Source organism: Nocardia sp. NPDC055029, from assembly GCF_053608525.1.
Genome location: NZ_JBSGVQ010000002.1, coordinates 227,857 through 285,527 on the forward strand (window position 1 = coordinate 227,857; position 57,671 = coordinate 285,527).

A 57,671-nucleotide genomic window follows, 5' to 3' on the forward strand; every position below is an offset into this window, starting at 1 on the left:
ACGAGATCGGTCTCGTGGTGCTGCAGTTCGAGAAACAGCACGTCACGGGGCTGGATGGACAGGCTCAGTTCCACATCGGGGTAGCGGTGACGAAACGAGGCCAGCGGCCGCAGCACCACCGATTCGCCCGCGGTCGCGACGACGCCGATCCGTAGCCGGCCTGCCTCGGCCTGCCGGACCGCGGCGTGCGCTTCCTTCATGAGGCCGAGGATCCCGCGGCAGTACTCGGCGTAGACCCGGCCCGCCTCGGTCAGGGCGATCCCCCGCCCGGATCGGGTGATCAGTTTGGCGCCGAGCTGCTTTTCGACATGGGCGACCGCGGCCGACACCGCCGCCTCGGTGACATGCAGCTGGGCGGCCGCGCGGCGAATGCTGCCCAGCCGGGCCACCGCGAGGAAGGTTTCCATCCGCCCCGCGCTCACCCTGCCCATTACCCGACGGTAGCAAACTCAACGTTTCGGTTGAGCGTTCCCAGAAACATTCACATTGTTTGTGACGGTCGCGGGCCCCATCCTGGAATTCGATAGGCGCCCAGCCGATTCCACAGGAGGAACCATGGCGGAAGAAACCGAACGGGATCGTTGGGATCCGGGTGTTCAGTCGTACGCGTCGATGGGATATTACGCACCCGACTACGTGCCCTCGGATACCGATGTGCTCGCGGTGTTCCGGGTGACCCCGCAGCCTGGCGTCGATCCGATCGAGGCCGCGGCCGCTGTGGCGGGCGAATCGTCCACTGCCACTTGGACTGTTGTGTGGACCGACCGGCTCACCGCGCACTCGAAGTATCAGGCGAAGTGTTACCGGATCGACGAGGTGCCGGGCAGGCCGGGCGAGTACTTCGCCTACATCGCCTACGATCTGGATCTTTTCGAGGAAGGGTCGATCACCAACCTCACCTCCTCGGTCATCGGTAATGTCTTCGGATTCAAGCCGCTGCTCGCGTTGCGGCTCGAGGACATGCGTATTCCGGTGGCCTATGTCAAGACCTTCCAGGGCCCGCCGCACGGCACGGTGATGGAACGTGAATATCTCAACAAATACGGCAGGCCACTGCTGGGCGCGACGGTGAAACCGAAACTCGGTTTGTCGGCACGCAATTACGGCCGGGTGGTCTACGAGGCCTGCAAAGGCGGCTTGGATTTCACCAAGGACGACGAGAACATCAACTCCCAGCCGTTCATGCGCTGGCGCGACCGCTACCTGTTCGCAATGGAGGGCGTGAACAGGGCGATGGCCGAGACCGGCGAGATCAAAGGCCACTACCTCAACGTCACCGCCGCCACCATGGAGGACATGTACGAGCGCGCCGAGTTCGCCAAGGAACTGGGCTCGGTGGTCATCATGATGGACCTCACCGTCGGCTACACCGCGATGCAGTCGATGTCGAAGTGGGCGCGGCGCAACGGGGTACTGCTGCACCTGCACCGGGCGGGCCATTCGACGTTCACCCGGCAGAAGACGCACGGCGTGAGCTTCCGGGTGCTGGCGAAATGGTGCAGGCTGATCGGTGTCGACCATGTGCACGCGGGAACCGTGGTGGGCAAATTGGAAGGCGATCCGGCGACCACCCGCGGTTTCTACGACACCTTGCGCGAGAACCACATTCCCACCGATCTGGGCAACGGCATCTTCTTCGACCAGGACTGGGCGAGCCTGCCCGGGGTGATGCCGGTGGCCTCGGGCGGTATCCACGCAGGCCAGATGCATCAGCTGCTCGATCTGTTCGGTGACGATGTGATCCTGCAGTTCGGTGGCGGCACCATCGGTCATCCGCTGGGGATCGCGGCAGGCGCCGAGGCCAACCGGGTGGCGCTGGAAGCGGTGGTCAAGGCGCGCAACGAGGGTCGCGACCTGATCAAGGAGGGGCCCGACGTGCTGCGCACGGCAGCCTCGACGTGTCGTCCGCTCGAGGTCGCGCTGTCGACCTGGGGTGATGTCACCTTCGATTACACGTCCACCGACGCACCCGACGCGGTGCCGACGCCGAGCCTGTAGGGAGCACCATGTATCTGCGACACGGGACGTTCTCGTATCTGCCCGAGTTCACCGACGAAGAGATCGCGGCGCAGGTGCGCTACGCGCTGCTCAACAACTGGCCGGTGTCGATCGAGTACACCGACGATCCGCACCCACGCAACACCTACTGGGAGATGTGGGGGTTGCCGCTGTTCGACCTCGACGAACCCGACGGGGTGATGGCTGAGATCAACGCCTGCCGGGCGACGTTTCCTCGCCACTACGTGCGGGTCACCGCCTACAACGCGACCTACACGAAACAGACGACGGCGCTGAGCTTCCTGGTGCAGCGCCCCGCCGAGGAGCCCGGTTTCGAACTGGCGCGGGCCGAGGGCTCGGATCGCCGCCAGATCTACAGCCTGCGCTCCTATGCCACCGATCGTCCGCAGGGACAGCGGTATGGCGGCTGACGGATCCGCAGGCGGATTCCGGTTGCCGCGGCCGGGCGTCACCGACGCCCGGCCGTCGCGCCCGCCCGCCGAGGGCGCCACCGCGACCGAGGAACTGCTGAGCGAGGACGCGCTGTTGGATCTTTCTCTCGACCTGGCAGGCCACGACGTGGCCGAAACGCTGGCCGCGCTCGACGCGGAGCTGATCGGCCTGGCGAATGTGAAGGAACGGGTACGCGAGATCGCGGCGCTGCTGATGATCGACCGGGCGCGGCGGCGCTTCGGGCTGGAGTCCTCGCGGCCGACGATGCACATGAGCTTCACCGGCGGACCCGGCACCGGGAAGACGACCGTGGCATTGCGGATGGCGCAGATGCTGCACGCGCTGGGTTACATCCGGAAACCGAAGGTGCACACGGTGACCCGTGACGACCTGGTCGGCCAGTTCATCGGCCACACCGCGCCCAAGACCAAGGAGGCGATCGCCAAGGCCGCGGGCGGTGTGCTGTTCATCGACGAGGCGTACTACCTGTTCCGGCCCGAGAACGAGCGCGATTACGGGCAGGAGGTGATCGAGATCCTGCTGCAGGAGATGGAGAGCGAGCGGGCGAGCCTGGTCGTCATCTTCGCCGGTTACCCGGATCGGATGGACCGCTTCTTCTCGGCCAATCCCGGGCTGTCCTCGCGGGTGGCGCATCATCTCGAGTTCGCCGACTACACCCACGAAGAACTCATGGGTATCGCCGAGTTGATGGTGACGGGGGAGAACTTCCGCTTCGACGCGGCCGCGCACGTCGCGTTCGCGGAGTATCTGACGATGCGGATGACCCGGCCGCGGTTCTCGAATGCGCGCAGCGTGCGCAACGCGATCGACCGGTGCCGGCTGCGTCAGGCCAAACGGCTCGTCGAGGCGGCGCGGCCGCTGTCGAAGACCGACCTGATCACCCTGTGCGACCGGGATGTCTACGGCAGCAGCGTGTTCGACGACGCGGGGCAGGAGGTGGCCGCGACGCCATGCCCGACGGATTGAAGACCCTCACCCGCTACACGATCGAGGAGGAACACCGCCATCCCGGTTCGTCGGGCGAGTTCTCGGCGCTGGTCAACGTGGTGGCCACGGCGACCAAGATCATCGCCAATCAGGTGACGCGCGGTGCGATCATCGGATCGGGCCGCGACGACGACGAGCCGCTGTCGGTGAGTAGGCGGCTCGACGCGTTGACCGATGAGATCATGGTGGCTCAGACCCAGTGGACCGGGCACCTGTCGGGGTTGCTGTCCGAGCAGCGCGCCACCGCGCTGCCGGTGCCCGCGACTCAGCGGCGCGGCAAGTATCTGCTGGCCTTCGACGCGCTGGACGGGTCGAGCAATATCGACGTGAATCTGCCTGTCGGCTCGATTTTCAGCATTCTGCGCGCACCGCAGGAGGTGCTGGCAGGCACCGCGGAGCCGGGCGACGCCGACTTTCTGCAGCCCGGTGTGGCGCAGGTGTGTGCCGGGTTCACCCTCTACGGCCCCGCGACCATGCTGGTGCTCACCACCGGTAGCGGGGTCGACGGGTTCACTCTCGATCGGGAGATCGGCGCGTTCGTGCTGACCCATCCGCATATGCGGATCCCCGACGACACGTCGGGTTTCGCGATCAACGCGGCCAACGAACGGTTCTGGGAACGTCCGGTGCGCCGCTATGTGCAGGAATGCCTGGAGGGGGTGGACGGGCCGCGGGGACGTGACTTCAACATGCGCTGGGTCGCCTCGCTGGTCGCCGACACCTTCCACATCCTGACCAGGGGCGGGATGTACCTGTATCCCCGCGATACCCGCAATCCCGCACGGCCGGGCCGGGTTTCGCTGTTGTACGGGGCGAATCCGATCGCGTTCATCGTCGAGCAGGCCGGTGGTGCGGCGACCACAGGGCACGACCGGGTGATGAAGGTGCCGCCGGCCGAGGTGCACCAGCGGGTGCCGTTCATCTTCGGTTCCCGTAACGAGGTGCTGCGCATCGAGCGCTACCACTCCGAGCCGGACGCCGGTCCGAGTTTCGACAGCTCGCTGTTCGGCTCGCGGTCGCTGTTCCGTCCGGCCAAGCACGATCAGCGCAAGTAGGAGTCGCCATGTCGGTCAAGCATCCCGTTGTCGCGATCACCGGTTCGTCCGGTGCGGGAACGACCAGTGTCACGCGCACGTTCGAGGAGATCTTCCGGCGCGAAGGGATCAGCGCCGTCGTGGTGGAAGGCGATTCGTTTCACCGCTACGACCGCTCGGAGATGAAGATCGCGATGGCCGAGGCCGAGCAGCAACGCAATACGACGTTCTCGCATTTCGGCGAAGACGCGAATCTGCTGCCCGAATTGGAGGCGCTGTTCCGGGATTACGGTGAGTCCGGCGTCGGGCAGGTGCGCAAATACCTCCACGACGACGAGGAGGCGAAACCGTACGGGCAGCCGGCGGGCACGTTCACGTCGTGGGAGGATCTGGCGCCCGGCAGTGACCTGCTGTTCTACGAGGGGTTGCACGGTGCGGCGGTGACCGACGCGGTCAATGTCGCCCGATACACCGATCTGCTGGTCGGTGTGGTGCCGATCATCAATCTCGAGTGGATCCAGAAGGTGTACCGGGACAAGACCCATCGCGGATATTCCAGCGAAGCGGTGATCGATACGATCCTGCGCCGGATGCCGGACTACGTGAAATACATCTGTCCGCAGTTCTCGCGGACGTATGTGAATTTCCAGCGGGTGCCGACGGTGGACACCTCGAATCCGTTCATCGCGCGCAGTATTCCCACGGCCGACGAGAGTTTCGTGGTGATCCGGTTCGCCGATCCGAAGGTGATCGACTTCCCGTATCTGCTGTCGATGCTGCACGATTCGTTCATGTCGCGGCCGAACTGCATCGTGGTGCCGGGCGGGAAGATGGAACTGGCGATGCAGTTGATCTTCACGCCGCTCATCCTGCGGTTGATGGACAAGCGGCCCAAGCGATTCGTGTGATCAGGCCTGATCTCCGTCGCGCTCGGCCTGCTGCCTGCGGGCTTCGCGACGCTGTTGTTCGGCGCGTTCGCGCAGCGAGCGCAGGAACGCTTCGTCGTCGTCGGGGTTGGTCGCGACAGCGCGGCCGGGCCGATCGTATTCGCTGAAGCGGGTGGTCGACGCGGGCCGCGACGGGGTGATCGGCCTGCCGGCGAACAGCCACAGCAGGGCGCCGATCGTCGGGACGAGGACGACCACGAGCACCCATCCCATCTTCGGCAGATGGCGGATCCCGTCGTCGGGACTGGTGACGATGTCGACCAGGCAATACACCCACAGGGCGAGGGTCAGGAAGCCGAGGACGGCGTAAGGCATGCGCCGACTATCCCATGGCGCCCACCGCACCTCGGTGGTGGGCCGCCCCGGCGGCGAAGGCGGTTCGGTTCCCACGGAGCAGTCGGTCGACGCGGCCGCGGCTGATCGCGATCAGTCCGGAAGCAGCGGAACCGACAGCCCCTCACCGCTCTTCAGCAGTGCCGCGCGGGTGACGGCGGCGGAACCGAACCGGCGGCGCAGATCGTCGAGCGTCGCGTCGAGGGTGTTGTCGGCGCGGGGCTCCAGCGGCAGGGTCAGCTGCATGGTGTCGGCGTCGTCGAGATTGGTCAGCGACAAGCCGATCAGGGTGATCCCGCGTTCGGCGATGAGCGGTTGGGCGGTGTCGAGCAGCAGCCGGGCGGCGTGCCGGATGGACGCGGTGGCGTCGGTCGCTTCCGTCAGGGTGTGCGAGCGGGTCGCGCGGGTGAAGTCGTCGAATCGCAGGCGCAGGATGACGGTGCGGCACACCCGGTCCGCGGCCCGCAGGCGGCGGCCGAGGCGGTCGGTGAGGCCGTCGAGGTAGGCGGCGATCTCCTCGGGTTCGCGGTGGCGACGACCGAGGGCGCGCTGGGCACCGATCGATCGCCTGCGTTTCCCGGTCTCGACGCGCCGGGGATCGCGCGCCCAGGACAGGGCGAACAGATGCCGGGCCGCACCGGCTCCGAGGATGGCGCGCAGGTGCGGTTCGCCGAGTTCGGCCAGCTGCCCTACCCGGGTGATGCCGTTGGCGTGCAGAGTCGCGGCGGTGACCGCGCCGACACCCCATAATCGCTCGACCGGCAACGGGTGCAGGAACTCCAGTTCCCGGCCGGGCTCCACCAGGCGCAATCCGTCGGGTTTGGCGACCGCCGAGGCCACCTTGGCGAGGAACTTGGTGCGCGCGATACCGACCGAGATCGGCAGGCCGACCTTGCCGCTGACCTCCGCCCGCAGGGCGCGGGCGATCTCGATCGGCTCGCCCCTGATCCGTCGCAAGCCACTCACATCGAGGAACGCCTCGTCGATCGAGATCCCCTCCACGATCGGGGTGGTGTCGCCGAACACCGCGAACACCGCCTTGCTCGCCTCGGCGTAGGCCGACATCCGCGGCGGGACGACCACCGCGTGCGGACACAACCGCAACGCCTGACCCGCGTTCATCGGCGTCCGGATCCCGAACGCCTTCGCCTCGTAGCTCGCGGCCAGCACCACCCCGCCGCCCACGATCACCGGCTTGCCGCGCAACCACGGCTGATCGCGCTGCTCGACCGAGGCGTAGAAGGAATCCAGGTCGGCGTGCAGGATCGACGCCTCGGCGCGGGACTGGATGCGCGGGCGGCGCGGCACAGCGGAATCGGACACGAACATATGTTCGCATCGGGGTACGACCAAAACGGGCCGTCAGGCCATGGCGGTGGTCCTTGCCCGCAATTTCTCGGCGAACGCGCGGGCCGCGGCGATGTCGGTGGCGTCCGGGTGGCCTTTGCGGATGCCGCCGACGAGGCGCAGGGGCAGCCAGGTGTCGAAGCCGCGGCAGCCGAAGAGGTCGACCACGTCGAAGCCCTTCTTCTCGATGCCGCGGGTCAGGGCGCGGGTGTAGCGGCGAAACGGTGGTTCCGGGAATCCGCCGGTGCGGAACACGAACGCGGTGCCGCGGTGCGCGACCGGCAGGGCGGTGATGAACCGGCGCAGCTCCGGGTGGAAGTTCATGTTGTAGATGCCCGATCCGAAGCCGACGAGGTCGTAGTCGGCGAGTTCGGCCGGGTCGATGTCGCCGGTAGCGACGACGCGGGCGCCGAGCACCTGGGTGCGCCGACGTCACCGGTGTCGACGGCCAGCAGGAAGCGGGCGATCACCGCACGGCTGGTGGCGGAGTCGGGTTCGAACCGACGGCGACGGGCCGCGACGTGCGCGCGGGCCCGGTGCGCGATCTGACGGACGGCGGTATCGGTCTTGTCGATCATCTCCGCGATCTCGCCGTGGCTGTGGCCGAACACCTCCGACAGCACGAACACCGCCCGCTCGGTGGGGCCGAGGGTTTCCAGCACGAGCAGCATGGCCATCGACACCGACTCGGCCAGCAGCACGTCGTGCCCGGCGTCGGGGGTGGTGCGGATCGGTTCGGGCAGCCAGGTGCCGACGTAGTCCTCGCGGCGGCGGCGCACCGTCCGCAGATGGTTGATCGCCTGACGGGTGACGATCTGCACCAGGTAGGCGCGCGGATGCGTCACCTCGGTCGCGTCGCGCCAGCGAAGGTAGCTGTCCTGCAAGACATCCTCGGCGTCGACGGCACTGCCGAGGATCTCGTAGGCGATCGTGAACAGCAGCGGCCGGAAGGTGTCGAACGGGTCGGGTTCGGTCATCGGGCCACCCCTGCGCAATGCATTCGCCGATGATTCCGGGAGACGGCGAGCCGGTGCAACCACACCCACCTCGCATGTCATACCGCGAGCGGTTGCCCAGCGGTAACCCCTCACCTGGACCGTGCCGGTACTGTGAAGCCGGTTTCAGGCAGTCGGTGGTGATGAGGGAGTCGGTAGGCGGTGCGTGGTTTCGGGGATCTCGAAGCGGTGCTGATGGACCGTCTCTGGGATCGCGACGTGGATTCGACGACGGTGCGCGAGTTGTTCGACGAGCTGGCGGCCGAACGCGACATCGCCTACACGACGGTCATGTCGACCATGGACAACCTGCACCGCAAGGGCTGGCTGGCCAGGCAGCGCGACGGTCGCGCCTACCGCTACTGGCCGACGATGACGCGCGAGGAACACAGCGCCCAGCTCATGCACGAGGCGCTGGGCATCGGCGGCCGATCAGATCTCGTGCTCAGCCATTTCGTCGACCGGATCAGCGACGACGAATTCGCGGGCCTGCGGGCGGCGCTGCGGCGGGTTGCCACGCGGCGCAGCGAGGAGAACTAGGGGAGTGGGCGTGCTCGAAGTCGGGTGGGATCAGGTTTTCGCGTGGCGGCTGGGCAGGCAGTTCGTCACCGAGCCGACAGTGAACGGAGCCGAGGCCGTCGCGCGCAGGCTCGCCGGTGTGCAGGCGCAGGTCGCCTCGGCGGCGGAGACCGCGGTCGCGCTGCGCAGCGGCGTCGCCGGGCAGGACGCGGTGGCCGACGCGCTCGCGGTCGGCTCGCTGGTCAAGACGTGGGCGATGCGCGGCACCTTGCACGCGATGGTGCCCGAGCAGGCCGCGGCGGCGCTGTCGCTGATCGGGTCGGCGCGGACGTGGGAGAAGCCGTCCTGGCAGAAGACTTTCGGCGCGACGCCGGATCAGGTGACGGCCTTGGTCGTAGCGGTGTCGAAGGTTCTCGCCGATCGGGTCCTGACCCGTGACGAGCTCGTCGAAGCCGTTCTGGCCGAGCCCGGTTTCACCCACCTCGGCGAGCAGTTGCGCTCCGGCTGGGGTGCGGTGCTCAAACCGCTGGCCTGGCAGGGCGCGCTGTGCCATGGCCCAGCGCGCGGCACCAAGATCACCTTCACCAGTCCGGCGCACCTGATTCCCGGCTGGACCGGCGTGCCGGAACCGGACGCCGCCGCGCCGACACTGATCAGCGCCTATCTCGGCGCCTACGGTCCGGGGACGCCGGAAGCGTTCGATGCCTGGCTCAGCCGCAACAGCCTGCGCAAGACGGTCGTGCGCGGCTGGTTCGCGGCGATGGGTGATGCGCTGACCCAGGTGACCGTCGAGGGCCGGACCGGCTGGCTTCCCACCGAGTTCGTCGACGAGCTCGCCGCCGCCACCCTCGACGGCACGATCCAGCTGCTCGGCCCGTTCGATCAGTACATCCTGGGCCCAGGAACCTCCGACACCGCGGTACTGCCCGCCGAGCACCGCGCGAAGGTCAGCAGAACGGCAGGCTGGATCTCCCCGCTGGTGCTGGTGGACGGCCGGGTCGCCGGGACCTGGGACCGGGTCGACGACGAGGTGGTCGTCTCGATGTTCGGCACGGGCCGATTCCCGAAACGAGCGTTGTCCGCGGCGGCGGACCGCCTCGCGGAGGCGCTCGGCGACACCGCGCTCGCGGTGCGCGAAGGCTGACCCCGAACCGGGATTCCAGATATCCCGGACACCGAACCAAGCGCTTGCTACGCTCGCGCGATGATCCCCACGATCGTCTGGGGCACCGGCAATGTCGGCCGAGCGGCCATCCGTGCCGTGGCTGCCCATCCGGCGCTGGAACTCACGGGGGTGCTGGTGCACAACCCCGACAAGGTCGGCCGTGACGCCGGTGCACTCGCCGGACTCGACTACGGACTAGGGGTGCCCGCGTCCGCCGACATCGACGCACTGCTCGCTTCGGGTCCGCGCGCGGTCGTCTACGCGGCCTCCGGCGACATCCGTCCCGATGACGCGCTCGCCGACATCGTGCGCGCGATCTGCGCGGGCGCCGTCGTCGTGACCCCGGCTCTCTACGCGCTCTACGACCCGGTCAACGCCCCCGCCGAGATCCGCGACCCGGTACTGGAAGCCATTGCCGCCGGCGGTGGTTCGCTGTTCGTCTCCGGAGTCGATCCCGGCTGGGGCAACGATGTGCTGCCGCTGTTGATCAGCGGGCTCGCCACCACCGTGGATGTGGTGCGCTGCCAGGAGATCTTCGACTACTCCACCTACGACCAACCCGACTCGGTGCGGTATCTGGTCGGGATGGGTCAGCCGATGGACTACCAGCCGCCGATGCTGCTGCCCTCGGTCCCGACCATGGTGTGGGGCGGGCAGATTCGGCTGATGGCCAGGGCGCTCGGTGTCGAACTCGACGAAATCCGCGAGACCCTGGATCGGCGTGCACTCGACGCGACCGTGCAGACGGTGCAGATGGGTGAGTTCGAGGCGGGCACCCAAGGCGCGGTGCGGTTCGAGGTGCAGGGCATCGTCGACGGTGAACCGCGCATCGTGATCGAGCATGTCACCCGCATCCATCCGAGTTGCGCGCCGGACTGGCCGACGCCTCCGGACGGCGACGGCGCGCACCGGGTGATCATCGAGGGCACGCCTCGCATCGAGGTCAGCGTCGAGGCCACCGCCGAAGGCGGCAACCGGGCCGCGGGCGGAAACGCCACGGCGGTGGGCCGATTGGTCAATGCCATCGACTGGCTCGTCGACGCCGAACCGGGACTCTACGACGCACTCGATGTGCCGCTGCGGGCCGCGGTCGGCAAACTCGGAAGGAAATCGCCATGATCATCGACATTCCCGAGGGCAAGGACCCGATCGGTTACGTCTGGGGCGAGATGGTGCCCGGCATCGGTGTCGCCGCCGCCGCGTTCTCGCTGTCGGTCTACGAGCACTCGACCCTCGGGCTGCGTGAGTTCGAGGCGGCGCGGCTGCGCATCGCCCAGATCAACGGGTGCCTGTTCTGTCAGGACTGGCGCACCGAACGCGACGGGCACAAGGTCGAACCGGAGTTCGCCGACGCCGTGACGAACTGGCGCACCACCGATCGGTTCGACGAGCGGGCCAGGCTCGCCGCCGAATACGCCGAACGCTACGCCACCGATCATCACGGCCTCGACGACGAGTTCTGGGCCAGGATGTTCGAGCACTACACCCAGGCCGAGCTGGTCGAGCTGAGCATGAGCATCGGGTCCTGGCTCGCCTTCGGCCGCCTCAACCGGGTCCTCGGTCTGGATACCGTCTGCGTCCTGCCAGGTCACTGACCGCGATAGGCTGCGGGCCGTGGTGGACTCTCCGGTACAGCAGCTGATCGACACGGTGGCCTGGGTACTGATCGAGGACGGGCGCATCCTGTGCGCCCGGCCCCGGGGCAAGGACGTGTTCTTCATTCCCGGCGGCAAACGGGAAGGCGCCGAAACCGACCTGCAGACCTTGGTCCGCGAGGTCGCCGAGGAGCTGACCGTCGACCTGGCCGCCGACAGCGCCGTCCACGTGGGCACCTACGAGGCCGCGATCGCCGACGGCCACGCCACCGTCGTCCGGATGGCGTGCTACACCGCCGAGTACCGCGGTGTGCTCACCGCGAGCAGCGAGATCGACGCCCTGGCCTGGTTCGGCTACCACGACCGGGATCTGGTGCCGCCGGTCGACCAGCTCCTCTTCGACGACCTCGCCGCAGCGGGTTCCCTACGATGACCGGCCGGGGCGGCGGTATCTGGCGGACCATCGCGTACGGCCTGCTCGCCCTGCCGTTGGCCCTGACTCCGGTCCGCACCCGATTGCGCGTTCCCCGGCGGCTGCTGCACGAGCCGGTCTCCGCGCAGGGGGTCTCGGCGCTGCGTTGCGTGTCGCACTCCGCGCTGTCGGCCGGGGTCGGGATCGTCGCCTGGTTCCTGATGATGCTCACCATGCTCGGCCTGGTCCGCGGGCTCGCCTATCCCCTGGTCGCCGCGAGTGACTACGAAACATCCTGGGGTGGCCCCACTTTGGCAGGCGCGTGGGTGGTGCACGCGGCGGTCAGCCTCGTGATTGCCCCCGTGTTTCTCGGTATCGTCGCCTTGCTCGGCCACCTGCAACTCCGATTGACTCGCACCGTCCTGGGCCGAGCCGGGTCCTGGTGGGTGATTCCCGCCGCCGTCGTGCTCACCGCCGCGGGCGCCGTGTTCTTCCTCGCTTGGGTGCGGCAGATCTGATCTTCGCGGGTCCGCGAGGGTGTGCCGCCGCGGCGGTACCGTGACGATCACAGTGTCGGATGTCAGGGAGGTCTGCTTGTGATCACGCACGTCAGCCACGCGGTGATGTACGTCGCCGACCAGGCGGCATCGCTGAAGTTCTATGTTCAGCAGCTGGGTTTCGACCTCGTGCGCGACGTGGAGATGTTCCCCGGTGCGCGGTGGATCGAGGTCCTTCCACCGGGTGGTCAGACCTCGATCGTCCTGTCCGCTGCGGCGGCGTTCGACAAACGTCCCGGCGAGGGCGCCTACCTGCATTTCTCCTGCGACCCCTACGCCACCAGAGCCCAGCTGGCCGCGGAGGGGGTCGATGTCAGCGAAGTGAGCACCGAACCGTGGGGCACCTACTTCACGGCCACCGACCCCGACGACCACCAGGTCATGATCGCCCAGCACCAGTAGCTACGGATTCGGTTGCGGTATCAGGCCGGGTTCTCGCTGATCGACCGGTTGCGGGGCCGGGGTCGTCGGGCGGATGCCGAGGCCGATGAGGCCCGCCAGGATGGCGACGGCGGCGGTGACGTACCAGGCGCGCTGGAAGGCCTCGAGAGTGGCCGCCGGGGTGGTGGGTGAACCGAGCAGGGCGACAAGGATCGCCACGCCGACCGCGAGACCGAGCTGGCGGGCCATGCTCAATACCGCGGTGCCGGTCGCGAAGCGTTGTGGCGGAAGGGTTCCCGCGCCTGCCGCGAACGCGGTGGGCAGCGTCAGGCCGACACCGAGGCCGGTGAGCAGCATGCCGCCGAGCATGCCGGATACGTAGTCCGGCGCGAGTTCGGCTGCGCGCGCCCACCACAGCAGGCCACCGCCGAAGGCCAGCCCGCCCGCGGCGATCACGGGGCCGCTGCCGATGCGGTTGATGAGTTTGCCCGCGGCGACGGCAACGAACGGCACGACCAGCGGTCCCGGCGCGATCGCCGCGCCGGTCTGCAGGGCCGACCATCCCCACACGTTCTGCGCCCACAGCGTGACCGACAGCAACATCCCCGCGAACGCGATCTGGAACACGAGCGAATTCGCCGCCGCCAGACTGAAATTCGGGGCACGTAACAACGCGGGATCCACCACCGGGCTGTGGTGGCGCGCCGAGGACACGGCGAACACCACGCCGAGGCCGACGGCGACCGCGAACGCGGCCAGGACACCGGGCGACGTCCAGCCCCATTCGGGCCCCTGGACCACGGCCAGGATGGACGACCCGACCGCACCGATCAACGCCACCGCACCCAGCAGATCGGGCAGCGGACCGTGCTCGGCGGGTGGACGCGGCAGTGTACGCACACCGATGACCAAGGCCACCACACCGATCGGCACATTCACCAGAAACACCCAGCGCCAATCGAGTTCGACGAGCAGACCGCCGATCACCGGCCCGAGCGCGGCGCCGAGACCACCGAACGCGACCCACAGCCGGACCGCGCCAGCCCGCCGCTCCGGTGGCGTCGCGGCCAGGACCAAGGCCAGCGAGGACGGCGTCAGCAACGCACACCCGACGGCCTGGACAATGCGGAAACCGACGAGCGACTCCACATTCCACGCGACCGAGCACAGCGCCGAACCGAGCACGAACACCGCGAGCCCGGCCAGGAAGGTCGCGCGATTGCCGTTGCGGTCGCCGAGGCGACCGGCGGGCACCAGCAGGGCGGCGAACACGATCGCGTACAGGTTGAGCACCCAGGACAACGCGGTGAGCCCGGCACCCAGGTCGGTGGCCATGGCGGGCATGGCGACATTGACGATGAACAGGTCAAGGCTCGACAGCAGGACGCCGGTCGAGACCACGGCGAGGACCACCCGGGGATCGGTGGCGCGCTCGGCGGCAACGGAATTCATGCGGGCAGACTCCCGATCAGCCGAGGACACGGCGGGTTTGGCGGGCGGTGGCGAGCAGGACGCCGTCGCGGTCCCAGATGTCGGTGTCGTCGACAGACCAGCCGTCCCCGGTGCTGACATTCGCGGCGCGCACCAGCACCGGCGCGGCGCCGATACCGGCGAGGTCGGCGTGCAGTTGCAACGACAGCGTGACGGTTGGCACCGCGACGGGCGCGGTGAGCAGCGGGAACAGGCCGGGCGGCAGCGCGTCGGCGAGCACGGCCAGGCTCGGTGCGTCGATCGTCAGTGCCGGATCGAGGCCGATCCAGGCGCACATCATCGCCTCGTCCGCACCGCTGAGCGGCAGCGGACCCGCGGCGGGCCGGATCACGAAATGCGCTCCGACCGGGACGATCTCGGGCGGGAGCTGGAACGGCGCGCAGTCCTGTGGTGCGGTGACAACCGGCGCGGGGCGGGCGGTGTGCGCGCCGGTCCCGGTGGCGGCGGTGGCGCCGAGGGTGACGGTGGCCGCGGCGACCGGTGTGCCGTTCTGTGCGGCCAGGACGTCGAGGATCGTCGTACTGCGCCCGACGGTGTGCTCGGTGGCACTCAGGGTGAACGAGCCGGTGGCGGGGCGGCCGAGGAATCGCACGTCGGCGGCGCGCACCGGGTAGTCGCGGGTGCTCGCCCGCTGCGCGGTCTCGATCAGCAGGCCTGCGAGTGTGCCGCCGTGTGGGCCGGTCCAGCCGCGCCAGGAATCGTCGACGTCGGCGTGCCAACGCCCCGATCCGGTGGCGGTGAGGCTGAATTCGGCACCGAGCCGCCCAGTGAGTTTCATCATGCAACTCAAGATAGACGGGTGAGTTCTTTCATGCAACCGACTATGCTCGGGGTATGCGACGCACCAGCTTCGAGGACATGAACTGCTCCCTGGCCCAATGCCTGGAAGTGGTCGGTGAATGGTGGACGCTGCTGATCGTGCGCGACGCGCTGTTCGGGGTGACCCGCTTCGACGAGTTCCGCGAACGCCTCGGCATCGCCCGCAATGTCCTCACCCAGCGCCTGGACGGCCTGGTCGAACACGGGATCATGACCAAGGAGCCCTACCAGGACAACCCGGTCCGCTACGACTACCGGCTCACGACCAAGGGCCGTTCGCTGTGGCAGGTGGTGACAGCGATGCGGCAGTGGGGCGACGAATGGGCCGCACCCAACGGAGCCCCGGTGGTGGCCGTGCACCGCGGCTGCGGGCACGTCGCCACCGTCGAACCAGTGTGCTCGCACTGCGGGGAACCCGTCCTCGGCCGGGATCTGACCCCGGTCGACGGTCCCGGTGCCGGCGAGATCTCGCTGCTCCCGTCCCGCTGACGAACTGCTCGTCCGATTCGGCCGGGCCGCGCATCGGGCGAGGACCGCGCGAGACGCGGCTGTGAAGTGTGCCAAGGTGTGCGCGGTGCGGCCGTGATTCCGCTAGCCTGCCGGGTGTCCGTTCCCCGAACGAAGGTGATCCAAAAGTGACTTCCGTGGTCGATGCCCCTGATCTCGCGTCGAAGGTAGGGCACTACTACCGGGTCGATGACGTCTACGAGGTCGGCCGCGAGAAAATCCGCGAATACGCCCGCGCGGTGCAGGACTTCCACCCCGCGCACTGGGAGGACGACGCGGCGGCCGCTCTCGGCTACCCGGGCCTGGTCGCCCCGCTGACGTTCGTCTCCATCCCGGCGATGGCCGCCAATCGCCTGCTGTTCGAGCAGGTGGTGGTCGGCTACGACATGTTCGTGCAGACCGAGCAGGTCTTCGAGCAGCACAAGCCGATCGTCGCGGGCGACCGGCTCGTCGTCGATGTCGAGCTGTCCTCGGTGCGACGGATCGCGGGCAAGGATCTGATCACCGTCACCAACACCTTCGCCGACGAAGCCGGCGAGACCGTGCACATCATGCACACCACGGTCGTCGGGATCACCGGCGACGGCGTCGACCCCGAGATCACGCGCGCCGTCGAGAACGTGATGGTGCACGGCGTCAAGGTGTTCGGCAACGGCGACGCTCAGCACGCGGGCGAGACACCGCTGCGCCCGGAAGGCGAGATCCGGCTCTCGGCCGGCGGCGTGGCGCGCGTTCCGGGCACGACCCTGTCCTTCGACGAGTTGACCGTCGGTGCCGAACTCCCGATCCGCGACGCGCGCCTGTCGCGCGGCGACCTCGTCAACTACGCGGGTGTCTCCGGTGACGGCAACCCGATCCACTGGGACGAGAGCATCGCCCGCCTGGCCGGCCTGCCCGACGTGATCGCGCACGGCATGCTCACCATGGGGCTGGGCGCGGGTTTCGTCTCCACCTGGTCCGGCGACCCGGGCGCGGTCACCCGCTACGGCGTGCGCCTGTCGAACTACACGATCGTCGACAGCCAGGGTGGCGAGATCGAGTACACCGGCCGGGTGAAGTCGCTCGACCCCGAGACCAGGACCGCGGTGATCGCGATCGTCGCCAAGTCCGGCGGCCGCAAGATCTTCGGCCTGGCGACCACCACCCTGCGTTTCCGCTGAGTGCGCCGCGGTGAGCCCGGTTCACCCCGCGACCGGGCTCACCCGCACCCAGGTGTTGTTGACCGCCGCCGCGCCGGAGAACGGGTCGGTGCGGCCGGGATCGTGCAGCAGGTTGACATTGGCGCCCGGCTGGGCGGCGGCCACGGTCCAGCCGACACCGGGTTCGTGATGACCCCAGCCGTGCGGGATCGCGACCACGCCGGCGCGGATGTCGTCGCTGATCTCCACCGGCACGACGATCGAACCGACCGTGGACTCGACGGTCACCTGGTCACCGTCGGTGAGGCCGCGTTCGGTGGCGTCGCCGGGGTGCATGAGCACGGTGCAGCGGTCGCGTCCCTTCATCATCGACGGGATGTTGTGCAGCCACGAGTTGTTGCTGCGCAGGTGGCGGCGGCCGATGAGTTGCAGGTCGTAGCCGGGCGCCGTCGCCGTGTCGGCGGCGTCGATGACCTCGCGCACGGCGGCCAGGAACTCCGGTGGCGCGAGCTGCACCAAGCGGTCCTTCGTCCCGATCAGCTCACGCAACCGTGGCACCAGCGGACCCAGGTCGACACCGCCGACGCTGGCCCGAATCCTGGTGGCCGTCAGACCTTTCCGGCCGCGTCGCAGCACACCGTAGGGTCCTGCCGCGATGGCCGCGGCGGTCAAGCGCATCGGGCTGAACAGGTCGAAGACGCCGGTCAGCGCGCGACCGGTGAGCCGCCGCGCGGGCAGCGGCACCAGTTCGGTGACCAGGCGCGCCAGGATCTGCCAGTCCTCGAGTCCGTCGGCGGGTGGTTCGAAGACGGCGGCGTCGAATCGGGCGTTGTTGCGCACGCTGAACACCGGGAACAGCAGGTTGATCTCTTCGCGCTCCAGCGGTGAGATCGGCGGCAGGATGATGTCGGCGTGCCGGGTGGTCTCGGTGATGTACATGTCGACGGCGACGTAGAAGTCCAGTGATGCCAGTGCGGCGTCGAGCCGCCCGCCCTGCGGTGTGGACAGCACCGGGTTGCCCGCGTAGGTGATCATCGCCCTGATCCGGTCCGATCCTTCGGCGAGGATGTCCTCGGCCAGCACCGTCACCGGCAACTCGCTGCGGAAGGACTTGTGGGTGCCGGACCGGTCGGTCCACGCCCCGTAGCCCATCGGCAGGTATTTGCCGTAGCGGGGGGCATCGACCGGCGGGGTCGCGAACATCTGGCCGCCCGCGCGGTCGAGGTTGCCGGTGACGGCGTTGATCGTGTTCACCAGCCAGTGTGTGAGCGTGCCCGTGACCTGCAGGCACACCCCGATCCGCGCGTAGAGCACCGCCGAGGGCGCCGCCGCGTGGTCGCGGGCCAGGCGCCGGATGGTGTCGGCGTCGACGCCTGCGTCGGCCGCCATCCGCTCCGGTGATGTCGTCGCGACCAGCTCGGCCAGCTGGTCCCAGCCGGCGCATTGCGCGCGCACCGCCCGCTCGTCGCACAGTCCCTCGGTGACCAGCACGTGCAGCATCGCCAGCAGCAGGTAGACGTCGCCACCGGGCCGCACCGCCACGTGCTCGTCGGCCAACCGCGCGGTTTCGGTGCGCCGCGGGTCGATCACGACGACGGTGCCGCCGCGTTTCCTGACCTCCTTGATGCGCAGCTTCGCCCCGGGCATGGTGGTGATCGACCCGTTGGACACGGCCGGGTTGGCGCCGAGCACCACGAGCCGATCGGTGCGGTCGATATCGGTCACCGGCATGAGCACGTTGGCGCCGAACATCCGCCACGCGACGAATTCCTGCGGGAACTGGTCGATCGAGGAGGCGGAGAAGAAGTTGCGCGTCAGCAGCGCCGCGCGCAGCAGGGCGCCGTAGATCACCGAGGAACTGTGCGCGGCGGGGTTGCCCATGTACATCCCGATCGCGCTGGGGCCGTGCGCCGACCGCACCGCCCGCAATCGGTGCCCGATCTCGCTGAACGCCTCGTCCCAGCCGATCGGTTCGAAAGTGTCACCGACCCGGCGGACCGGAGTGCGCAACCGGTCGGGATCGTGGTGCAGTCCGCCCATCGCGGTGGCTTTCGGGCAGATGTAGCCCTTGGACAGCACGTCGTCGGGATTGCCTTCGATGCGTGCGACCTGGTCGCCCTCGACCGTCACCAGAATCCCGCAGTGCGCCTCGCACAGTGTGCACTGCCGCGCAATCGTCCTGCTGTCCACCGTTTCCCCGCCTTTCGCCGAACCGCTCGCCCCACGCTATCCCGGCCCACCCGCCCGCAGATCCGCCCACGGTCGGAGATTTCGTCTTCGGCCGTCCATGTTCTGCGACACACCTGTCACAGGATCCGGTGCGGCGGCGTCTTATGTCCGACGAGTCGGTCGAGGAGGAGGTCGGACAATGAAGGTAGTGGTAGTCGGCGCCGGGTACGCGGGCACGATGGCAGCGAACCGGCTCGCCAAGAGGGCGAAGTCCACCGAGATCACGGTGCTCAACCAGCGACCGGAGTTCGTCGAACGGGTGCGGTTGCATCAGCAGGTCGCCGGAACCCGCGGTGTCGCGACACCGTTGGGGTCGGTGCTGCGGGACGGGATCGACTGGCGGGTCGGGACCGTCGACAAGGTGGGCGACGGGAGCGTGGCGCTCACCGACGGGCAGGTCATCGGCTTCGACTACGCGGTGCTGGCCGTCGGCAGCACGGTGTCCCCGCTGCCGGGCACCGTCCCGGTCGGCATCTGGGAAGGCGCGGAGCAGGCCCGTCTGGAACTGAGCGCACTGCAGGAGGGCGGCATCGTCACCGTTGTCGGCGGCGGCGCGACCGGTATCGAGACGGCGGCCGAGGTGGCCGAGACCAGGCCCGATCTGCGGGTGCGGTTGATCGGCGCCACCGTGGCGGGATCGTTCACCCACACCGCGCACGAGCGCATCCGTGAGCTGTTGCGGCAGCAGGGTGTCGAGATCATCGACGACAGCGTGGCCGAGGTCGACGCGTCCGTGACGGGCACCGTCGTCCATCTCGCATCGGGCCGGGTACTCACCTCCGACCTGACTCTCTGGGCGATCATCGGCAGCACTCCCGACCTGGCCGCCCGCAGCGGTCTGCGCGTCGATCCCAGCGGCCGCGCCGTCGTCGACGACTACCTGCGCAGCGTCGACGACGAGCGGGTCTTCGCGATCGGCGACTGCGCCGCCGTCCCCGGGGCCCGCCAATCCTGCTACACCGCCAGCCCCCAGGGCATATACGCGGCCAACGCCCTGGCTCGCCTGAGCAGGGGCCGCGACCCGAAACCGTTCACCCTGGGCCCCTACACCGGCCGCGCCGTCACCCTCGGCCGGCACGCGGCGATCTTGCAGTTCACCCGCACCGACGACACGCTGCGCAAGGCCCACCTCGGCGGCCGTACCGCGGCCGTGCTGAAGGAACTGGCCTCCCGCACTGCGAAATTCGGCGCGTCGACCGGACTCTGAACACCGGGTCATAACGAGAAGTTATGGGGTGGTGGGTGATTGCCCACTACCCGCCGGCGCGAACACCCACCAGGCTCGGTGACATCCCGTTGCAGCGGGCAGGCGATGGTGGAGGAGAACAGCGTGACGTTCGTGATCGGTGCCGACTGCGTCGATGTCCTGGATCGGGCCTGCATCGAGGAATGCCCGATCGACTGCATCTTCGTCGGCAATCGGATGGCCTACATCCAGCCCGACGAGTGCATCGATTGCGGTGCGTGCGAACCGGTGTGCCCGGTCGAGGCGATCCACTACGAAGACGACATTCCCGAAGGCCAGGAGCAGTTCGCCATCGAGAACGCCCGCTTCTTCGCCGACCCGCTGCCGGGCAGAGCGACAGCGCTCGGTCAGCCGGGCGGCGCGACGGGCGTCGGACAGCTCGGCGTCGACACGCCGTACGTGCGGGCGTTCCAGCCGTGAACGCCCGCACATACCAGCGTGTCTATCGCTGAGCGAACCTCTCCCGCAGGGCGTCGGCGATGGTGCGCAGGGCCTGATCGTCGGTCATTCGCCAGTGGGTCGCGTCGACGCGGTGATTGTCGACCGATCCCGTGACGGCTGCGGTCCAGGACGAGGCGCCCGATGTTCCCGTCGGATCATCTTGGGCCGCAGTGAAATAGGTGATGTCGCCGTCGAACGGGCGGGGCCGGTAGGCGGCGTCGAGGGCGACCGAGGCGATCGCCGCGTCCACGATCCGTTCGAGACGCGCCGCGTCCAGGGACACCTGCGGTGCGGACTGCTCGCACAGCTCCCTGGCGAACTGGCGCAGATCGAGCGAGGCGTCGATGTCCCGGTCGGCGGCGCGGTCGCCGGCGAACCCGCCGAGCAGATCGGCCGCGGTGACCGTGGTCGCGACACCGGTCGACGCGACGGTCAGCCTGCTGTCCAGCATGGCCAGCACGGCGACCTGTTCGCCCTCGTCCTGCAGTTGCACCGCCATGGCGTGGGCGATCACCCCACCGAGGGACCAGCCGAGCAGGTGGTACGGCCCCTCGGCCTGGACTTCACGGATCTGCTTGACGTAGAGCTTGGCCCATTCCTCGATCGAATCCGGCAGTGGCTCTGCCGAACTCAATGCCGGTGACTGCAGACCGTAGAGCGGGCGATCCGGGTCGAGATGGGCCGCGAGCCCGCTGAACGACCACGCGACACCGCCGATGGGGTGGATGCAGAACAGCGGTTCGCGCGTTCCGGCGGTGCGCAACGGCAGCAGGACGTCGAACGCCGCGTCGGTGCCCGCGCTGTCGGCACCGCCCGCGCGCAGCGCCGCGACGATGCCCGCCGGTGTCGGTGTGGTGAAGACCCAGGTGACCGGGATCGTCGCGGCGACCGCCTCGCTCAGCTGCGCGGCCAGGCGGGTGGCGCTGAGCGAGGTGCCGCCGAGTTCGAAGAAGTGGTCGTCCAAGCCGACACGATCCAGGTGCAGGACGTCGGCGAACATGTCGCAGACGGTCCGCTCGATCGCGGTCTCGGGCTCGCGGAAGGTACGGGTGGCGAGGTCGGGCGCGGGCAGGGCGGCGCGGTCGAGCTTGCCGACATGGGTGAGCGGGACCTGGTCGAGGACCATGATCGTGGCAGGCACCATGTGCGAGGGCAAGGCCTGAGCCACCCAGTCGACGAGCTCGTCGACGACCAGCTCCCGGCCCGGCGCGGCGACCACATAGGACACCAGCACCGTGGCGCCCGCCTGGTTCTCCCTGCCCACGGTGACGGCGAAACCGACATCGTGGTGTCCGGCGAGAACCGCGTCGATCTCCCCGAGTTCGATCCGGAACCCACGGATCTTCAGCTGGAAGTCGGTGCGCCCGCGGTACTCGAGTTCCCCGTCGGCATTCCACGCCGCCAGGTCACCCGTGCGATACAGGCGTGCACCCGCACGGAAGGGATTGGCCACGAAGCGTTCTGCCGTGAGGTCCGGTCGGCCCAGGTACCCGGAGGCCAGCTGGGTGCCGGCGAGATACAGCTCACCCGGCACCCCCGCGGGCACCGGTCGCAACCGCGAATCGAGCACGTAGACCTGACTGTTCCAGACCGGCTTGCCGATCGGGATCTCGCCGGTGTCCGCGGTGCGGACCCGATGGCTGGTGATCGAGACGGCCGCCTCGGTCGGCCCGTACACGTTGAACAGTGCGGTGCCCGGGGTCGCGGCCTCGAACCGGCGGGCCAGCGCCACCGGCAGTGTTTCGCCGATGGCCAGCACGCGGCGCAGCGAGGTCGGCAGCGCCACGGTCAGCAGGGCATCCAGCATCGAGGGCACGGCGTGCAGAGTGGTCACGTTCTCTCGCCGCGTCAGCTCGGCGAGGTAGGCCGGATCCCGATGGCCCTCGGGCGCGGCGATCACCAGGCGTCCACCGCACACCGCCGCCGACCAGAATTCCCACACCGACAGGTCGAAGGTCGCGGCCGTCTTCAGCAGCACGGCATCGGTCGCGGTGAGCCCGAATTCCTTGGTCTTCCAGCGCAACTGGTTCACGATCGCGCTGTGGGACACCGCCACGCCCTTCGGGCGGCCGGTCGATCCCGAGGTGAAGATGACATAAGCCGTGTTCGCCGGGCGCAGTGGCGCGAGGCGGTCGCGGTCGGTGAGCGGGGCGTCGCTGTGGTGCGACAGTTCGATCTGCTCGACGGACAGGACCGGGGTGCCGGCTGCTGTGAACCCGGTGTCGGCGTTGGTGAGTACGAGCACCGGTGCCGCGGTGTCGAGGATGTACTGCGAGCGTGCCGCCGGTTGGGCGGGGTCGATCGGCAGGTAGGCACCGCCCGCGGTGCTGACCGCGTACATCGCGACGACCAGATCGACCGATCGCCGCATGGCCAGCGCCACCCGGGACTCCGGTCCCACACCCGCCGTGACCAGGTACCGCGCCAGGCGGTTCACGCGGGCCTCGAGTTCGGCGTAGGTCCAGCGTGCACCGTCTGCCACGAGCGCGACCGCATCCGGCGTGGAAGCCACGGTGGCGGACAGTAGCGACGCCAGCGTCGCGTCCGGATTCGTCTGTCGCGCAGTGCGATTCCAGGTGTCGAGGATCCGGGCGCGTTCGGCAGGGGCGAGCAGACCGATCGTGTGGACGGGTGCACCGGGGGCGGCCAGGACGGCATCGACGAACCGGGTGAGCCGGTCGAGGAAGCCACGGACGGTGGCGGCGTCGAACAGGTCGGTGGCAAAGGTGCAGTAGCCGCTGATCCCGGCCGGGGAGCCGTCGGTGTCGTAGCGGTCGGCCAGGATCAGGTGCAGATCGAACTGCGAGAGCTCGCGGTCCAGTTCCACCGACGAGACGCTGATGCCGGGCAGGTCCATCCGCACCTCGGCCAGATTCTGGAACGACAGGCCGACCTGGAACAGGGGGTGCCTGGCGGTGGAGCGGGCCGGATTGAGCACCTCCACCAGGCGCTCGAACGGGACGTCGGCATGGGCGAACGCCTGCAGGTCGATCTCGCGCTGGCGGGTCAGCAGCTCGGCGAAGCTCGCGTCGCCGTCGACCTGGGTGCGGAAGACCAGCGTGTTGACGAACATGCCGATCAGATCGTCGAGTTCGGCCTCACCACGTCCGGCGACAGGCGTGCCGATGGCGATATCGGTGGTGCCCGACAGTCCGGCGAGGACGACCGCCAGCGCGGTGTGCACGGCCATGAACAGGGTCGCCCCGTGTACCCGGGCCAGCTCGACGAGGGCGGCGTGGGTGGCGGCGTCGATGGTCAGTGGCACCCGGCCGCCCGCGTAGGACTGGATCGGCGGTCGCGGCCGGTCCCGGGGGAGCTCGAGCTGATCGGGCAGACCCGCGAGTGCCTGCTGCCAGTAGGCGATCTGGCTCGCGGACATCGAGGCGGGATCGGCTTCGTCGCCGAGTAGCGCCTGCTGCCACACCGCGTAGTCGGCGTATTGCAGGGCCAGCGGTTCCCAGGCGGGTGCCGTGCCCTGGACGCGGGCGCTGTAGGCCGTCACCAGATCACGGGTGAGCGGGCCGCCGGAGAAACCGTCACCGGCGATGTGGTGGACCGTCATGGCCAGGACGAAGTCCTGCGGTGCGAGCTCGAACAGGGTGGCCCGCAACGGCACCTCACCGGTGACATCGAAGACCGTCGAAACCAAGTGCGCGACTGCTGTGTCCACGTCCTCGGCCGTGCCTGCTTGCATCCGGGGCACGTCGGGGTGATCCGGTGGCAGGACGACCTGCACCGGTGTGTGATCGACGACCGGATACACCGTGCGCAGGATCTCGTGTCGCGCGACGACATCGGTGAACGCTTGCCGTAGCGCGGCAGTGTCGAGCGCGCCGGTCAACCGCAGCACGACGGGAATGTTGTAGGCGGCGGTACGGGTGTCGAACCGGTTCAGGAACCACATGCGCTGCTGGGCGGGCGAGAGCGGGAGCCGCTCCGGTCGCGACTGCGCCCGCAGGGCAGGGCGGCGGGCCGTGCGGGTCAGCCGGGCGATTTCCCTGGCGCACTCGGCGACCGTGGGAGCCGCGAACAACACGCGCACCGGCACCCTGAGGTCGACGGCGGCGCCGAGCCGCGCGGTCAACCGGGTGGCCAGCAGTGAATTGCCGCCCCGGTCGAAGAAGTTGTCGTCGGCGCCGACACGTTCGGCGCCGAGCACCTCGGCGAAGACCTCGGCGACGGTCCGTTCCAGCTCGGTCGACGGCGCCCGGTAGGGGCGGGCCGCGAAGACCGGTGCGGGGAGGGCTTTGCGGTCGAGTTTGCCTGCCGAGGACAGCGGGATCCGGTCCAGCACGACCACTGCCGCCGGGACCATGTGCGCGGGCAGCATCGACGACGACCACCGCGTCACCGCACCGGGATCGATGTCGCGGCCGGTCACATACGACACCAGCACGGTGTCACCGGCGGGGTTCTGCGCACCGACGGTGACCGCGAAACCGACCTGCGGGTGCCGCGAGAGAACAGCGTCGATTTCACCCGGCTCGATCCGGAAACCCCGGATCTTGACCTGGAAATCGGTCCGCCCGAGGTACTCCAGTTCATAGGAGCCCGTCCCGGCGCCACGCACCCACCGGACCTGATCGCCGGTACGGTACATGCGCTCGCCCGGTGCACCCCACGGGTCGGCGACGAACCGGTCCGCGGTCGCGGCGCTGCGTCCGCGATACCCGCGCGCGAGGGCGGGACCCGCCAGATACAGCTCACCGGTGGCGCCGACGGGTACCGGATGCAACCGGCCGTCCAGGACGACGGCCCGCATCCCCGGCACGGGGCGGCCGATCGAAATACGTTGTCCGGCACGCAGCGTCGCGTAGGTCGCGCCGATGGTCGCCTCGGTCGGGCCGTAGCCGTTGAGGAAGTAGCGGCCGGGCTGCCAGGTCGCGAGCAGTTCGGCGGTGGTGGCCTCGCCGCCCGCGGAGACACACACCAGGTCCGGCAGGCCTGCCGGGTCGAGGGTGCCGAGCAGCGCGGGGGTGATGATCGTGTGGGTCACCCGTTCGGTGCGCAGCAGGTCGTCCAGTTCGGCGCCGCCGACGGTGTCGGGCGGGGCGATGACCAGGGTGGCGCCGCGGTGGAAGGCGGTGCCGATCTCCTCGATCGACTGGTCGAAGCTGGGCGAGCACACGTGCAGCATCCGGTGGTCGTGCCGCAGCCCCATCAGGTTCGCCGAGTGCGCGATCAGCGCGCCGAGTCCGGCGTGGGTGACCGAGACACCCTTGGGCACACCGGTGGAACCGGAGGTGTAGATCACGTACGCCGCGTGGTCGCGGCGCAGTGACGCTCGGCGGTCCCGGTTGCGCACCGGGGTCGAGGCCTTGGCGTCGATACGCGAACGCACGGCCGGGTCGTCGAGGACCAGCCAGCGCACCGATCCGGCGAGGCCGTGCTCGCGGGCGGCCACGGTGATGCCCACCGTCGCACCGGAGTCGTCGAGCATGTGCCGGACCCGGTCGGCGGGATAGTTCGGGTCGACCGGCAGGTACACCCCGCCCGCTTTCGCGACGGCCCAGAACGCCAGGATCGACTCGTAGCTGCGGGGAATCGCCGACGCGACCACGGTTTCCGGGCCGGCACCGTCGGCGATCAGGACGCGCGCCAAGCGAGAGGACGCCTCGTCGAGCTCGCCGTAGGTGACGGTTCGCCCGTTGTCGCGCACCGCGATGCGGTGCTGTCCGTAGCCGGTGCCGCGGACCAGGAGTTCGGGCAGGGTGCCGGTCGCGGGCGGTGTCGCGCCGTCACCGATCCGGGTCAGGAACGCCGATTCTGTCTGGTTCGACAGCGGCAGATCACCGACCGGTGTCTCGGGCCGCCGTGCGGCCGCGTTCAGCAGGCGGACGAGACGCTGACCGAAGGTGCCGGCCGCGTGATCGTCGAAGAGTGTTCGCGCGAAGGAAATCTCGACGGACATGCCTGCGTCGCCGTCGAGCACCGCCACGACGAGGTCGGCGTCATCGGTCGGCAGGTCGCCGACGACGAAAGACACCTGTCCCAGCGACCCCTGCTCGGCACCGAGCAGGATAACCAGGTCGGCGAGGGAGATTCCGGCATGGGCCAGGCCCTCGGACTCGGCGCGGTGAGCCGGGGCAAGCAGGTCGACGAATCGGGTGGCCGGGTCCACCTGGGTACGCAGCACCAAGTCGGAGCCGCTGGACGTCGTCCCGCCGATCACGATGTCACCGGTTCCGGTCAGCCGCGCGAGCAGCACGGCCAGCGTCGTGCGCACCAGTGCCGACCAGGTCACACCGGAGGACGCGGTGAGCAAGCGCAGGTCACGGTGCACCGAGGACGGGATCGGCAGCTGTACCCGGCCGCGCCCGTCGGGCTGCTTGTCCTCGCCGTGCCGATCCATGGGCAGCGCGAGCCTGCCGGGCAGGTCTGCCAGTGTCCGCCGCCAGTACCTCGATCGGGTGATCGGGTCGGTCGCGGCGGAGCGCAGCCGCTGCGCGATGGCCGTCACGGTGGTGTCCGGTGTGGCGATCAGGTCGTCGATGACCGTGCGGAGCCGGTCGGTGACGGCCTGCGCGGTGGCATCGGCGACGAGATCGCGGCGGTACTTGATCTGCACCTGGGTGCGCGCGCCGAGGAACACCAGGATCGTGATCGGGTAGTGGGTGTGGTCGGCGCCGCGCAGGTCGTCGACGCTCAGGTCGTCGAGTGCGGCGCCCGCCTGCCGCAGACCGTCGACGTCGACGGGGAAGGACTCGAAAGCGAGCATGGTGTCGAACAATTCACCGAGCCCCGCGACCCGCTGGATCGCGCCAAGCCCGAGATGGTGATGATCCAGCAGCGACGCCTGCTCGGCCTGCACCGCGCGGATCAGCTCACCGACCGTGCCGGTGGCATCGATGCGGACCCGCACCGGCACCGCGTCGACGAACAGGCCGATCATGTCGCCGACACCGTCGAGATGCGGTGGCCGGCCGGACACGGTGGCGCCGAACACGACATCGTCGCTGCCGGTGCTCGCGGCGACGACCAGACCCCACGCCGTCTGGAAGACGGTATTCGGCGTCACCTCCGCGGCGGCGGCGAACGCGGTGAGCTCGCCGGTCCGGTCGGTGTCGAGCTCGAACTCGCACAGACCGAAACCGTCACCGGAGGCGGGCGGCCACGTCAGTTCCGGCGCGAGCACGGTCGGGCGCACCCCGGCCAGCACCTCGGACCACGCGCGTTCCGCGGCCGCACGGTCCTGGCGGGTCAGCCATTCGAGGTAGTCGCGGTAGGGCCGCACCGGCGGCAGCACCGCCGCGTCGCCGTTCGTCGCGTACAGGACGAGCAGTTCCTTCATCAGCAATGGCATGGACCAGCCGTCGAGCAGGATGTGATGCCCGGTCAGGACGAGATGGTTACGCCCGGAACCGGTGGCGTACACCGTGAATCGCAGCAGGGGCGCGATCGCCGGATCGAAACCCGCGTGCTGGTCGGCTGCCAGCAGGGCGGGCAGATCGGTGTCGGCGACATCGCCGACGATCCGCAACGGCGCCTCGATCGAGTCGGCCACCAGCTGCACCGGTGTGCCGTCGGGCGCGGTGACGAACGCGGAGCGCAGGTTGGCGTGCCGGGCCAGGACGGTCCTGGCGGCGCGGCGCAGCCGGTCGATGTCCAGCTCGCCGGTCAGGTCGGCGACGAGCTGGATGACGTAGGCGTGCACCGACTCGTCGAGCAGTTCGCCCAGGGCCAGCAGGGAGTGCTGCAGCGGGGACAGCGGTAGCACGTCCACCAGTCCCGGGTGGCTGCGGCGCCAGGTGTCGAGGTCGGACTGCGATACCCGCACCAGCGGAACGTCGGAGGGGGTGAGCCCGCCTGCGTCCGGGTGCCGGGTGTGCTCGGCGAGTGCCGCGAGGCGGTGCGTCCACTCGTCGGCCAGTTCTCGTACCGCGGGCTCGTCGAGAATGCCGGTGGCGTAGCGGAAGCTCGCCTGTAGTCGCAGACCGGACTCGGTGTTGACGGCGATGGCGTTGATGTCGAGGACCGCGCTCGCGGGCAGGGTGGGGTCGTAATCGACGTCGATATCGCCGAGCTCGGCGGTGGGCAGCCAGGCGGTGTCGCCCGAGGGCTGGGTGGCCGTGGTGGCGCGGCCCAGGTAGTTGAAGCCGATCTGGCCGATATCGCCGATTAGTCGGCTCCGGGTATCGGGATTGTGGCGGAGGAGGCCGAAACCGATGCCGTTGTCGGGCACCGCCAGCAGCTGTTCCTTGACCGTGCGCACCGTCGCAGCGAGCCCGTCGTCGGTGGCGGCGACGCCGGACAGGTCGACGACGACGGGGTAGACGCTGGTGAACCAGCCGACGGTGCGCGTCAGATCGGCGCCGGGGACCGTGTCTTCCGCGCGCCCGTGCCCTTCGAGCCGGATACGGAGAGTGTCGGCGTCGACGCCGCGCCGGGAACGCCAGTCGCGCACGGCGAGGGCCAGGGCGGCGAGCAGGGCGTGGTCTGCGCCCGCCCGGTACTGGGCGGGCAGGGTCGTGAGCAGCGATTCGGTGACCTCGACCGGTACCTGCACCGTGATCGACCGCATGGTCGACTCGGTGTCGAGCACGCGGTCCAGCGCGCGTTCGCCGAGCAGCGGGTCCGGAGTGGAGATGACCTGTCGCCAGTAGCCGAGTTCGGCGGTGCGGTCCGCCGCTGCCAGACCGTGCGACCAGCGGCGGAACGAGGTGCCGACAGGCGGCAGCGAGATCTCTTGTCCCGCAGCGTAGTGCGCCCAGGCGACGACCAGGTCGGGGAGCAGGATCCGCCAGGACACGCCGTCGATGACGTAGTGGTGGGCGGCCACCGCGAGCACATCGCGTGCGCCGTGCCTGCGCACCCAGGTGAAGGCGATCATCCGCGCGTCCGCGGGATCGAGCGACGACAATGCGGAATCCATTGCGGCGCTGCCGATCCGGGTCAGCTCAGTGCCGTCCGCGTCGGCCGCGTCGAGTTCGGAAACCAGCGAGTTCGCGTCGACGGCGTCGGCAGGCAACACCTCGAGCTGCCACCGGTCGCCGTCGGGTCGCAGGCGGGAACGCAGCATGTCGTGGTGACGCAGCACCGCGGCAATGGTGGCGACCAGACCGGTTCGATCGATGTCATCGGGCAGCGCCAGGACCATGGTCTGAGCGAACCGGTCACTGGATCCGCCGGTCAGGAACTCGGCCAGCACCGGGGTCACCGCGACCTCGCCGACGCCACCGCCCGCCAGCTCCGCCAGAATCGGCGCGGAAGGACTGTCGAGCGCGGCGATCTCGGCCAGTTTCGCCACGGTGCGGTGCTCGAACACCTCCCGCGTCGTGAAGACGATGCCCGCCGCCCTGGCGAGCGAGACCAGCTGGATCGACAGAATGCTGTCGCCACCGATCGCGAAGAACGAATCGTGGACGCCGACCGACGGCACGCCGAGTACACGGGCGAACAGATCCGCCAGGCGCGTCTCCAGTTCCCCCAGCGGTGCACGGGCCGCCGCGGTCACGGCGACGGGTTCCGGTAGTGCCTTGCGGTCGAGCTTGCCGTTGGAGGTCAGCGGCATAGCGTCGAGTACCACGATCGCCGAGGGCACCAGGTGGGCAGGCAGGCAGTGCGTGGCGTACTCGGTGAGCGTGGCCGGATCGGCCGTACGGTCCTGCGCGGCAAGGACATAGGACACCAGGGTCGTCGACCCGGATGCCGTCGTCCGGCCCACCGTCACCGCGGATTCGACGTCCGCGTGGCCGGCGAGCACGGCATCGACTTCGCCCGGCTCGATGCGGAACCCGCGCACTTTGAGCTGGGTGTCGGCGCGACCCAGGTAGTCGAGCTCGCCGTTGCGCAGGCGCACCAGATCACCCGTGCGATACATCCGCGCCCCGGGGACGCCCCAGGGGTCGGCGACGAATCGGGACGCGGTCATCCCAGGCTGGTTTCGGTAGCCGCGGGCCAGCGCGTTCCGGGCCAGATACAGCTCGCCGATGACGCCCGGCGCGACCGGGTTCAACCGGGCGTCCAGCACCATCGCCGAGGTCGACTGCACCGGAGCGCCGATCGTGATGCGATGTCCGGCAACGAGTTCGGCATAGGAGGAGATGATCGTGGTCTCGGTGGGGCCGTAGCCGTTGAGGTAGCGGCGACCCGGCTGCCATTTCGCCAGCAGCTCGGGCGTGGTCACGTCACCGCCGACCGACACGAGCTCGAGCTGGTCCAGTCCGGCCGGGTCCAGCGTGCCGAGCACGGCGGGGGTGATGATCGCGTGTGTGACGGACTCGCCGGCCAGGACCTCGGCGAGTTCGACGCCACCGACGATCTCGGCGGGCACGACAACCAGCGTCGCCCCGGTGGCGAACGCGCACAGCCACTCGAGCACCGACGGGTCGAAGCAAGGCGAGCAGATGTGCAGGAAACGGTGATCCGACGTGAGCTCGTAGCGGCGGACCGCCTCGTCCACGAGATCGCCCAACCCTGAATGGGTCACCGTGACACCCTTGGGCAGACCCGTAGAGCCCGAGGTGTAGATGACATAGGCGGGGTGCTGCACCCGCAGCGGCGCGAGACGGTCCGCATCGGTGACAGGTGTGGCGGCGTGCGCGGCACAGGCCAGTGCGACCGCGGGGTCGTCGAGCCTCAGCCAATCCACGCCATCAGGCAGACGGTCCTCATGTTCGGTCGCGGTGATGCCGAACGCGGCTCCCGAATCGGCGACCAGATGCCCGAGACGCTGCGCGGGATAGCCGGGGTCCATCGGCACGTGGATGCCACCAGCCTTCGCGATCGCCAGCGCGGTGACAACCATGTCCGAAGACCTCGGTAGGGCAACGGCGACAGCGACTTCCGGTCCGACACCACGGGCGATCAGCTCGCGGGCCAGCCGCGATGTCTGTGCGTCCAGTTCGCCATAGGTGATCGAGCGGCCGCGGTGCCGGATCGCGATCCGATCCTGGCCCAGCCCGACACCACGCGACATCAGGTCAGGGAACAATTCAGCGGGTTCAGGGCAGGCGGGTCGCGCGGTCAGGGCCGCGAACTCACCGGCGCTGAGCATCGTGAGCTCACCGACCACCGTGTGTGGCTGCGCCGTCACGGCCATCAGCACACGCAGTAGCCGGTCGGCGAAAATCGATACCGTGTTCCGGTCGAACAGTGCACCGGCGAAGGCGAACTCGGCGTCGAGACCGCCCTCCGGGTTCGTGTGCCAGCTCAGCACGAGATCGGATTGCGCCGGCACCGGCCGCGCCTCGGGCACCATCATGACCCGCACGTCCGGTGCGCTCATGGCCGTCAATTCCGCCGACGACAGCCCCGGCCGAGCGAAGGCTTGCCAGGCGACCTCGGTGGCGTCGGAGAGCAATTCGTCGAAGCGCGCGCCGCCCGGCACCGGTAGTCGGAGCACCACCGTCCGCGCATCCGGCACCTGCGGGCACGGGGTGCCGATCGCGATGTCCTGGCTGCCGGACAGCCGCGCGAGCAGGACCGCGAAGGCCGCATGGACGACGGAGAACACCGTGGTGTCGTGCGCATCGGCGACCTCACCCAGCCGCCGGTGCAGAACGGCCGACATCGCGAAACCGACACGCTCGTCGGCCTTCACCGGCAAGGCGGGACGCGGACGGTCTGCCGGAAGGTTCAATTCCGCGGGCAGGTCCGCGAGCACGGCACGCCAGTACGCGGTCCGCGCGAGCGGGTCATCGCGCTGGGCCAGGGTGTCGAGGAGCTCGGCGACGGTTCGGTCCGGTGTCTCGACGATCGCATCGAGGATCACGCGTAATCGCTGGGCCAACGCTCGCGCGATATCGTCGCCGATCGTGTCGAGCCGATACTGCAGGCCGACCCGGATTCCGTCGCCCACCTCGACCCCGACCGCCACCGGATAGTGCGTGGCATTGGCGGCCTGGACGTCGACGATCTCCAACCCGTCGATCGCCCCGTGCGCACGCCGCATCCCCTCGGTATCAACCGGGTAGGACTCGTACGCCATCAGCGTGTCGAACAGCTCACCCGCACCCGCGGCCCGCTGGATATCGGTCAGCCCCAGATGGTGACCGTCGAGCAGCGCGACCTGCTCGGACTGCAACCGCGACAGCAGTACGCGCAGCGATGCGTCACCGTCGAACCGGACACGCACCGGGACGGTGTTCGCGAAAAGGCCGACCATGCCGTCGATTCCGTCGAGCTGCGGCGGCCGTCCCGACACCACAGCGCCGAACAGCACGTCATCGCGACCGACCGCCCCGGCCAGCACGAGCCCCCACGCCGCCTGGAACAGCGTGTTGACCGTGACATCGCCGGCCGCCGCGCACGCCGTCAGAACCTCGGCCTCGGCCGATGACAGCTCCAGAGTGGACATCCCGTAACCGGTTGCGTGCTCGGCAGGCGGTGCGACCGCGGCCGTCAGCACAGTGGGCTCGTGCCCGGACAAGGCCTCGCACCAACCCGCCAACGCGGCGGAACGATCCTGACCGTCCAGCCACGCGAGATAGTCGCGGTAGGGCCGGACCCGCGGCAGCACCGCAGGCCCGCCGTCGGTCGCGTAGCAGATCAGCAGTTCCTGCATCAGCAACGGCATCGACCATCCGTCGACGAGCAGATGGTGGGCGGTCAGCACCAGATGCATGCCGCCGTCGGCGCGGCGATACACGGTGAACCGGAGCAGAGGCGCCGACGACAGGTCGAAGCCGATCCGCGTCTCCGCCGCCAGGAATGCCTCGGCGTCGGCCTCGACGGTGTCGACGATCCGCCACGGAACCGTCACATCCTCGGCGACGAAACCGACCGGCGTACCCGTCGCCGCGGAACCGAACGACGTGCGCAGGATCGCGTGCCGGTCGAGAACGGCCTGCGCCGCCCGCCGCAAGCGATCGATATCCACCGCGCCCGCCAGCTCGACAGCCAACTGGACCAGATACGGATCCGCAGGCGAAACCTGCGCGAGGAACAACAATCCGAGCTGCAACGGCGCCAACGGCAACACATCACTCAACCCGGGACGTTCACGCTGCCAGATGTCCAGTTCCGCTTGGGTGACCCGCACCAGTGGAACATCGGCGGGGGACAGGCCACCGGCCGCCGGATCACGCAGATGATCGGCCAGAACCGTCAGCGCCGCCGTCCAGCAGTCGGCCAGCTCCCGCACCGACGCCTCGTCGATGATCCCCGACGCGTAGGAGAACGACGCCCGCAACTCCACACCGGCGTCGGTGCCGGTGGCCAGTGCGTTGATGTCGACCACGGCGGCCGCGGGCAGCGCGGGATCCTGCTCCGCCGCGGGCTCGCCCCAGTCGGCGGTGGGCAGCCACCCGGCATCGGCGAACGTCTCCGCCACCTCGCCTGCCGACACACGACCCAGGTAATTGAAGCCGACCTGGCCGAGCGCACCACCCAGCGCGGCCGCGGACTCGCTGTCCAGATGCCGCAGCATGCCGAAGCCGATGCCCTTGTGCGGCACCGCCAACAGCTGCTCCTTGATCGCCTTGACCACCGCGGCGGTAGCCTCGCCACCGCGCCACGCGGCCTCGGCATCGATCCCGCTCAGATCGAGAGCGACCGGATACATGCTGGTGAACCAGCCGACCGTCCGCGTCAGATCCGCGCCGTCGACCACCGAGGTCTCACGGCCATGACCTTCCAGACGGACCCGCGTCGCCGGCGCATCGACCCCACGGCGGGCCCGCCACAGACGCACCGCCAGCGCCAGCGCGGCCAGCAACCCGTCTTCGGCGCCCGCGCGATACAGCGTCGGCAATTCCGTCAGTACCGCCTGCGTGACATCGGCGGGCACCGTGACGCTGAAAGTCCGCACGGTGGGCGCGGTATCGACGGCAGCATCCAGCGGCCGGTCACCGAGCAGCGGATCGGGAACCGCCAGAGTGCGCTGCCAATGGTCGAGCTCGTCGCGGCGACTCGCCGCCGCGTCGGACAGCGCGTGCGCCCATCGGCGCAACGAGGTCCCCACCGCAGGCAACACGATCGGCTGCCCGGCCGAATACTGCGCCCACGCGGCGACCAAGTCCGACAACAGGATTCGCCAGGAAACACCGTCGATCACCGCGTGATTCGCCGCGACGATCAACCCGTCCTGACCGTCCTCCCGTGACAGCCACCCGAAGGCGATCATCCGGGAGTTCTGCGGGTCCAGCGCGGCGAGCGCGGAATCCATCGCGGCCGCGGCGACATCGGCGAGCTCATCTTCGGTCCGGCCCGCCGGGATATCGGTGCGGGTGAGCAGCCCGTTCACGTCCACAGCGCCCGGCGGCAGCGTCTCCAGCAGCCAACGCCCGTCGACCTCCCGCAGACGAGCACGCAGCATGTCGTGATGATCGACCACCGCGGCAAGGGTGCTCAGCACACCGTCCCGGTCGATGCCGACAGGCAAGGCCAGCACCATCTGCTGACTGAACCGGCCGAAAACCCGCCCGCCCGCCAGCGAGCCAGCCAGCACCGGGGTCAGTGGAATCTCACCCACACCACCACCCGCCAACTCCGGCAGCGCGGGCGCCTGCTCGCCACCCAGCACCGCCACCCGCGCCAGCCCGGCGACGGTCCGCTGCGCGAACACATCCTGCGGAGTGAACGAGATACCCGCCGCCCGCGCCCGCGTCACCAGCTGGATGGACAGAATGCTGTCCCCGCCCGACGCGAAGAACGAATCCTCGGCACCGATCTGCTCCACACCCAGCACCTGGGCGAACAACTCCGCGATCCGGGTCTCGACCGGACCCTCCGGGGCCCGCGACCCGACCGCACCGAACACCGGTGCGGGCAGCGCAGCGCGATCGAGCTTTCCGTTGGGCGTCAGCGGGATCTCGTCCAGCACCACGATGACGGTGGGCACCATATGACCGGGCAGAGACGTCCCGGCGAAACGGGCCACCTCCTCGGTATCGACCGAAACACCCTGGCGGGGCAGCACATACGACACCAGCACCGTCGCACCGGAGTCCGCTGTCACTCCCATGGTGACGGCGTACTCGAGGTCCGGATGCGAAGTGAGCGCCGTATCGATCTCGCCGAGTTCGATACGGAACCCGCGGATCTTCACCTGGAAATCGGAACGGCCGAGATATTCGAGCTCACCGCCCGGCGTGCGGCGAACCAGGTCACCGGTCCGGTACATCCGCGACCCCGCCGCACCCGCGAACGGCGCCGCGACGAACCGATCCGCGGTGAGCCCCGGCCTGCCCAGATAACTCTGGGCAAGCGCGGGACCCGACAGATACAACTCGCCCGCGACGCCCGCGGGAACCGGCCGCAACCGCGAATCCAGCACCATCGCACCGACCCCGGCGAAGGCCGAACCGATCGTGATGGGCTGTCCCGGCAGCAACTCGGCGCTGCCGGTCGCCAGGATAGTGGCCTCGGTCGGTCCGTACCCGTTGAAGAAGGCCCGGCCGCCGACCGCCCACCGATCCACGAGAGCAGGGCCGAACGCGTCACCCGCGACGACAACGACCCGCAACGCATCCAGCCCGTGCGCATCGACGGACTCCAGCGCCGCCGGGGTGATCAGCACATGGGTCACCCGTTCCCGGCGCAACAGCACGGCCAGATCGGAACCACCGAACACCGTCGGGGGAGAGACCACCAGCGTGGCGCCGGAATTGAAGGTCAGCAGCAGCTCGAGCACCGAGACATCGAAGTTCGGCGAGCACACATGCAGCACCCTGGCGTCCGCGTCGACCGAATAGCGCTCCCGCGCCGCCGCGACCAAGGCACCCAAACCGGTGTGGGTGACGACCACGCCCTTGGGGCGACCGGTCGACCCCGACGTGTAGATGACGTAGGCCGGATGCTGATCGGTCAACGGACGCACCCGGTCGACATAGGAGATCGGGTGCGCGGGACGCGCCGCGATCCGCTCCCGGTGCGGCGCGGCATCGATCTCGACCCACTCGATCCCGTCGCCCAGCGCCTGCCGGTGCGCCGAGCAGGTGAGACCGAGCACCGCGCCGGAGTCGGCGACCAGGTAGGCGATCCGGTCCGCGGGCAGCGCCGGGTCGACCGGAACATAGGCGGCGCCGGTCTTGGCCACCGCCCATACGGCGAGCACCGACTCGATCGAACGGGTGAAACCCAGCGCGACGACATCGCCCGGACCGACCCCGCGGTCCAGCAAATCCCTGGCCAGCCGCGACGAGGACTCGTCGAGCTCGGTATAGGTGAGCTCGCGCCGCGCACCGCCGTCAGGGGAGAAGGTGATCGCGATGGCGTCGGCCGCGGTGTCGACGGCAGCGGTCAGCAGCTGCGAGAAGAGGGGAGTACTCGACTTGCGGTTGCCCCGACCTCGCGATGCACGACGCACTTCAACCATCCGGGTACAACATCCTTCACACGTCCGGCCCACATCTCTGCGATGACCCACGAACCCTGTCGGATTCTGGGCCTACCGGGTGGTGGACCAGTGTCGAACAAGCAAGAAGGAGTCGATATCGGGGCGTTCGGCGACCATGACACCACACGTCACGCTGTCACGACCACACAATCGGTGCGCGCACCGACGTCGAGCGCACTCTGCCGCTGAAATTTGTGCGCATGGCACAATATCGTCGACAGTTTTTGTTCAACGGACGGAGCGCCACCCGTGGCGACATACGGATCACTGGTGTGGGTCGGTCAGGCGCTGGGTCCACAGACCGTATCGATCACCGACGACCTCATCCGGGTGACCGAGCAGATGATCCCGGTCACCGACATCGCCTTCGACCTCGCCGAGATGCGCGCCGCCAGCATCGCCGAGAACATCGCCCTCGTGCAGTATGTCCTGGCCAACAATATCGATCCGGCCACCGTCGCCCCACCCGCGGGCGCCGCGGCCTACGCCCAGCGCCTCGCCCGGCGCGGCGTACCGCTGACCGTGCTCCTGCGCGCCTACGGGCTGGGGCAATACCGGATGCTGGACGCGGCCATCGGACTGATCCTCGCCGTGCCGAGCACCGACCAGGCCGCCCGGATCGCGGAGCTGCTCCGATTCGCGGGCACCTACCTGGACCGCCTCAACTCCTCGATGGGCCGAATCTACGAGACCGAACGCGATCGCTGGCTCAGCAGCCGCCAAGCGGCCCGCCAGCAGTGGATCACCCGGCTCCTCGACGGCGACGACATCGACCTCCCCGCCGCCGAAGCAGCGCTGGGCTACCGCCTCGACCGACAGCACCTGGCGGCCGAGGTATGGACGCAGGCGGGCGCCGCCGGCGCGGACGCCGCGCGCGCTCTCGAGCTGACACGCCAGCTGATCGCCGCGACCCTCCCCGGCGGCGGCACCGACATGGTCGCGACCACCGGCGACCGCGACATGCGGGTGTGGGTTCCCGCCGAGGAGTTCTCGCTCGACCGGCTCACCGACCAGATCAAGGCCGCCGGCCTGCCCGTGCGCGTCGCCTTCGGATCCGTCGGCGGGGGAGTACCGGGATTCCGGCGCACGGCCCGCAGCGCGGCGCGGGCGAAGGCACTGGCCGTGGCCGCCGGGCAGTCCGCACCCGCCGTCATCGATTTCGACGCGGTCGCGCCCTTCGCGCTCCTGGCCGACGAGCCGGAGGAACTCGCCGATCTCGTCCACCGCGTCCTCGGACCGCTCGCGGTCGACAACGCCAAGACCGAACTACTGCGCCACACCCTGGAAGTGTTTCTCGCCGAAAGCGGCAGTTACTCACGCACCGCCCGGGTACTCCAGGTCCATCGCAACACCGTCCAATACCGCATCCAGCAACTCACCGGCCGGTACGGAATCGCTGTGGACACAGACAACTTCGAGCTCCGCTTCGCCCTCGGGGTGTGCCGCTGGTACCGCCACGTGCTCACCGCACCGATCTGAGTCCGCGCGGTTTGTGCCCGCCGCACAGACTCACAGCCGACGAAGCCCGCGCATGACCTGCAGGAAGGGAACCGACGCACCCAGGCCCGTCCGCAAGCTCGGATGCATGGGACTCAAATTCATGGCCACGGCGTACCGCACACCGTGATCGCGGCGCTCGACCATCTGCTCCAGAATCTCGGCGGGCGTGCCGACGACGAAAACCTCGCGTACCAGCGACGGCGGCACCAGCTTCGCGTAGGCGAGCGCCGTTTCCTCGTCGATGGTCTGGGGGAGTATGTCCTGGAGACCACTGAACGTCGGGCCGAGTGGATGCTCGACGCCATGCCGCCTCCACATCCCGGCCGGCGCGACCAGAGACATCGCTCGCGGCACCACGGCTCCCATCAACTCGTCGACTTCGGCCGGACTGCGGCCGACCAGCATCCAGAAGTAGGCAGCCGGAAGGATCGCCGACGGGTCACGGCCGGCATCCGACGCGGCGCTCCGCACGAGATCGAGCTTCTCCGCGTATTCCTTCGGCAGCTGCGGAAACGCGGGGCACCAGGCGTCGCCGTACTGTCCGGTGGCCCGCAGCATCCGAGGCCCGTGCGCACCGATCCAGATCTCGGGCCGGGTGCCCTTGTACGGCGGAACGTCGAAGACCGCATCATGGAGAGGGAAGTACTCCGAGTCCCGGCTGACCGGTTCGCCGCCGGAATCCCACAGGCAGCGGATCGTGGCCACCGCTTCCACGAACCGGGCCACCGGCTTCGACCAGTCCACCCCGTACGGCTCGTTTCCCTCGCGCTCACCCGGACCGATCCCGAGAATCGCGCGCCCACGGCTCAACAGGTGCAGTGATGCCGCCGCCTGCGCGGTCACCGCCGGATTCCGACGGCCGGCGTCGGTGACCGCGACACCGAGCCGCTTACGGGCGACACGATTGCGAGCAGCGAGGTAGCCGAGAACCGTCCACGGCTCGTAAAAGGCGTTCGCCTTGTCCGCGAGCCGTGCACCGCCGACATACTTCGGCTGCCAGATCGAAGCGGGAAAGGCAGCGATCAGATGATCCGGCATCCACAGCGAGTCGCAACCCGCGGCAATCGCGAGCATCTGACTATTCCGCAGCAGAAAGTCGGGGAGGAAGCGCGGCACCATTCCAGGGTCCGCCAAACCTGTACGAAACCCATGAGTCATGCATTCATTGTGCGACGAAGTCGACTGCTGGGGTAGAGGCGTATCCGACCGTTACTTGACATAATGTGCATTATCGGCGTTTGAACGAAAGCGGTCAGGTGAGGTTTTCGGATGTTTTTGCAGTGCGTGCTGTGTTGCAGTGTGCGCCAATCACTGTCGCGTCGGCGCCGGAGCGTCCACGACCGTGTTGCGTGCGCGCGCGACCGTTCGTTCTCCGCTGACGCAGGCGCTTCGGCGATCTGACGACGAATTGAGCGATTTTCGACGCCGAGTCAATTGACGACCGCTCATGATGAATGTTCGAATCGGCCGATCTGGGGCCCGGAATGCACACGAATTGCCGAATCCGAGGAATCGGAGGCCCGGGCTCGACACTCCCCCTCCACTTCCCCAGCCCCACTAATTCGTCACTGTGACGAATTAGTGGGGCTGGGGAAGGAACTCAGGAGTAGTTGAATTCCTCGCCCTGGATCAGTGCGTCGCCGAACATGTGCGCGACCGCCAAGAGATCGTCGGCGATGCCTTGAAGGGTCTTCGCCGCCGCGCCGGTGCGGAGGATGCTCGCGCGCAGCAGTCGCCCGTCGGGCGAGGAATCGGCGAGGATGTCACGTATTGCGGCCAGTCCGGCAGAGCAGCCACTGGCGTTGGTGGCATGGCACAGCGCGGTCAAGGATCGTAGGTGTTCGGTCAACAGGATCGCGCCGACCGAGCCCGCCCATCGGTTGCGCTGACCGGCCACTGCGTTGCGTTGGACCGTGGGTGCCGGCACTCGTGCGCACTCTTCGAGCTCGGCGACTACTCGTCTGCCGACGGTTTCGACCGAGGCGATCGATGCGCCCGCGGCCACGAGGTAGTGGTCGAACTCGGCACGTGCTGTCGGATCCTCGCCGATCACGCCCTCGACCAGGGCGTCGAGACAACGCATCGACGCGGTCAATCGGTCGGCGACAGTGACGCACTGGCTGACCACTCCAAGTGCGTGCTGGTGCACGCGGTAGGGACGATTCTGCATTCGAGCATTGAATCATGTTGCGGCACAATCGATTACAAAACAGGCGAGTCGAACTCTGTCGATCGTGTCGTGTATGGGATGCCGCGTCGTCGCCCCGCCGCCTGCGGGCAGTTTGCGGGGTCGTCGGTCGGCATCGGTCTGCGTCATCGCCTCCATGCCCGTCGCGTTACATGAGAGTTTGCTGAGACTTCGCGGAGGAGTTGGTGTGCTTCGTCACATGACTGCTACCTTGTTACTCGCGAGTACCGCGTACCCGGATGGCTGGGCAAGCGCCCAGTATCCCTGATCACGCGGGATCTCGCGGAAGGACAGCGGTGTCCGTCCCAACCTAGGAGAAAGCTAATTCTTCACAGGCGTGTGGTTCACCTTCGACGTGCCTGTTTCAGGAGATCATCGTGTATGTCGATAGAAGTGTGCATCTCGCACCTCGAATATCGAGGATGGCTCGGGTAACGCCGAACCAGCTCGCCAGGTGACTCGGACAATGGTGGAGAGTCCCGGTTTGCGTGTGCCTCCGCAGTACGGTCCGTTTCTGTCACCGCAGGATCTGCTGCGTGCGGTCAGTGGATCCACCGACAGTGATTGCCCGCTGGCGCAGTGGGCGGGAACGCTGGGATCGTTGTACCGAGCGTGGCTCGGTGACCCGTCCGCCGACATAATTCGCCGGCAAGTCGCGGGCGTCGTCCACGAGATCGATGCGTGGATCGCCGCGCAGCTTCCCCGGCCGCGGGCCGGGACGCCCCGGGGAACCGATTCGGTGGGCGGAGTGATCGCGCGGGTCGCGGAAGCCTCGGCATGCGCGCATTGGGCCCTGCACCATATGGAGGATGCCGTCCAGCGTCACCGAGCCTGGGATCACCTCGCGGAGATGCGCGAGGGCTATGAGGACCTGGTGTTGCTGGCACTGGGTGGCTTGATCAGATTGCCCAAGTCCTGGCCCGGAATCAGCTGGCTGGCCGGCGTCACGGGGAAGTAGCGCGCGACTGTTGACCTCGAGCAAAGTTGTGGTCGTAGCATCACCGCCATGACGGGTACGGCGACGGCAATCAGCGGCACCTGGCGGGAACTACTTGGCCCGAAATACCTCGCGGCCTCGACAGTGCTGGCCGGTGGCGTGGGACTGTACGCCACCAACGAATTTCTGACGATCAGCCTGCTGCCGAGCACCGTGGCCGAAATCGGCGGCCAGCGCCTCTACGCGTGGGTGACCACCGTGTACCTGGTCGCCTCCGTCATTGCCGCCACCACGGTGAGTGCGACGCTGGCCCGGCTGGGGGCCCGATGGTCGTATCTGGTGGGGCTGACCGTGTTCGGTCTCGGCACCTCGATGTGTGCGATGGCACCGACGATGGAGTTCCTGCTGGCGGGACGGACCGTCCAGGGCGCGGCAGGCGGCATGATCGCGGGCCTGGGCTATTCGGTGATCAACTCGGCTCTTCCGCAGACCTTGTGGACGAAAGCCTCAGCGCTCGTCTCGGCGATGTGGGGAGTCGGCACGCTGCTGGGCCCAGCGGCCGGCGGTTTGTTCGCGCAATCCAGTTCGTGGCGTTGGGCTTTCGGGGCACTGCTGATCCTGACCGGACTCATCGCGGCGCTGGTGCCGTTCGCTCTGCCTGCACGCACGGGCGAGCCACCGCGAAAACCGGACCGGATCCCGGTGTGGTCGCTGCTCCTGCTCGCCTCGGCCGCGTTGGCGATCAGCGTCGCGGCCCTCCCCCGCAATGTCGGCTGGACGGTGGCACTGCTCGTCGTCGGGGCAGGCTTTGTCGGCGCGTTCATCGCCGTCGATCGCCGGGCGACGGCAGCTGTGTTGCCACCTACCGCATTTCGGCCCGGCCCATTGAAGTGGGTCTATCTGACGCTCGGCATGCTCATGGCCGCCACCATGGTCGACATGTACGTGCCCTACTTCGGTCAGCGGCTCGCGCATCTCACGCCCGTGGCGGCGGGCTTCCTCGGAGTGGCACTGGCTGTCGGGTGGACGATGAGTGAGATCGTCAGTGCGTCGGTGACGGGCCCGCGAGCGATCGTTCGGATCGTCGCCTTGGCACCACTGGTCATGGCGGTCGGTTTGATGTCGGCGGCGGTCGGCCAGGTCGACAACGCCTCGGCAGGGGTCGTTGCCGACTGGGTGCTGGCACTGCTGCTCACCGGTGCCGGCATCGGTATGGCGTGGCCGCACCTTTCGGCGTGGGCGATGGGCGGTGTCGACGACCCCGGCGAAGGTGGCAGGGCCGCCGCGGCGATCAACACCGTTCAGCTGGTCTGCGGTGCTTTCGGCGCGGGTTTGGCCGGGGTGGTGGTGAACGCGACCGATGCGGGCGGCGCGACCCCGGCACGATGGTTGTTCGCGACGTTCGCGGTTCTCGCTGCGCTCGGCATGGTGGCGTCCATCAGGAGTGGCCGTCGAGCAGGTCGATCGGTCCCGTCGGCCGAGCTTGCTATCGAAGGGTGATGGACTGCTGGTCGTTGCCGATGATCACCTCGCCGGAGTATCCCTGCTGAGCCCAGCGGGTCCATTGCGCCGGATCGACCGTCGCGGTGGGGCCGAAGTCGGCGATGTGTGAAAGCACGAGTGTGGGGACGTCGGCGCCGGCGGCGATGGTGCCGACCTGCTGCACCGCGGTGTGTGACTCGCGCATGTGTGATTGTGCCGCGGGAGACAGGATTCCGCCCTCGGTGTTGATCGCCTCGTGGACGAGCAGTTGTGAACCGCGGGCGAGTTGGACGAGGTTCTCGGAGTTGGTGGTATCTCCGGAGAAGGTGACCGCGCCGTATTCGGTGTCGAACCGGAACGCGAACGAAGGAAATACCGGGCCGTGTGGGACCAGCGTCGCGGTGACCTGCACGTGGTCGTCGGTCATGACCGGGAACGGTGCGGTCGCCGGTGCCGTATCGGTGTAGCTGGCGCCGACCTGCGGCAGGGCGATCTCGTGGACGACCGCGATGGCCGACGTGTCCTGCAAGCCGGTGTCACGCATGAGCACGTTGTTGCTGTAGGCGAACGCCTCGTTGCATCGGCGAGTCAGATCCGCCAGGCCAGGTGTCGGATCGCCCGGGGAGGCTACGGGTGGGTCTGCTCCGCCGAAAGCGGGTGGCAGCCCACCGGCGGATCCTGGCCCGTAGACCTGTACCGGCGCCGACACGCCGTCGGCTACCCGGACATCGGTGGAGCCGCCCAGCATGAAGAAGTTGTTGTAGTCGGCCACATGGTCGGCGTGCAGGTGGGTGATGAAGATGTTCTTCAAGGCGGCGAACTTCAATCCGGCGCGGTGGTACTGCCACACCGACGATTGGCCGCAGTCGACCAGATAGACCTGGCCGTCGACAACCAGAGCCGTGGATATTCCGGTCCGATCGCCCTGCACGTAGGGCCCGGCGCGGGTTCCGAGCAGGACGACACCCAGCTTCACCGGCGACGCCGGCGCGGGCGTCGCTGTGGCGCTGACCGGTGACGTCTTGTCCGCGTTGTTCGACGAACCACATGCCGCGACTGCGAACAGTGTGGCCGCCGAACCCATCCCAGCCATCGCCGATCGACGAGTCAGGCCTCGATGTCCTTGCCCGCTGTCTGGGCCCTCGCAGGACATACACATGAACCGGGTCCTTCCAGCACGGAAGCACGAGGCACGAACGCTGCGGGCGAACCGCATCCCGGAAACATGCCTGATCACAGTACCGCCCGCGCCCCGGCGAACTCCAGATCCAACAGCGCGAGGACTCAGGCGTAGATCATGTCCACGTCGGTGGCGTGCTTTTTCATGACGGCCGCCCGCTTGAGTGACATCTTCGGGGTCAGTTCGCCTGTCGCCTCGGACCAGTCCGCGGACAGGATGCGGATCTTCTTGATGGCCTCGGCGTGGGATACCAGTGTGTTGGTCTCCGCGACCACGGCGTCGATCTCCGCGACGAGGTCGGGGTTCTCGACGAGTTGCTCGATCGGGGTGTCGGCGGGCAGGTTGTGGCGTTGCTTCCATCCTGGAAGGGCTTCGGGGTCGAGGGTGATCAGCGCGCCGATGAAGGGGCGGCCGTCGCCGACCACCATCGCCTGGCCGATCAGTGGGTGTGCGCGCAGCGAGTCCTCGAGCGAGCCGGGTGAGACGTTCTTGCCGCCGGCGGTGACGAGGATTTCCTTCTTGCGGCCGGTGATGGTGAGGTAGCCGTCGCGGTCGATGGCGCCGAGGTCGCCGGTGCGGAACCAGCCGTCGGCGAAGGCGTCCGCGGTGGCGTCGGGGTTTCCCCAGTACTCGTGGAAAACGACGAGGCCGCGCAGCAGGAGTTCGCCGTCGTCGGCGATCTTGATGCCGTGGCCCTCGGTCGGGCGTCCCACGGTGCCGACCCTGGTGTTCTTCGGGGTGTTCACGGTGATCGCGGCGGTGGTCTCGGTGAGTCCGTAGCCCTCGTAGATGGGGATACCGACACCGCGGAAGAAGTGGCCGAGGCGCGCGCCGAGCGGTCCGCCACCGGATACCGCGCCCTCGCACTGTCCGCCGAGGGCCAGGCGCAGCTGGCGATACACGAGCTTGTCGAACAGGGCGTGTTCGAGTGTGCGCAGGAGTCCGGGGCCGCCGTTGTCGAGTGACTCGCTCCAGGCGATGGCCGTCTCGGTGGCTCGGTCGAAGATCCTGCCTTTGCCTGCGGCGTGTGCCTTCTGCTTCGCGCCGTTGAAGACCTTTTCGAAGACGCGCGGCACGGCGAGGATGAAGTTCGGGCGGAAGGCGCCGAACTGGTCGACGAGCGTGGACCAGTCGGAGCTGAACGCGACGACAACCTTGGCGTCGAGTGCGGCCAGCGTGACGGCACGGGCGAAGACATGCGCCAGCGGCAGGAACATCAGGGTCTTGTTGCCCTCGGTGACGAACTCCTCCAGGGCGATGCGGTCGGACTTCGACTCGGCATAGAGGTTCGCGTGCGAGAGCAGCACCCCCTTGGGCCGGCCGGTGGTGCCGGAGGTGTAGATCAGGGTCGCGGGTGCGGCGGCGCCGACCTGTGCGCGACGCGTGTGGACGGCGTGGTCGTCCAGATCGGCGCCGCGGGTGGTGAGTTCGGCGATGACGCCTTTGTCGATCTGCAGGATTTCGCGCAGCTCGGGTAGGGCGTCGGGGTCGATCTCGTCGATGACCCTGCGGTGCTTGTCGCTGTCGACCACCAGCAGCTGTGTCGCGGAGTCCTGCAGGATCCACTTGGCTTGCTCGGCGGCGGAGCTGTCGTAGATGGCGACGGTGCAGCCGCCGGCCGCCCAGATGGCGTGGTCGAGCACGACCCACTCGTAGCGGGTGGGAGCCATGATGGCGATGCGGTCGCCGAGTTCGATGCCCGAGGCGATGAGGCCTTTCGCCACGGCGGTGACGGTCTGCGCGAACTCGGCGGCGGTGACGTCGGCGAGGTCGCCGCTGTCGGTCGCGACAGTGAACAGCACCGTGTCGGGCGCGTGCTCCGCGTGCCGGAACACGCTGTCGGAATTGTTCGCGTGCTCCGGCACGGTGTAGGAAGCGGGGGCTTCGAACTCTCGCATGAGTGCCCTTCCTTGGATGATCGGTCGGTGGTGCCGCTACTGCGCGGTGGCCGGTTCCTGGCTGTGGTCGAGGCCGAGGCGATGCAGGCCGCGCAGGTCGTAGGTGTGGGTGGCGACAGCGCCGATGACCAGTCCGATCACCAGGCCGATGAGCGTCATCCAGAGTCCCTGGCTCATGCCCGCTTCGAGGTGGCCGTCGAAGAACAGGATGGCGCGCACGGCGAGATAGATCTGGTGCATGGGTTCGAAGGCGGCCAGATCGGCGATCCAGCGGGGCGTGGCCTCGAGCGGGATGGTGCCCGAGGACGACGGGATGCCGAGGACGACGAACACGATGAGGTTGATCATCAGGCCCGCGGTGCCGAAGGCGGCCATGACCGACAGTCCGGTGATGGCGATGGCGGTGATGGCCAGTGTGCCGTAGAGGAACAGCAGCAGCGGTCGCTCGATCGACATGTCGAGCAGGGCGCCGACGCCGAGGAACACCCCGGATGCCAATGGCGCGCTGATCGCGGCGATCCCCCACTTGATGAGCAGGGTGCGCCAGCGGCTGATCCGGGCCGGGGTGGTCGCCTTGTGCCATGGCCCGTATTCGGCGGGGATGAAGCCGAGGGAGCCGTCGACGAGGGAGTTGATCATCATCGCGCCGCTGAAGCCGACGATCAGCAGGACGAGGGTGTAGAAGAAGGCGGCCAGGCCCTGGCCGGTGCCTTCGGGCAGCGGATGGTACGGGGTGACGACGACGTCGATGGGCTTGGTGAGCTGCAGTTGCGCCGCTCCGCTGAGTGGGGTGGCGCCGATCGCGCCGTGTACCTGCTGGGAGAGCTGGGTGCCGACGGTGGTGTTGACCTGGGTCATGGCCTGGTCGGCGATGGTGTGCATGATCTGGGCGGCGAGGGTGCCTGCGCGGGGGTTGGTCAGCACGGAGATGATCGGCTGTTCGACCTCGCCGGGGACGATCGACGAGGCGCCGAGGATGGCGACGCGTTTGGTGAAGTCGCCGGGGATGACGATGGCGCCGTAGACCTCGCCGTTCTGCAGTTGGCGCTGGGCTTCGTTGATGCCGACGGTGCGCAGGTCGATCTTGTCGGCGGGGATGTTCTCGCTCAGTGCGGTGGTGATCTGTGCGCCGAGGTTGGCGGGTTTGCCTGCGAGGGTGTCGCCGACGTCCTGGTTGACGACGGCGATCGGGAAGTCGTGCAGGTGCTTCTCGGGGTCGGCGGTGTAGCCGAGGTACATGGTTCCCAGGAGCGCGGCCAGCACGGTGACCAGCGTGATCGGTGCCAACCACTCGCGGATCGGCATGCTGCTCTGCGGGCGCGTCGGCGCGGTGTTGTCAGTCATGGCACCGTTAATGTAGTCAGCGACTACAAAGTAGTCAATGCAAACATTCGCCGCGTGTCGGATATCCTGCTAGCACCATGTCCCTGCACTCGCGCTATCACCACGGAGACCTCCGCGCCGCGTTGCTGCAGCACGCCGAGTCGGCGCTGCGCACAGTCGGCGCGGACGGCCTGTCGCTGCGTCAGCTGGCACGCGATACCGGTGTCAGTCACGCGGCTCCGAGCAGGCACTTCCGCGACAAGCAGGCACTGCTGGACGCGCTGGCCGTGACCGGACTGGAACGGCTCGGCGCGTGCTTCGAGCAGGCCGTGACAGACGAACCGATCACGGCGCGCCTGCAGACGTTCGCCCGTGCCTACCTGCGCTTCGCGGTCGACAATCCCGAACTGCTCCCCCTGATGTTCGCGCGCAGGCACAGCTCGAGCGCCGCGGAGATCCAGGACGCCGCCGACCGTGCCTTCGCCGTGCCGATCGCGCTGATCGCCGAAGGTCAGGCCGCCGGTGAGATCGTCCCCGGCGACCCGAAACGTCTCGGCGTGACCGCTTTGGCGGCACTGCAGGGCTTGGCGACGTTCGTCGGTTCGGGCTACACCGCCGACTACGACTCCGAGGACCTGCTCGACGATCTGGTCAGGCACCTGACCCTGGGGCTACTCCCCCGCCGCTGAGCGCCGCTCAGTTGGTCACCACATCCCTGCGCCGGAATCCGTACGCGCCCGCGACGCACAGGGCGAGCGCTACCAGGGTGGTGGCCAGCACCGGCGTCGGCGCGAATGCCACCGCGGGGACCAGGGGGATGTTGTCGAACGGTGAGATGCTCATCAGCCAGCTCGGGAATCTCAGCGTCGCGCCGAACATCAACACGACGAAACAGAAACCAAGGGCGATCCACGCACCCGAGGTGGCCGAGGGCAGGAATCCGAAGAGCGCCACCGTGATTCCGCCGAGCACCCACACCGCGGGCAGATAGGTCACCGATGCCCCGAGCAAGGGCAGCAGCTCGGACATGTCACCGGTGATCACGCCGTACATCAGCCCCATGCCGAGTCCGCCGAGCGCGAGCACCACCGCCGAACCCGCGAGCATGATGACGGTGTGCCCGGCCAGCCAGCGCAGCCGGGGCAGGCTCGTCGACAGCAGTGGTTCGGTGCGCCCGGCAGCCTCTTCCGCGCGCGGACGCAGACCTGCGGAGATCGTGTACCCGGAACCGATCAATGCCAGCAAGCCTGCCGACATGGCGTAGAAGGCATCGACCAGACTGCCCATCTCCTGGCCGAGCAGATCGCCCAGATCGACGTCACCGAGCAGATCGCCCACGTCGTTGCCGATCGAGCCGAATGCCAGACCCGCGAGCAGCATGCCGATCGACCAGCCGATCAGGGAACCGCGTTGCAGGCGCCAGGCCAGCCCGAACGCGCTGTGCATGGCGGTGCCCGCGCGGGCAGGGCCGGGTCGTGGCGGTAGTACGCCGGCACCGAAGTCGCGGTGATCGAGCACTTGCCGCGCTGCCGCGGTGACCGCGACAGCGACGGCCAGCGACAGCAGTACCGGCCACCAGCTCTCCCCGTCGTAGGGTCGCATCGCCTGGCCCCAGCCCAGCGGCGACAGCCACGACAGCACCCCGTTGCCCACATCGCCGACCGCGCGCAGGACATAGGAGATCGCGATCGCCGCACCGGTGATGCCGTAGACAGCGCGGGTGCTTTCGGTGAGCTGGGCGGCCAGCAGCGCGATCGCCATGAACACCAGGCCCGCGCAGGTGGCGCCGACGCCGAGGGCGATGGATCCGGCGGCGGGCAACCCGTAGGAGATCAGGCTCAGTGCGATCGCGGCCCCGTAGATCAGGTTTGCCAGGACGGTGAGAACCGCCGCGGCGGTGAAGGCGGCGTGCCTGCCGACGACGCCGGAGCGAATGAGTTCGTCGCGGCCGGTCTCCTCGTTGGAGCGGGTGTGGCGGCCGATGAGGAACATGCTCATCAGTCCGGCCACGATCATGCCGAAGGCCGCGGACTGGAAGGCGACTTGGCCGCCGATGGTGTCGAGTACCCGCGGCGGGCCCGCCATGGCCACTATGGCGGCATTGCCCGCCATGCTGGCGGCGACCCGATCGAGGTCGGCCTGGGTCGGGTAGGCGAGGTCGACGCCGACGGCTTGGGAGTAGTAGAGGAAGGTACCGCCGAGGATCCAGCAGATCAGAGCGATCCGTTCGCGGCGCAGGAAGAAGCGGATCAGGGTGGTGGTGCCGGTCAGCGTTGTCATGATTCCGGTACCCCGGAGGCGGCGAGTTCGTCGCCGTAGTGCCGCAGGAACAGTTCCTCCAGGGTCGGTGGTCTGCTGGTCAGGGTTCGGATGCCGAAGCCGGTGAGATGGCTGATGGCCTGGTCGAGGTCGACGGTGTCGATCTGGAATCTGGCCCGGTTGCCTTCGACGACGAGATCGTGCACGCCCGGCAGTGCGTCGAGGCCGGTCGGTGGGCGGGTCGTCTCGCAGGTGATCGAGGTCCGGGTGAGGTGGCGCAGGTCGGCGAGGGTGCCGGATTCGATGGCTTTTCCGTGGCGGATGATGGTCACCCGGTCGCACAGTGCCTCGACCTGGGCCAGGATGTGGCTCGACAGCAGGACGGTGCGGCCTTGCTCTTTGACCTCGTCGATGCATTCCTGGAAGACCGCTTCCATCAGCGGGTCGAGCCCGGAGGTCGGTTCGTCGAGCATGAGCAGTTCGACATCGGAGGACAGTGCCGCTACCAGCGCCACCTTCTGCCGGTTGCCCTTGGAGTAGGTGCGGCCCTTCTTCGTCGGGTCCAGGTCGAATCGTTCGAGCAGTTCGGCGCGGCGTTTCTCGTCGAGGCCGCCGCGCAGGGTCCCCAGCAGGTCGATGACCTCGCCGCCGCTCAGGTTCGGCCACAGGTTCACATCACCGGGGACGTAGGCCAGGCGCCGGTGCAGCTCGGCGGTCTGCGCCCACGGGTCACCCCCGAGCAGAATGGCGGTGCCGCTGTCGGCACGCAGCAGGCCGAGCAGTACCCGGATGGTGGTCGATTTGCCTGCTCCGTTGGGGCCGAGGAAGCCGTGCACCTCGCCGGTGGTGACCTGCAGGTCGAGCCCGTCCAGTGCGCGCGTTCGTCCGAACGTTTTGACCAGGTTCGAGATTTCGATTGCCGCAGCCATCCTGCCAGGGTAGTTCTCGCGAAGTCGGGGCAGCGGCGGATCGCGGTGCGTGCCTTGGCCTGCAGACGAAGCGCACCCCCGGATCCCGGGGGTGCGCCGTTGCGTCGGGGTGGTTCAGGCTGTCGGCCCGTGTTTGCCGGCGCCGACCGATTCCGCGGCGAACAGCAGCACGACCGCGGCGACGACCGCGATCAGGAAGCCCCAGAAGTTGAGTTCGGTGATCGATCCGACGCCGATGAGGCTGGCGATCACCCCGGCGATGAGCGCGGCCGCCATGCCGATCACCAACGTCATACCCATGCTGATGCTCTCTTTGCCTGGCTTGAGCAGACGTGCCAACACGCCGACCACCGCACCGATGATCAAGAACCCACAGATTTGAACAATCGCGTTGAACATCGCTGGAACCTCCTGTGCTGGCGAACCCGATTGCGATCGATCATTTCCCTCCGTCGGGTGTCGGTGCCAGCCCGGGCGGCCTCGTGTGGCCCAACCGTGTCCACACCGACGCCACATCACAACATCGCGCGCGGGCCGTGTCCGCTAGTTGGTTCCGGCGAGGACGACCGGGCGGCCGTAGCGGGGTTGCGTCGGTCTGTTGCTGTGCGGGAACAGCGCGCGATACCGGTCGACATCGGCGATCGCGACAGGACTCGGGGTGCGCAGCACGATCCATTCCACGCCTTCGGTACACGGCGGTGTGGTCAGTGAACCCTGGTACCGGAACTGCGCGAGGTTGTCGGGCAGGAATGTGCGCGGGTCGGTATTGCTCAGTGTGCGGGTGGCGCCGACGCGGTCCGGTGATGCGGTGAGGACCTGGCTCAGCGGCGCTGTCGCGTCCTGGGCGCGAAGCTGGACCGCGAGGACGGCCAGTCGACCGGTCTGGTCGGTGTGCACGAGATGGAGTTCCATGGCGGTCTCTGCGCCGTCGACGGTGTGTTCGCTGGGCAGGTGGAAGTGGTACTGGGCCAAGGAGAACGGGGTGCCGTCGACGACGATCCGGTTGCCGGAGTCGGCGGGCACGGTGGCCTGGATGGTGTGGCCGTTGTTGGTCAGGGTGGCCGCGGGGATCGGCCGGTAGGCGATCTCGATGTTTCCGGCGGGGTGTGACTCGGTGGCGTCGGACAGGTCGATCGGCGACTGGGCGTGGCCATTTCGGCAGGTCGCGTAGTGCTGGTCGAGATCGGCCCAGTGATCGGGGCCGTCGGCGTCGTAGTCCCAGTGCGGAGTGATCGTGTCGGAGCCGCCGCAGCCGGCGACTGCGAGTAGTGCGAGGGCAGCGAGTGCGCCGCGGCGGGTCATGACGGATCGAACGGGACTGGGGGCATTGTGACGAACCGACACCGGTGCAGCTCCTTGCCAGGATTCTGCCGTCGGCCCGGATGGCTGACGTCGCCCGGGACGGCAGTGCGCGCACGTCGAAACCAGCCCATCGCCAACGGTGACTGGACATGTCCGATTTGCACCGAATATCCTTCTAGTGCAGTCTATTTCGGGTGCGCGTGGGGTATCAGGCTATGCCTGTGATCGCAGCGGATACCAGAGCCGATCGCCGCGAGATAGGTCACATCCGCGCCGGCGATTTCTCTTCATCCTCGGCCTTCCAGATGTTCGTCGAGCACGCGCGCGATGTAGGGCAGCACGTGTGGCGCGGTCAGTTCGTAGTGGGTGCCCTCGATGTCGTGGTTGATGATTTCGCCGGTCACATACGGCCGCCAGCCGTCCGGGCCGAAGATGTCGGAGGTGTCGGAGATCGCGCGGAAATACACGATGTCGCCATCGAACACCGGGCGCCGGTATCCGGTTCTGGTTCGCGCCGATGCGTTGTGCGACTCGGCAATCCGTTCGATGGCGTCCGCGTCGATCAGCGATACGCCGCCGAGCCGCTCACGGATCAGGTCGGCGGCCTCGTGCGCGGTCGCGTCGGCGGGCACATCCTGGATGCCGACGACCGGGCCGAACGTGTTGACGAAGGCGCCCGCGGTGAGCCGCTCGATGCTGTCACCGTCGATGTCGGCGGTATCGGCGTCCAGGAGCGCGACGATACCCACCGCGGCGCCTGCCTTCTGCAACTTGGTCGCGATGGCGTGCGCGATGAGCCCGCCGAATGACCAGCCGAGCAGGTGGTACGGCCCCTCCGGCTGGATGGCGCGGATCTCGCGAATGTATCGGTCGGCGAACTCCTCGACCGAGCGCACGGGTGGTTCGTTGCCGCCCAGATCCGGAGCCTGCAGGCCGTAGATCGGTCGGCCCGGCCGCAATGCCGCCGCGAATCCGAGATAGGTCCAGGATATTCCGGACGCCGGATGGATGCAGAACAACGCGGGCTCGGTGCCGCCGACCCGGATCGGCAGCAGCACATCGAGACCAAGGCCGCCCGGGATGGGCGCGGTCACCGCCGCCGCGTGTGCCGCGGCTTCCTCGGCAGCGGCCGTCTGCGCCGCGGGAGTCTCGGCGAAATGCGCGGCCGCGCCGAGCGCGTCCATCCACAGGTCGGCCAGCTCGGCCACCGTGTCCGTGTCGAGCAGCGTTGCGGGGAACCCGAAGCTCGCCTGTAGCACGTCGCCGATGACCACAACGTTCACATCGAGAGCGGATTGCAGTGGCACGTCCGGGTGTTCGGCGACGTGCAGGTCGCCGAGTTCCTCGGTCGGCAGCCAGCCGAGGCGTTCCAGCCCGGCGGGGACGTCACCCGTCGAGTAGCGGCCCAGGTAGTTGAAGCTGATCCGGCCGGGCAGACGTGCCGGAAGATGGGCCGCCGTCGCTGGATTCAGGTAGCGCAGCAGGCCGAACCCGATGCCGTTGTCCGGCACCGCGGACAGCTGATCGCGCACCGCGCGGATCGCCGCGCCCATGGCAGGGCTGCCGGTCAGCGCGTCGTCGACATCGATGCCGGTGAGGTCGAGCCGCACCGGGTAGAGGCTGGTGAACCACCCGATCGTGCGGGACAAGTCGGCGCCGGGGATGACGTGCTCCTGTCTGCCGTGGCCTTCGAGCCGCACCAGCACGGTGTCGTCGGCACCGCCACGCCAGCGCACCAGAGCCAGCGCCAGGGTGGCGAGCAGGGCGTCGTTGGTGCCGCAGTGGAAGAGGGCGGGCAGCGTGGTGAGCAGCGCGCTGGTGACTTCGGCGGCTGACGCGCGTTCGACCATGCGCAGGGTGTGCGTCCGATCGACGGCGGCGTCGAGCTCGCGGGAGCCGATCAGCGGGTCAGGGCGGCCCTCGATGACGCGCTGCCAGTAGCCGAGTTCGGAAACTCTCCTGTCCGAGTGTGATTCGTCGGCCAGTGCGTGCGACCAGCGCCGCATCGAGGTGCCGGTCTCGGCCAGAACCGGGGTGTCGCCGACCGACACCTGCGCCCACGCGGCGACCAGATCCGGGATCAGAATGCGCCAGGAGACGCTGTCGATGACGAGGTGATGCGCTACCACAATGAGCCGGCCGGCCCTGGTTCGTGCGCCTGCTCCGCCCACCGGGTCGAGCCAGACGAGCTGCAGCACAATGCCGTGTGCCGGATCGAGCCGGTTCATCGCGGAATCGAGCTCGGTCACCGTGTCTTCGCGTAGCCGGCCGGAATCGGCGGCGTCGATCTCGACGCGATGGACGAGTGCGCCCACGTCGATCGAGCCGGGTTCGCCGACCAGCAGTCGCGGCGCGCCGTCCTCGGCTGCGCTCAACCGTGCGCGGAGCATGTCGTGCCGGTCGACGGCGGCTGTGACAGTCGCGACGATCTGGGCGCGTTCGATGCCGACCGGCAGCTCCAGTACCGCGGACTGTGCGAAGCGGTTGTAGTTACCGCCGCGCTCGAGCATGTAGTGCACGATCGGCGGAATGGGCATATCGCCGACACCTCCGCCGGGCAGCTCGTCGAGCGTCACCACCGCACCCGCGACATCGGCGGCGGTGGCGAGCGCGGCCACCGTTGGGTGCTCGAAGACCTGTAGCGGCGTGCAATTGATGCCCTGTTGCCTGGCCAGCGACACCAGCTGGATGGCGAGGATGCTGTCGCCGCCCAGCGCGAAGAACGAGTCGTCGGCGCCCACCTCGTCGAGACCGAGCAACGCGCCGAAAATCCCGGCGACGGCCTTTTCGGTGGGTGTCGACGGTGCGCGGTATTCGGTACGGTCGGCTGTGAATTCCGGTGCGGGCAGCGCCTTCCGGTCGAGTTTGCCGACGACATTGAGCGGGATCCTGTCCAGCACGGCGAAGGCGGACGGCACCATGTACGCGGGCAAGGTGTTCGCCGCGGCGGCGCGCACCCTCGCGACGTCGAGCTCGACCCCCGGCGTCGGCACCAGGTAGGCCGCCAGCGCCGTCGCGCCGGTGGGACCTGGGACGCCGAGCGTCATCGCGAAGTCGACGCCCGCGGTGCGACCGAGGACGGCATCGATCTCGCCGAGCTCGATGCGCTGACCGCGCACCTTTACCTGGAAGTCGGTACGGCCGATGTACTCCAGGTCGACATTCGACGCGGAGCGCGTCCAGCGCACCAGATCACCGGTGCGGTACATCCGCGACCCCGCCGCACCGAAGGGATCGGCCATGAAGCGAGCGGCGGTCAGGCTGGGCCTGGCGTGATATCCACGGGCCAGACCAGGTCCCGCGAGGTACAGCTCGCCCGGGACGCCGACCGGAACCGGGCGCAGCCGATCGTCGAGAACCAGGGCGGCTGCGCCTCGGACCGGCGTACCGATGGAGACCGGCTCGCCGGCGACGAGAGGGCCGGAAGCCGTTGCCAGGATGGTGGTTTCGGTCAGGCCGTACAGATCGACCATCGTGCGGCCCGCCGCCCAGCGTTCGACGAGTTCGGCGCCGACGGCCTCACCGGCTACCGCGAGCACCCGCACGCTCGGCACCTCGGCGGGATCGATGGTGGCCAGTGCCGACGGCGTGATCACCATGTGGGTCACCCGTTCGGCCTCGATCAGCTCGCTGAGCGCGCTGCCGCCGAACACCTCCGGCGGCGCCACCACCGAGGCGCCGCCGGCGCCGAACGCCATGACGGCCTCGAACACCGACGCGTCGAAACTCGGCGAGGCCACCTGCAGGACTCGGGAGTGCTCGTCCAAGCCCAGCAGATCACGCTGCGCCGCGACCATATCGGCGAGCCCTCGATGGGATACCGAGACGCCCTTGGGTGTTCCGGTCGAGCCCGAGGTGTAGATCAGCCACGCCGGGTTGTCCGGCCGGATCGGGGTGGGCAGCTCGCTCTCGCGGACAGCGGTGCCGCGTGCACGGAACCAGCGTTCGACGAACTCGGGGTCGTCGAGCACGAGCCAGTTCGTGTCGTTCGGCAGCATCGACCGGTAGGCGGCGACGGTGAGACCGACCCGGGTGCCGGAATCGGCCAGCATGTGCTTGATCCGCTCCCCCGGGTGCTTCGGGTCGATCGGCAAGAACGCCGCCCCGATCTTCGCGGCCGCCCACAAGCCGGTGAGCAGTTCGGCGGAACGGGGCAGGCCCAGCGCCACCACGGTTTCCGGCCCGGCCCCTGCTTCCAGCAACAGCCTCGCCAGCCGGTCGGCGTGCGCGTCGATCTCCCGATAGGTCGTTGTGTGTCCGGCGACGGCCAGGGCGGCGCGCTCCGGGTATTGCGCTACGGAGGCCGCCAGCAGCTGAGAAAGCGTTGTCGTCCTATCACTTTCGGGGCCCCGCACCGGCACCAGGGCGCTGCGCTCCGCGTCGTCCAGGATGTCGATATCGGCGAGACGCACCTCGGGCTGGGTGAGGACGGTGGTGAGCACACGCTGCCACCGGGTGGCCAGCGAGACGACCGTCGCCTCGTCGAAGAGGTCGGTCGCGTAGGTCAGCACGCCATCCAGGCCGGCCGGTTCCGTCCCGGCGAAGCGCTCGCGCAGGTCGAGTATCAGGTCGAACTGCGAGGAACGTCGGTCGAAATCCTCCGCTTCGAACCGCAGGCCGGGCAGTTCGAGGACCGGCTCGACGAAGTTCTGCAGGGTCAGCAACACCTGGAACAACGGGTGGTGCGCGGTCGACCGGCTCGGGTTCAGCACCTGGACCAGCTGCTCGAACGGCACATCGGCGTTGCCGAACGCGTCCAGATCGGCCGACCGGACCTTGGTGAGGAACTCGGCGAATCCCGCGCTCTGGTCGACGCGGGAACGCAGCGCCAGCGTGTTGACGAACATGCCGACGAGCTCGTCCAGCGCCTGCTCGCTGCGACCGGCGATCGGGGTGCCGATCACCACGTCATCGGTGGCGCCGAGCCGGGCCATCAGGACCGCCAGCGTGGCGTGCACGACCATGAACGGGCTGACGTTGTGCGCGGTCGCGAATCGCACCAGGGCACAGTGCAGTTCGAGGTCCAGGGTGAATGTGTAGTCGGCGCTGCGCATCGAGTTCACCGCGTGGCGCGGGCGGTCGGTGGGAAGCTCGAGCAGCTCCGGCACGCCGGCGAGCGTGCGGGTCCAGTATCGGATCTGCTCGGCGGCAGTCGATTCCGGATCGGACTCGCTACCGAGCAGCTCGCGATGCCAGAGTGCGAAGTCGGCGTACTGCACGGCAAGCGGTGCCCGAGCGGTGTCGGCCCCGGCCGACCGCGCCGAGTAGGCGGCGACCAGATCGGTGGCGAGGGGCGCCATCGACGCGCCGTCAGCGCTGATGTGATGCACCACCAGGACGACCACGTGGACCGGTGCGGTGTCCGGCGGGTGAGCCGTAGGTGAGGTGACGCGGAAGACACCCACGCGCAGCGGTGGTTCCTCGGCGACATCGAATCCGGTGCCTGCCACTGTGTTGATCCGATCGCGCAGCGGTGCGCCGTCTTCGGTGTCGAGCAGGGTGATGGCCGGTGCGGCCACCTCGGCATCGATGACTACCTGCCGCGGTCCCGCCTCGTCGGCGGGGTAGATGGTGCGCAGACTCTCGTGCCTTCCGACGACATCGGCGAGCGCTTGCCGCATGGCATCGACATCCAGTTCGCCGGTGACCCGGAGCGCGACCGCGATGTTGTAGGCGGGCGAGGTCGGATCCATGCGGTTGAGCACCCACATGCGCTGTTGCGCCGGAGACAGCGGGATCCGGTCCGGCCGGATCTGCGGGGCGAGGGCGCAGCGGCCG

General features: G+C 68.6%; 38 protein-coding genes and 1 pseudogene (2 of these 39 only partly in view). 20 read left to right on the forward strand and 19 right to left on the reverse strand.

The window, feature by feature from the left end; all coding sequences use genetic code 11:
• Positions 1 to 431, reverse strand: the beginning of a protein-coding gene (locus ACWF9G_RS02975) for a LysR family transcriptional regulator (RefSeq protein ID WP_379305959.1). The gene continues 451 nt to the left of window position 1, outside the view; 431 of the gene's 882 nt are visible here — the first part of the coding sequence; it begins with the start codon at positions 429 to 431; its stop codon lies beyond the left edge, outside the window.
• Positions 432 to 555: 124 nt separating this feature from the next.
• Here ACWF9G_RS02975 and ACWF9G_RS02980 point away from each other — a divergent pair, with 124 nt between their 5' ends.
• The 5 genes from ACWF9G_RS02980 to ACWF9G_RS03000 are packed head-to-tail and all read left to right on the forward strand — an operon-like array spanning position 556 to position 5,401.
• A complete protein-coding gene (locus ACWF9G_RS02980; RefSeq protein ID WP_379305961.1) occupies positions 556 to 1,998 on the forward strand; it encodes a form I ribulose bisphosphate carboxylase large subunit in 1,443 nt (480 codons plus the stop codon).
• Between the two features lie 8 nt (positions 1,999 to 2,006).
• On the forward strand, positions 2,007 to 2,429 hold the full coding sequence (locus ACWF9G_RS02985; RefSeq protein ID WP_379305963.1) for a ribulose bisphosphate carboxylase small subunit: 423 nt from the start codon (positions 2,007 to 2,009) through the stop codon (positions 2,427 to 2,429).
• Positions 2,419 to 3,438, forward strand: a complete 1,020-nt coding sequence (locus ACWF9G_RS02990) for an AAA family ATPase (RefSeq protein WP_452513254.1) — start codon at positions 2,419 to 2,421, stop codon at positions 3,436 to 3,438. The genes ACWF9G_RS02985 and ACWF9G_RS02990 overlap by 11 nt, the downstream gene beginning before the upstream one ends.
• Positions 3,423 to 4,514 carry a class 1 fructose-bisphosphatase gene (locus tag ACWF9G_RS02995; protein WP_379305967.1) on the forward strand — a complete coding sequence of 364 codons (1,092 nt, stop codon included), beginning with the start codon at positions 3,423 to 3,425 and terminating at the stop codon, positions 4,512 to 4,514. The genes ACWF9G_RS02990 and ACWF9G_RS02995 overlap by 16 nt, the downstream gene beginning before the upstream one ends.
• A gap of 8 nt (positions 4,515 to 4,522) precedes the next feature.
• A complete protein-coding gene (locus ACWF9G_RS03000) occupies positions 4,523 to 5,401 on the forward strand; it encodes a phosphoribulokinase (RefSeq protein WP_379305969.1) in 879 nt (292 codons plus the stop codon).
• Here the strand turns inward: ACWF9G_RS03000 and ACWF9G_RS03005 are convergent, their stop codons facing one another.
• The 4 genes and pseudogenes from ACWF9G_RS03005 to ACWF9G_RS03020 all read right to left on the reverse strand — a co-directional run.
• Positions 5,402 to 5,755: a PLD nuclease N-terminal domain-containing protein gene (locus ACWF9G_RS03005; protein ID WP_379305971.1), complete on the reverse strand. Its 354-nt coding sequence runs from the start codon at positions 5,753 to 5,755 to the stop codon at positions 5,402 to 5,404. It lies immediately after the preceding gene.
• A gap of 111 nt (positions 5,756 to 5,866) precedes the next feature.
• On the reverse strand, positions 5,867 to 7,102 hold the full coding sequence (gene dinB, locus ACWF9G_RS03010; RefSeq protein WP_452513256.1) for a DNA polymerase IV: 1,236 nt from the start codon (positions 7,100 to 7,102) through the stop codon (positions 5,867 to 5,869).
• 33 nt (positions 7,103 to 7,135) lie between these two features.
• On the reverse strand, positions 7,136 to 7,444 hold the full coding sequence (locus tag ACWF9G_RS03015; RefSeq protein WP_452513258.1) for a flavodoxin: 309 nt from the start codon (positions 7,442 to 7,444) through the stop codon (positions 7,136 to 7,138).
• A 104-nt stretch (positions 7,445 to 7,548) separates the two neighbouring features.
• Positions 7,549 to 8,097, reverse strand: a pseudogene (locus ACWF9G_RS03020) (sigma-70 family RNA polymerase sigma factor); the annotation flags it as partial.
• A 180-nt stretch (positions 8,098 to 8,277) separates the two neighbouring features.
• On the opposite strand from ACWF9G_RS03020, the gene ACWF9G_RS03025 reads away from it, so the two are divergent.
• The 7 genes from ACWF9G_RS03025 to ACWF9G_RS03055 all read left to right on the forward strand — a co-directional run bounded on the left by ACWF9G_RS03025 (position 8,278) and on the right by ACWF9G_RS03055 (position 12,765).
• Positions 8,278 to 8,655, forward strand: a complete 378-nt coding sequence (locus ACWF9G_RS03025; RefSeq protein WP_379085899.1) for a BlaI/MecI/CopY family transcriptional regulator — start codon at positions 8,278 to 8,280, stop codon at positions 8,653 to 8,655.
• 4 nt (positions 8,656 to 8,659) lie between these two features.
• Positions 8,660 to 9,778 (forward strand): winged helix DNA-binding domain-containing protein, encoded by a 1,119-nt coding sequence (locus tag ACWF9G_RS03030; protein WP_452513260.1) that lies wholly within the window; start codon positions 8,660 to 8,662, stop codon positions 9,776 to 9,778.
• 60 nt (positions 9,779 to 9,838) lie between these two features.
• The gene (locus ACWF9G_RS03035) at positions 9,839 to 10,918 is read left to right on the forward strand and encodes an NAD(P)H-dependent amine dehydrogenase family protein (protein WP_452513262.1); all 1,080 of its coding nucleotides are present in this window, start codon (positions 9,839 to 9,841) and stop codon (positions 10,916 to 10,918) included.
• Positions 10,915 to 11,394 carry a carboxymuconolactone decarboxylase family protein gene (locus ACWF9G_RS03040; RefSeq protein WP_452513264.1) on the forward strand — a complete coding sequence of 160 codons (480 nt, stop codon included), beginning with the start codon at positions 10,915 to 10,917 and terminating at the stop codon, positions 11,392 to 11,394. The genes ACWF9G_RS03035 and ACWF9G_RS03040 overlap by 4 nt, the downstream gene beginning before the upstream one ends.
• A gap of 19 nt (positions 11,395 to 11,413) precedes the next feature.
• Positions 11,414 to 11,827, forward strand: coding sequence for an NUDIX hydrolase (locus tag ACWF9G_RS03045; RefSeq protein ID WP_379305982.1), 414 nt, complete (start codon positions 11,414 to 11,416; stop codon positions 11,825 to 11,827).
• Positions 11,824 to 12,324, forward strand: a complete 501-nt coding sequence (locus ACWF9G_RS03050; protein WP_452513266.1) for a hypothetical protein — start codon at positions 11,824 to 11,826, stop codon at positions 12,322 to 12,324. Before ACWF9G_RS03045 ends, ACWF9G_RS03050 begins: the two co-directional genes overlap by 4 nt.
• A 78-nt stretch (positions 12,325 to 12,402) precedes the next feature.
• On the forward strand, positions 12,403 to 12,765 hold the full coding sequence (locus ACWF9G_RS03055; protein ID WP_452513268.1) for a VOC family protein: 363 nt from the start codon (positions 12,403 to 12,405) through the stop codon (positions 12,763 to 12,765).
• Here the strand turns inward: ACWF9G_RS03055 and ACWF9G_RS03060 are convergent, their stop codons facing one another.
• Both ACWF9G_RS03060 and ACWF9G_RS03065 read right to left on the reverse strand, forming a co-directional pair.
• Positions 12,766 to 14,196 (reverse strand): MFS transporter, encoded by a 1,431-nt coding sequence (locus tag ACWF9G_RS03060; protein WP_452513269.1) that lies wholly within the window; start codon positions 14,194 to 14,196, stop codon positions 12,766 to 12,768. It lies immediately after the preceding gene.
• Positions 14,197 to 14,212: 16 nt separating this feature from the next.
• Entirely contained in the window at positions 14,213 to 15,016 is an 804-nt protein-coding gene (locus ACWF9G_RS03065) for an acyl-CoA thioesterase (protein WP_452513270.1), read from the reverse strand.
• A gap of 53 nt (positions 15,017 to 15,069) precedes the next feature.
• Between ACWF9G_RS03065 and ACWF9G_RS03070 the strand changes: the two genes are divergently transcribed.
• Together ACWF9G_RS03070 and ACWF9G_RS03075 are read left to right on the forward strand one after the other, a co-directional pair.
• The gene (locus tag ACWF9G_RS03070; protein ID WP_452513272.1) at positions 15,070 to 15,543 is read left to right on the forward strand and encodes a winged helix-turn-helix transcriptional regulator; all 474 of its coding nucleotides are present in this window, start codon (positions 15,070 to 15,072) and stop codon (positions 15,541 to 15,543) included.
• A gap of 146 nt (positions 15,544 to 15,689) precedes the next feature.
• Positions 15,690 to 16,721: a fused (3R)-hydroxyacyl-ACP dehydratase subunits HadA/HadB gene (locus tag ACWF9G_RS03075; protein ID WP_452513274.1), complete on the forward strand. Its 1,032-nt coding sequence runs from the start codon at positions 15,690 to 15,692 to the stop codon at positions 16,719 to 16,721.
• Positions 16,722 to 16,742: 21 nt separating this feature from the next.
• Here the strand turns inward: ACWF9G_RS03075 and ACWF9G_RS03080 are convergent, their stop codons facing one another.
• Positions 16,743 to 18,890, reverse strand: coding sequence for a molybdopterin oxidoreductase family protein (locus ACWF9G_RS03080; protein ID WP_452513276.1), 2,148 nt, complete (start codon positions 18,888 to 18,890; stop codon positions 16,743 to 16,745).
• A gap of 178 nt (positions 18,891 to 19,068) precedes the next feature.
• Between ACWF9G_RS03080 and ACWF9G_RS03085 the strand changes: the two genes are divergently transcribed.
• Both ACWF9G_RS03085 and fdxA read left to right on the forward strand, forming a co-directional pair.
• On the forward strand, positions 19,069 to 20,136 hold the full coding sequence (locus tag ACWF9G_RS03085) for an NAD(P)/FAD-dependent oxidoreductase (RefSeq protein ID WP_452513278.1): 1,068 nt from the start codon (positions 19,069 to 19,071) through the stop codon (positions 20,134 to 20,136).
• A 123-nt stretch (positions 20,137 to 20,259) separates the two neighbouring features.
• Complete coding sequence (gene fdxA, locus ACWF9G_RS03090) at positions 20,260 to 20,595, forward strand: ferredoxin (RefSeq protein ID WP_452513280.1); 336 nt, start codon at positions 20,260 to 20,262, stop codon at positions 20,593 to 20,595.
• Between the two features lie 22 nt (positions 20,596 to 20,617).
• Here fdxA and ACWF9G_RS03095 read toward each other — a convergent pair whose 3' ends face one another.
• Entirely contained in the window at positions 20,618 to 36,874 is a 16,257-nt protein-coding gene (locus ACWF9G_RS03095; RefSeq protein ID WP_452513282.1) for an amino acid adenylation domain-containing protein, read from the reverse strand.
• A 270-nt stretch (positions 36,875 to 37,144) separates the two neighbouring features.
• Here ACWF9G_RS03095 and ACWF9G_RS03100 point away from each other — a divergent pair, with 270 nt between their 5' ends.
• On the forward strand, positions 37,145 to 38,374 hold the full coding sequence (locus ACWF9G_RS03100; protein WP_452513284.1) for a PucR family transcriptional regulator: 1,230 nt from the start codon (positions 37,145 to 37,147) through the stop codon (positions 38,372 to 38,374).
• A 30-nt stretch (positions 38,375 to 38,404) separates the two neighbouring features.
• Here the strand turns inward: ACWF9G_RS03100 and ACWF9G_RS03105 are convergent, their stop codons facing one another.
• Positions 38,405 to 39,553: an LLM class flavin-dependent oxidoreductase gene (locus ACWF9G_RS03105; RefSeq protein ID WP_452513286.1), complete on the reverse strand. Its 1,149-nt coding sequence runs from the start codon at positions 39,551 to 39,553 to the stop codon at positions 38,405 to 38,407.
• A 442-nt stretch (positions 39,554 to 39,995) separates the two neighbouring features.
• A complete protein-coding gene (locus ACWF9G_RS03110) occupies positions 39,996 to 40,565 on the reverse strand; it encodes a hypothetical protein (RefSeq protein WP_379307673.1) in 570 nt (189 codons plus the stop codon).
• A gap of 502 nt (positions 40,566 to 41,067) precedes the next feature.
• On the opposite strand from ACWF9G_RS03110, the gene ACWF9G_RS03115 reads away from it, so the two are divergent.
• The gene (locus ACWF9G_RS03115) at positions 41,068 to 41,541 is read left to right on the forward strand and encodes a hypothetical protein (protein ID WP_452513288.1); all 474 of its coding nucleotides are present in this window, start codon (positions 41,068 to 41,070) and stop codon (positions 41,539 to 41,541) included.
• A 48-nt stretch (positions 41,542 to 41,589) separates the two neighbouring features.
• Positions 41,590 to 43,020, forward strand: a complete 1,431-nt coding sequence (locus ACWF9G_RS03120; protein WP_452513290.1) for an MFS transporter — start codon at positions 41,590 to 41,592, stop codon at positions 43,018 to 43,020.
• On the opposite strand, the gene ACWF9G_RS03125 is transcribed toward ACWF9G_RS03120, so the two are convergent.
• The 3 genes from ACWF9G_RS03125 to ACWF9G_RS03135 all read right to left on the reverse strand — a co-directional run bounded on the left by ACWF9G_RS03125 (position 43,007) and on the right by ACWF9G_RS03135 (position 47,424).
• Positions 43,007 to 44,095, reverse strand: a complete 1,089-nt coding sequence (locus ACWF9G_RS03125; protein WP_452513292.1) for an MBL fold metallo-hydrolase — start codon at positions 44,093 to 44,095, stop codon at positions 43,007 to 43,009. The genes ACWF9G_RS03120 and ACWF9G_RS03125 overlap by 14 nt on opposite strands.
• A 191-nt stretch (positions 44,096 to 44,286) precedes the next feature.
• The gene (locus ACWF9G_RS03130) at positions 44,287 to 46,080 is read right to left on the reverse strand and encodes an AMP-dependent synthetase/ligase (RefSeq protein ID WP_452513294.1); all 1,794 of its coding nucleotides are present in this window, start codon (positions 46,078 to 46,080) and stop codon (positions 44,287 to 44,289) included.
• A gap of 36 nt (positions 46,081 to 46,116) precedes the next feature.
• Positions 46,117 to 47,424, reverse strand: coding sequence for a DUF3533 domain-containing protein (locus tag ACWF9G_RS03135; RefSeq protein ID WP_452513296.1), 1,308 nt, complete (start codon positions 47,422 to 47,424; stop codon positions 46,117 to 46,119).
• A gap of 77 nt (positions 47,425 to 47,501) precedes the next feature.
• Between ACWF9G_RS03135 and ACWF9G_RS03140 the strand changes: the two genes are divergently transcribed.
• On the forward strand, positions 47,502 to 48,092 hold the full coding sequence (locus tag ACWF9G_RS03140) for a TetR/AcrR family transcriptional regulator (RefSeq protein WP_452513298.1): 591 nt from the start codon (positions 47,502 to 47,504) through the stop codon (positions 48,090 to 48,092).
• Positions 48,093 to 48,099: 7 nt separating this feature from the next.
• On the opposite strand, the gene ACWF9G_RS03145 is transcribed toward ACWF9G_RS03140, so the two are convergent.
• From ACWF9G_RS03145 to ACWF9G_RS03165, 5 genes are all read right to left on the reverse strand, one after another.
• The gene (locus ACWF9G_RS03145) at positions 48,100 to 49,683 is read right to left on the reverse strand and encodes an ABC transporter permease (protein ID WP_452513300.1); all 1,584 of its coding nucleotides are present in this window, start codon (positions 49,681 to 49,683) and stop codon (positions 48,100 to 48,102) included.
• Positions 49,680 to 50,591 carry an ABC transporter ATP-binding protein gene (locus ACWF9G_RS03150; protein WP_452513301.1) on the reverse strand — a complete coding sequence of 304 codons (912 nt, stop codon included), beginning with the start codon at positions 50,589 to 50,591 and terminating at the stop codon, positions 49,680 to 49,682. Before ACWF9G_RS03150 ends, ACWF9G_RS03145 begins: the two co-directional genes overlap by 4 nt.
• Before the next feature lie 114 nt (positions 50,592 to 50,705).
• Positions 50,706 to 50,990 (reverse strand): GlsB/YeaQ/YmgE family stress response membrane protein, encoded by a 285-nt coding sequence (locus ACWF9G_RS03155; protein ID WP_379307688.1) that lies wholly within the window; start codon positions 50,988 to 50,990, stop codon positions 50,706 to 50,708.
• A 144-nt stretch (positions 50,991 to 51,134) separates the two neighbouring features.
• The gene (locus tag ACWF9G_RS03160) at positions 51,135 to 51,935 is read right to left on the reverse strand and encodes a carbonic anhydrase (RefSeq protein ID WP_452513303.1); all 801 of its coding nucleotides are present in this window, start codon (positions 51,933 to 51,935) and stop codon (positions 51,135 to 51,137) included.
• A 245-nt stretch (positions 51,936 to 52,180) separates the two neighbouring features.
• Positions 52,181 to 57,671, reverse strand: the end of a protein-coding gene (locus ACWF9G_RS03165; RefSeq protein ID WP_452513305.1) for an amino acid adenylation domain-containing protein. It continues 7,706 nt past the right edge of the window; only the last 5,491 of its 13,197 coding nucleotides appear in the window; its start codon lies beyond the right edge, outside the window; it ends in the stop codon at positions 52,181 to 52,183.

Coding starts and splice junctions, on each gene's coding strand:
- ACWF9G_RS02980 (WP_379305961.1), top strand. CDS start 556: ATGGCGGAAGAAACCGAACGGGATCGTTGGGATCCGGGTGTTCAGTCG.
- ACWF9G_RS02985 (WP_379305963.1), top strand. CDS start 2,007: ATGTATCTGCGACACGGGACGTTCTCGTATCTGCCCGAGTTCACCGAC.
- ACWF9G_RS02990 (WP_452513254.1), top strand. CDS start 2,419: ATGGCGGCTGACGGATCCGCAGGCGGATTCCGGTTGCCGCGGCCGGGC.
- ACWF9G_RS02995 (WP_379305967.1), top strand. CDS start 3,423: ATGCCCGACGGATTGAAGACCCTCACCCGCTACACGATCGAGGAGGAA.
- ACWF9G_RS03000 (WP_379305969.1), top strand. CDS start 4,523: ATGTCGGTCAAGCATCCCGTTGTCGCGATCACCGGTTCGTCCGGTGCG.
- ACWF9G_RS03005 (WP_379305971.1), bottom strand. CDS start 5,755: ATGCCTTACGCCGTCCTCGGCTTCCTGACCCTCGCCCTGTGGGTGTAT.
- dinB (WP_452513256.1), bottom strand. CDS start 7,102: ATGTTCGTGTCCGATTCCGCTGTGCCGCGCCGCCCGCGCATCCAGTCC.
- ACWF9G_RS03015 (WP_452513258.1), bottom strand. CDS start 7,444: ATGAACTTCCACCCGGAGCTGCGCCGGTTCATCACCGCCCTGCCGGTC.
- ACWF9G_RS03035 (WP_452513262.1), top strand. CDS start 9,839: ATGATCCCCACGATCGTCTGGGGCACCGGCAATGTCGGCCGAGCGGCC.
- ACWF9G_RS03040 (WP_452513264.1), top strand. CDS start 10,915: ATGATCATCGACATTCCCGAGGGCAAGGACCCGATCGGTTACGTCTGG.
- ACWF9G_RS03050 (WP_452513266.1), top strand. CDS start 11,824: ATGACCGGCCGGGGCGGCGGTATCTGGCGGACCATCGCGTACGGCCTG.
- ACWF9G_RS03060 (WP_452513269.1), bottom strand. CDS start 14,196: ATGAATTCCGTTGCCGCCGAGCGCGCCACCGATCCCCGGGTGGTCCTC.
- ACWF9G_RS03065 (WP_452513270.1), bottom strand. CDS start 15,016: ATGATGAAACTCACTGGGCGGCTCGGTGCCGAATTCAGCCTCACCGCC.
- ACWF9G_RS03070 (WP_452513272.1), top strand. CDS start 15,070: ATGCGACGCACCAGCTTCGAGGACATGAACTGCTCCCTGGCCCAATGC.
- ACWF9G_RS03085 (WP_452513278.1), top strand. CDS start 19,069: ATGAAGGTAGTGGTAGTCGGCGCCGGGTACGCGGGCACGATGGCAGCG.
- ACWF9G_RS03095 (WP_452513282.1), bottom strand. CDS start 36,874: ATGGTTGAAGTGCGTCGTGCATCGCGAGGTCGGGGCAACCGCAAGTCG.
- ACWF9G_RS03105 (WP_452513286.1), bottom strand. CDS start 39,553: ATGACTCATGGGTTTCGTACAGGTTTGGCGGACCCTGGAATGGTGCCG.
- ACWF9G_RS03110 (WP_379307673.1), bottom strand. CDS start 40,565: ATGCAGAATCGTCCCTACCGCGTGCACCAGCACGCACTTGGAGTGGTC.
- ACWF9G_RS03120 (WP_452513290.1), top strand. CDS start 41,590: ATGACGGGTACGGCGACGGCAATCAGCGGCACCTGGCGGGAACTACTT.
- ACWF9G_RS03125 (WP_452513292.1), bottom strand. CDS start 44,095: ATGGCTGGGATGGGTTCGGCGGCCACACTGTTCGCAGTCGCGGCATGT.
- ACWF9G_RS03130 (WP_452513294.1), bottom strand. CDS start 46,080: ATGCGAGAGTTCGAAGCCCCCGCTTCCTACACCGTGCCGGAGCACGCG.
- ACWF9G_RS03135 (WP_452513296.1), bottom strand. CDS start 47,424: ATGACTGACAACACCGCGCCGACGCGCCCGCAGAGCAGCATGCCGATC.
- ACWF9G_RS03140 (WP_452513298.1), top strand. CDS start 47,502: ATGTCCCTGCACTCGCGCTATCACCACGGAGACCTCCGCGCCGCGTTG.
- ACWF9G_RS03145 (WP_452513300.1), bottom strand. CDS start 49,683: ATGACAACGCTGACCGGCACCACCACCCTGATCCGCTTCTTCCTGCGC.
- ACWF9G_RS03150 (WP_452513301.1), bottom strand. CDS start 50,591: ATGGCTGCGGCAATCGAAATCTCGAACCTGGTCAAAACGTTCGGACGA.
- ACWF9G_RS03155 (WP_379307688.1), bottom strand. CDS start 50,990: ATGTTCAACGCGATTGTTCAAATCTGTGGGTTCTTGATCATCGGTGCG.